At 71.0% G+C, this 57,153-nt stretch carries 50 protein-coding genes, 1 pseudogene and 1 riboswitch (1 of these 52 cut by a window edge); of the genes and pseudogenes, 38 read left to right on the top strand and 13 right to left on the bottom strand.

The genetic code is table 11. From position 1 onward, the window contains the following. Positions 1–220: 220 nt before the first annotated feature. From ACFZBP_RS30465 to ACFZBP_RS30440, 6 genes are all read left to right on the top strand, one after another. Positions 221–544 (top strand): integration host factor, encoded by a 324-nt coding sequence (locus ACFZBP_RS30465; protein WP_003977346.1) that lies wholly within the window; start codon positions 221–223, stop codon positions 542–544. Positions 545–602: 58 nt separating this feature from the next. Then, positions 603–1,160: a guanylate kinase gene (gene gmk, locus ACFZBP_RS30460; RefSeq protein WP_128427752.1), complete on the top strand. Its 558-nt coding sequence runs from the start codon at positions 603–605 to the stop codon at positions 1,158–1,160. Between the two features lie 67 nt (positions 1,161–1,227). Continuing rightward, on the top strand, positions 1,228–1,500 hold the full coding sequence (gene rpoZ, locus ACFZBP_RS30455; RefSeq protein WP_003988945.1) for a DNA-directed RNA polymerase subunit omega: 273 nt from the start codon (positions 1,228–1,230) through the stop codon (positions 1,498–1,500). Between the two features lie 106 nt (positions 1,501–1,606). Next, entirely contained in the window at positions 1,607–2,818 is a 1,212-nt protein-coding gene (gene coaBC / locus ACFZBP_RS30450; protein WP_391417741.1) for a bifunctional phosphopantothenoylcysteine decarboxylase/phosphopantothenate--cysteine ligase CoaBC, read from the top strand. A 231-nt stretch (positions 2,819–3,049) separates the two neighbouring features. Then, positions 3,050–4,258, top strand: a complete 1,209-nt coding sequence (gene metK, locus ACFZBP_RS30445) for a methionine adenosyltransferase (RefSeq protein ID WP_383458684.1) — start codon at positions 3,050–3,052, stop codon at positions 4,256–4,258. A gap of 118 nt (positions 4,259–4,376) precedes the next feature. Continuing rightward, positions 4,377–6,530 (top strand): primosomal protein N', encoded by a 2,154-nt coding sequence (locus ACFZBP_RS30440; protein WP_391417738.1) that lies wholly within the window; start codon positions 4,377–4,379, stop codon positions 6,528–6,530. Positions 6,531–6,677: 147 nt separating this feature from the next. Here ACFZBP_RS30440 and ACFZBP_RS30435 read toward each other — a convergent pair whose 3' ends face one another. Continuing rightward, positions 6,678–7,220 (bottom strand): hypothetical protein, encoded by a 543-nt coding sequence (locus tag ACFZBP_RS30435; protein WP_062722553.1) that lies wholly within the window; start codon positions 7,218–7,220, stop codon positions 6,678–6,680. Between the two features lie 299 nt (positions 7,221–7,519). Between ACFZBP_RS30435 and fmt the strand changes: the two genes are divergently transcribed. The 3 genes and pseudogenes from fmt to ACFZBP_RS30420 form a co-directional block, all read left to right on the top strand. Then, a complete protein-coding gene (gene fmt / locus ACFZBP_RS30430) occupies positions 7,520–8,452 on the top strand; it encodes a methionyl-tRNA formyltransferase (protein WP_383458678.1) in 933 nt (310 codons plus the stop codon). 106 nt (positions 8,453–8,558) lie between these two features. Beyond that, positions 8,559–9,977, top strand: coding sequence for a transcription antitermination factor NusB (locus tag ACFZBP_RS30425; RefSeq protein ID WP_391417736.1), 1,419 nt, complete (start codon positions 8,559–8,561; stop codon positions 9,975–9,977). Beyond that, positions 9,935–10,117 (top strand): annotated as a pseudogene (locus ACFZBP_RS30420) (cobyrinic acid a,c-diamide synthase); the annotation flags it as partial. The gene ACFZBP_RS30425 and the pseudogene ACFZBP_RS30420, both read left to right, overlap by 43 nt. A 28-nt stretch (positions 10,118–10,145) precedes the next feature. Here ACFZBP_RS30420 and ACFZBP_RS30415 read toward each other — a convergent pair. Next, entirely contained in the window at positions 10,146–12,254 is a 2,109-nt protein-coding gene (locus ACFZBP_RS30415; protein ID WP_391417734.1) for an MMPL family transporter, read from the bottom strand. Positions 12,255–12,365: 111 nt separating this feature from the next. On the opposite strand from ACFZBP_RS30415, the gene rpe reads away from it, so the two are divergent. The 9 genes from rpe to ACFZBP_RS30370 all read left to right on the top strand — a co-directional run bounded on the left by rpe (position 12,366) and on the right by ACFZBP_RS30370 (position 22,910). Further along, complete coding sequence (gene rpe, locus ACFZBP_RS30410; RefSeq protein ID WP_391417732.1) at positions 12,366–13,052, top strand: ribulose-phosphate 3-epimerase; 687 nt, start codon at positions 12,366–12,368, stop codon at positions 13,050–13,052. Between the two features lie 78 nt (positions 13,053–13,130). Next, complete coding sequence (locus ACFZBP_RS30405; RefSeq protein ID WP_370255825.1) at positions 13,131–14,174, top strand: sugar-binding transcriptional regulator; 1,044 nt, start codon at positions 13,131–13,133, stop codon at positions 14,172–14,174. Positions 14,175–14,249: 75 nt separating this feature from the next. Further along, positions 14,250–14,561 carry a barstar family protein gene (locus tag ACFZBP_RS30400; RefSeq protein ID WP_391417729.1) on the top strand — a complete coding sequence of 104 codons (312 nt, stop codon included), beginning with the start codon at positions 14,250–14,252 and terminating at the stop codon, positions 14,559–14,561. Between the two features lie 132 nt (positions 14,562–14,693). Next, positions 14,694–16,136: a GuaB1 family IMP dehydrogenase-related protein gene (locus tag ACFZBP_RS30395; protein WP_383458661.1), complete on the top strand. Its 1,443-nt coding sequence runs from the start codon at positions 14,694–14,696 to the stop codon at positions 16,134–16,136. Positions 16,137–16,526: 390 nt separating this feature from the next. Beyond that, on the top strand, positions 16,527–18,008 hold the full coding sequence (locus ACFZBP_RS30390; RefSeq protein ID WP_391417727.1) for an amino acid transporter: 1,482 nt from the start codon (positions 16,527–16,529) through the stop codon (positions 18,006–18,008). 10 nt (positions 18,009–18,018) lie between these two features. Continuing rightward, the gene (locus ACFZBP_RS30385) at positions 18,019–18,471 is read left to right on the top strand and encodes an Lrp/AsnC family transcriptional regulator (protein WP_062722548.1); all 453 of its coding nucleotides are present in this window, start codon (positions 18,019–18,021) and stop codon (positions 18,469–18,471) included. A 241-nt stretch (positions 18,472–18,712) separates the two neighbouring features. Continuing rightward, on the top strand, positions 18,713–19,909 hold the full coding sequence (locus ACFZBP_RS30380) for an MFS transporter (protein WP_391417724.1): 1,197 nt from the start codon (positions 18,713–18,715) through the stop codon (positions 19,907–19,909). Positions 19,910–20,366: 457 nt separating this feature from the next. Next, positions 20,367–21,155, top strand: coding sequence for a carbon-nitrogen hydrolase family protein (locus ACFZBP_RS30375; protein WP_383458653.1), 789 nt, complete (start codon positions 20,367–20,369; stop codon positions 21,153–21,155). Between the two features lie 57 nt (positions 21,156–21,212). Continuing rightward, positions 21,213–22,910 carry an FAD-dependent oxidoreductase gene (locus ACFZBP_RS30370; RefSeq protein ID WP_391417722.1) on the top strand — a complete coding sequence of 566 codons (1,698 nt, stop codon included), beginning with the start codon at positions 21,213–21,215 and terminating at the stop codon, positions 22,908–22,910. A gap of 41 nt (positions 22,911–22,951) precedes the next feature. Here ACFZBP_RS30370 and ACFZBP_RS30365 read toward each other — a convergent pair whose 3' ends face one another. Further along, a complete protein-coding gene (locus ACFZBP_RS30365; RefSeq protein WP_383458647.1) occupies positions 22,952–23,881 on the bottom strand; it encodes an LLM class F420-dependent oxidoreductase in 930 nt (309 codons plus the stop codon). 88 nt (positions 23,882–23,969) lie between these two features. Then, positions 23,970–24,656 (bottom strand): DUF5995 family protein, encoded by a 687-nt coding sequence (locus ACFZBP_RS30360; RefSeq protein WP_391417719.1) that lies wholly within the window; start codon positions 24,654–24,656, stop codon positions 23,970–23,972. 174 nt (positions 24,657–24,830) lie between these two features. Here ACFZBP_RS30360 and ACFZBP_RS30355 point away from each other — a divergent pair, with 174 nt between their 5' ends. Then, on the top strand, positions 24,831–25,973 hold the full coding sequence (locus tag ACFZBP_RS30355; protein WP_391418264.1) for a glycoside hydrolase family 6 protein: 1,143 nt from the start codon (positions 24,831–24,833) through the stop codon (positions 25,971–25,973). On the opposite strand, the gene ACFZBP_RS30350 is transcribed toward ACFZBP_RS30355, so the two are convergent. Continuing rightward, positions 25,955–27,367, bottom strand: a complete 1,413-nt coding sequence (locus tag ACFZBP_RS30350) for a solute carrier family 23 protein (protein WP_391417717.1) — start codon at positions 27,365–27,367, stop codon at positions 25,955–25,957. The genes ACFZBP_RS30355 and ACFZBP_RS30350 overlap by 19 nt on opposite strands. A 109-nt stretch (positions 27,368–27,476) precedes the next feature. Next, a complete protein-coding gene (locus ACFZBP_RS30345; RefSeq protein WP_391417715.1) occupies positions 27,477–28,688 on the bottom strand; it encodes an MFS transporter in 1,212 nt (403 codons plus the stop codon). 159 nt (positions 28,689–28,847) lie between these two features. On the opposite strand from ACFZBP_RS30345, the gene ACFZBP_RS30340 reads away from it, so the two are divergent. After that, positions 28,848–30,074 carry an ROK family protein gene (locus ACFZBP_RS30340; protein ID WP_391417713.1) on the top strand — a complete coding sequence of 409 codons (1,227 nt, stop codon included), beginning with the start codon at positions 28,848–28,850 and terminating at the stop codon, positions 30,072–30,074. A gap of 22 nt (positions 30,075–30,096) precedes the next feature. On the opposite strand, the gene ACFZBP_RS30335 is transcribed toward ACFZBP_RS30340, so the two are convergent. From ACFZBP_RS30335 to ACFZBP_RS30325, 3 genes are all read right to left on the bottom strand, one after another. Continuing rightward, the gene (locus ACFZBP_RS30335) at positions 30,097–30,852 is read right to left on the bottom strand and encodes an NAD(P)H-binding protein (protein ID WP_391417711.1); all 756 of its coding nucleotides are present in this window, start codon (positions 30,850–30,852) and stop codon (positions 30,097–30,099) included. Positions 30,853–30,966: 114 nt separating this feature from the next. Continuing rightward, entirely contained in the window at positions 30,967–31,857 is an 891-nt protein-coding gene (locus tag ACFZBP_RS30330; protein ID WP_383458631.1) for an RNA polymerase sigma-70 factor, read from the bottom strand. Positions 31,858–31,953: 96 nt separating this feature from the next. Beyond that, positions 31,954–34,275: a chitinase C-terminal domain-containing protein gene (locus ACFZBP_RS30325; RefSeq protein ID WP_391417708.1), complete on the bottom strand. Its 2,322-nt coding sequence runs from the start codon at positions 34,273–34,275 to the stop codon at positions 31,954–31,956. 172 nt (positions 34,276–34,447) lie between these two features. After that, positions 34,448–34,578: riboswitch (FMN riboswitch) on the top strand. A gap of 147 nt (positions 34,579–34,725) precedes the next feature. On the opposite strand from ACFZBP_RS30325, the gene ACFZBP_RS30320 reads away from it, so the two are divergent. The 9 genes from ACFZBP_RS30320 to ACFZBP_RS30280 all read left to right on the top strand — a co-directional run bounded on the left by ACFZBP_RS30320 (position 34,726) and on the right by ACFZBP_RS30280 (position 42,190). Next, complete coding sequence (locus tag ACFZBP_RS30320; protein ID WP_383458625.1) at positions 34,726–35,343, top strand: riboflavin synthase; 618 nt, start codon at positions 34,726–34,728, stop codon at positions 35,341–35,343. Beyond that, the gene (locus tag ACFZBP_RS30315) at positions 35,340–35,981 is read left to right on the top strand and encodes a nicotinamide mononucleotide transporter (protein WP_391417706.1); all 642 of its coding nucleotides are present in this window, start codon (positions 35,340–35,342) and stop codon (positions 35,979–35,981) included. The genes ACFZBP_RS30320 and ACFZBP_RS30315 overlap by 4 nt, the downstream gene beginning before the upstream one ends. Further along, the gene (gene ribA / locus ACFZBP_RS30310) at positions 35,978–37,360 is read left to right on the top strand and encodes a GTP cyclohydrolase II (RefSeq protein ID WP_383458617.1); all 1,383 of its coding nucleotides are present in this window, start codon (positions 35,978–35,980) and stop codon (positions 37,358–37,360) included. Before ACFZBP_RS30315 ends, ribA begins: the two co-directional genes overlap by 4 nt. A 24-nt stretch (positions 37,361–37,384) precedes the next feature. Further along, positions 37,385–37,870: a 6,7-dimethyl-8-ribityllumazine synthase gene (gene ribH / locus ACFZBP_RS30305; protein ID WP_057614122.1), complete on the top strand. Its 486-nt coding sequence runs from the start codon at positions 37,385–37,387 to the stop codon at positions 37,868–37,870. 33 nt (positions 37,871–37,903) lie between these two features. Beyond that, positions 37,904–38,176 carry a phosphoribosyl-ATP diphosphatase gene (locus ACFZBP_RS30300; protein ID WP_391417703.1) on the top strand — a complete coding sequence of 91 codons (273 nt, stop codon included), beginning with the start codon at positions 37,904–37,906 and terminating at the stop codon, positions 38,174–38,176. 50 nt (positions 38,177–38,226) lie between these two features. Further along, positions 38,227–39,078 (top strand): ATP phosphoribosyltransferase, encoded by an 852-nt coding sequence (gene hisG, locus ACFZBP_RS30295; protein ID WP_383458615.1) that lies wholly within the window; start codon positions 38,227–38,229, stop codon positions 39,076–39,078. A 19-nt stretch (positions 39,079–39,097) separates the two neighbouring features. Beyond that, a complete protein-coding gene (locus ACFZBP_RS30290) occupies positions 39,098–39,556 on the top strand; it encodes a PH domain-containing protein (RefSeq protein WP_391417700.1) in 459 nt (152 codons plus the stop codon). 223 nt (positions 39,557–39,779) lie between these two features. Then, positions 39,780–41,105 carry a hemolysin family protein gene (locus tag ACFZBP_RS30285; RefSeq protein WP_383458609.1) on the top strand — a complete coding sequence of 442 codons (1,326 nt, stop codon included), beginning with the start codon at positions 39,780–39,782 and terminating at the stop codon, positions 41,103–41,105. Then, on the top strand, positions 41,102–42,190 hold the full coding sequence (locus tag ACFZBP_RS30280; protein ID WP_383458607.1) for a hemolysin family protein: 1,089 nt from the start codon (positions 41,102–41,104) through the stop codon (positions 42,188–42,190). Before ACFZBP_RS30285 ends, ACFZBP_RS30280 begins: the two co-directional genes overlap by 4 nt. A 187-nt stretch (positions 42,191–42,377) precedes the next feature. Here the strand turns inward: ACFZBP_RS30280 and ACFZBP_RS30275 are convergent, their stop codons facing one another. Further along, positions 42,378–44,243, bottom strand: a complete 1,866-nt coding sequence (locus ACFZBP_RS30275; RefSeq protein WP_383458604.1) for an AAA family ATPase — start codon at positions 44,241–44,243, stop codon at positions 42,378–42,380. Positions 44,244–44,681: 438 nt separating this feature from the next. Then, positions 44,682–45,302 (bottom strand): uridine kinase, encoded by a 621-nt coding sequence (locus tag ACFZBP_RS30270; RefSeq protein WP_391418262.1) that lies wholly within the window; start codon positions 45,300–45,302, stop codon positions 44,682–44,684. Between the two features lie 227 nt (positions 45,303–45,529). Here ACFZBP_RS30270 and ACFZBP_RS30265 point away from each other — a divergent pair, with 227 nt between their 5' ends. The 5 genes from ACFZBP_RS30265 to ACFZBP_RS30245 all read left to right on the top strand — a co-directional run bounded on the left by ACFZBP_RS30265 (position 45,530) and on the right by ACFZBP_RS30245 (position 50,738). Next, positions 45,530–46,483: a hypothetical protein gene (locus ACFZBP_RS30265; RefSeq protein ID WP_383458601.1), complete on the top strand. Its 954-nt coding sequence runs from the start codon at positions 45,530–45,532 to the stop codon at positions 46,481–46,483. 37 nt (positions 46,484–46,520) lie between these two features. Next, positions 46,521–48,062: an amino acid permease gene (locus tag ACFZBP_RS30260; RefSeq protein WP_391417697.1), complete on the top strand. Its 1,542-nt coding sequence runs from the start codon at positions 46,521–46,523 to the stop codon at positions 48,060–48,062. Between the two features lie 299 nt (positions 48,063–48,361). After that, entirely contained in the window at positions 48,362–49,726 is a 1,365-nt protein-coding gene (locus ACFZBP_RS30255; protein ID WP_391417695.1) for a C39 family peptidase, read from the top strand. Between the two features lie 64 nt (positions 49,727–49,790). Continuing rightward, positions 49,791–49,931: an SCO1431 family membrane protein gene (locus ACFZBP_RS30250; protein ID WP_391417693.1), complete on the top strand. Its 141-nt coding sequence runs from the start codon at positions 49,791–49,793 to the stop codon at positions 49,929–49,931. Positions 49,932–50,078: 147 nt separating this feature from the next. Further along, positions 50,079–50,738, top strand: a complete 660-nt coding sequence (locus tag ACFZBP_RS30245; RefSeq protein WP_391417691.1) for a TetR family transcriptional regulator — start codon at positions 50,079–50,081, stop codon at positions 50,736–50,738. Between the two features lie 69 nt (positions 50,739–50,807). Here ACFZBP_RS30245 and ACFZBP_RS30240 read toward each other — a convergent pair whose 3' ends face one another. Continuing rightward, the gene (locus ACFZBP_RS30240) at positions 50,808–52,046 is read right to left on the bottom strand and encodes a glycoside hydrolase family 18 protein (RefSeq protein WP_383458590.1); all 1,239 of its coding nucleotides are present in this window, start codon (positions 52,044–52,046) and stop codon (positions 50,808–50,810) included. A 333-nt stretch (positions 52,047–52,379) separates the two neighbouring features. On the opposite strand from ACFZBP_RS30240, the gene ACFZBP_RS30235 reads away from it, so the two are divergent. The 3 genes from ACFZBP_RS30235 to ACFZBP_RS30225 all read left to right on the top strand — a co-directional run bounded on the left by ACFZBP_RS30235 (position 52,380) and on the right by ACFZBP_RS30225 (position 56,122). Further along, the gene (locus tag ACFZBP_RS30235) at positions 52,380–53,552 is read left to right on the top strand and encodes an acyl-CoA dehydrogenase family protein (RefSeq protein ID WP_383458587.1); all 1,173 of its coding nucleotides are present in this window, start codon (positions 52,380–52,382) and stop codon (positions 53,550–53,552) included. 413 nt (positions 53,553–53,965) lie between these two features. Next, entirely contained in the window at positions 53,966–55,012 is a 1,047-nt protein-coding gene (locus ACFZBP_RS30230) for a hypothetical protein (protein ID WP_391418259.1), read from the top strand. 12 nt (positions 55,013–55,024) lie between these two features. Beyond that, a complete protein-coding gene (locus tag ACFZBP_RS30225) occupies positions 55,025–56,122 on the top strand; it encodes a phosphotransferase (RefSeq protein ID WP_391417689.1) in 1,098 nt (365 codons plus the stop codon). A gap of 40 nt (positions 56,123–56,162) precedes the next feature. Here the strand turns inward: ACFZBP_RS30225 and ACFZBP_RS30220 are convergent, their stop codons facing one another. Further along, positions 56,163–56,597, bottom strand: a complete 435-nt coding sequence (locus ACFZBP_RS30220; RefSeq protein ID WP_383458580.1) for a hypothetical protein — start codon at positions 56,595–56,597, stop codon at positions 56,163–56,165. A 269-nt stretch (positions 56,598–56,866) separates the two neighbouring features. On the opposite strand from ACFZBP_RS30220, the gene ACFZBP_RS30215 reads away from it, so the two are divergent. Beyond that, positions 56,867–57,153, top strand: the 5' portion of a protein-coding gene (locus tag ACFZBP_RS30215) for an Lrp/AsnC family transcriptional regulator (protein ID WP_016434164.1). 154 nt of this gene lie beyond the right edge of the window; 287 of the gene's 441 nt are visible here — the first part of the coding sequence; its start codon is at positions 56,867–56,869; the stop codon falls past the right edge of the window.

Genomic DNA, 57,153 nt, shown 5'->3' with positions numbered 1-57,153 from the left:
TGAATACATCCTCAAATCCAGGGCATTATGTCCTAAATGTCTGGCCTGACGGAGGCTGACCAGGACTTTTCCGCTGTTCTCGCTGACTCTGGCGGACTTGGCCGCTAGTCTCCGACGAGAGTCAACGGGCAAGCGTGTTGCTCGTGGCTCCCCAGGTGTGGGGCGACTAGGTTCCTCACCGGTCCGTATCCGACAGTTCAACATCCGAGGTGACGTAGGCGTGGCTCTTCCGCCCCTTACCCCTGAACAGCGCGCAGCCGCGCTCGAAAAGGCCGCCGCGGCTCGCCGGGAGCGGGCCGAGGTCAAGAATCGACTCAAGCACTCCGGCGCCTCGCTTCACGAGGTCATCAAGCAGGGCCAGGAGAATGACGTCATCGGCAAGATGAAGGTCTCCGCCCTGCTCGAGTCCCTGCCGGGCGTGGGCAAGGTCCGCGCCAAGCAGATCATGGAGCGACTCGGCATCTCCGAGAGCCGCCGCGTGCGTGGCCTCGGTTCGAACCAGATCGCCTCCCTGGAGCGCGAGTTCGGCAGCACCGGCTCCTGATCCGGTCTCTCCGGACCGGGAGTCCCGGGCACTCCGGGATTGCTGGAATAATCGCTGCATGAGTGAACGTCCGCGGCTGACCGTGCTCTCCGGCCCCTCCGGGGTCGGCAAGAGCACGGTCGTCGCCCATATGCGCAAGGAACACCCCGAGGTCTGGCTCTCGGTGTCGGCGACGACCCGCAAGCCGCGTCCCGGCGAGCGGCACGGAGTCCACTACTTCTTCGTCACCGACGACGAGATGGACAAGCTGATCGCCAACGGTGAGCTGCTGGAGTGGGCCGAGTTCGCCGGCAACCGCTACGGCACGCCGCGTGCGGCCGTGCTGGAGCGGCTGGAGGCGGGGGAGCCCGTGCTCCTGGAGATCGACCTCCAGGGTGCCCGGCAGGTCCGCGAGTCCATGGCGGAGGCCCAGCTCGTGTTCCTGGCCCCTCCCTCCTGGGAGGAGCTCGTGCGCAGACTCACCGGACGTGGCACCGAGCCGCCCGAGGTGATCGAGCGTCGGCTGGACGCGGCGAAGATCGAGCTGGCGGCCGAGCCGGAGTTCGATGTGACCTTGGTCAACACCTCCGTCGAGGACGTGGCGCGCGAGCTGCTAGCCTTGATGGACGTTGTGTGATCGTGCCTGATCGTTTGCAGGCTTGATCATTCACACTAAATCTTTCCCATCCATCGGAAGGTAGAGCGTGTCCTCTTCCATCTCCGCGCCCGAGGGCATCATCAACCCGCCGATCGACGAGCTCCTCGAGGCCACCGACTCGAAGTACAGCCTCGTGATCTACGCGGCCAAGCGTGCCCGCCAGATCAACGCGTACTACTCGCAGCTCGGCGAGGGCCTCCTCGAGTACGTCGGTCCGCTCGTCGACACCCACGTGCACGAGAAGCCGCTCTCGATCGCCCTGCGCGAGATCAACGCGGGTCTGCTGACGTCCGAGGCCGTCGAGGGCCCGGCGCAGTAAGTAGTATTTTCAGCTTTGAGCTGGCTTATCCACAGGCCCGGCAGTCGACTGTCGGGCCTGTGGTGTGTCATGGAGTTGTCGGTCAACGAGTGGGAGGCGAGGCCCGGTGGACAAGCCCAAGGTCGTTCTGGGGGTGAGCGGCGGCATCGCCGCGTACAAGGCCTGTGAGCTGCTGCGCAGGCTCACGGAGTCCGGGCATGACGTCCGGGTCGTGCCCACCGCCTCCGCGCTGCACTTCGTCGGCGCCGCCACCTGGTCCGCCCTGTCCGGCAACCCCGTCTCGACCGAGGTCTGGGACGAGGTCCACGAGGTCCCGCACGTCCGCATCGGCCAGCACGCCGACCTGGTGGTCGTCGCCCCGGCCACCGCCGACACGCTCGCGAGGGCCGCGCACGGCCTCGCCGACGACCTGCTGACCAACACCCTGCTCACCGCCCGCTGTCCCGTGGTCTTCGCCCCCGCCATGCACACCGAGATGTGGGAGCACCCGGCCACCCAGGAGAACGTGGCGACGCTGCGCCGACGCGGCGCGATCGTCATCGAGCCCGCCGTCGGCCGCCTCACCGGCGTCGACACCGGCAAGGGCCGACTGCCCGACCCCACGGAGATCTTCGAGGTCTGCCGCCGCGTGCTGGCCCGCGGCGGCACCGAGCCCGACCTCGAGGGACGGCATGTCGTCGTCAGTGCCGGCGGCACCCGTGAGCCCCTCGACCCGGTCCGCTTCCTCGGTAACCGCTCCTCCGGCAAGCAGGGCTACGCCCTCGCCCGCACCGCCGCCGCCCGGGGCGCCCGGGTGACACTGATCGCCGCCAACACCGGCATGCCCGACCCGGCCGGCGTGGACGTCGTCCAGGTCGGCACGGCCGTCCAGCTGCGCGAGGCGGTCCTCAAGGCCGCGCCGGACGCCGACGCGGTGGTCATGGCGGCGGCGGTCGCGGACTTCCGCCCGGCCACGTACGCCGCGGGAAAGATCAAGAAGCAGGACGGCCAGGAGCCCGAGCCCATCGTCCTGGTGCGGAATCCGGACATCCTCGCGGAGATCTCGACCGACCGCGCCCGCCCCGGCCAGGTCGTCGTCGGCTTCGCCGCCGAGACGGACGACGTCCTGGCCAACGGCCGTAAGAAGCTGGAGCGCAAGGGGTGCGACCTCCTCGTGGTGAACGAGGTGGGCGAGCGCAAGACCTTCGGCTCCGAGGAGAACGAGGCGGTCGTCCTGGGCGCCGACGGCACCGAGACACCCGTGCCCTACGGGCCCAAGGAGGCCCTGGCCGAAACCGTGTGGGACCTGGTGGCACGCCGACTGGGATCCCATGTCTGATGCGTTGTCGGCGTCCCGGGAGCCTCACCCGATTCGGGTGTGGCGCCCCTGGCCAAGGGCGCGTGGGATTGGGCAGAATGCCCGTGCCGCAGGTCACAGCGCTCCCGAGAGGCGAGACAGGGGGTCGGTGGCCGAGCACGACAGATAAACTGTCCTCGGACGACGCCGGGCGCAGCCTCCGTCCCGTCCGCCAATGATCAGCCAGCAGCCGCTGCAACCCCAGGGAGCGTTGTGTCCCGTCGCCTGTTCACCTCGGAGTCCGTGACCGAGGGTCACCCCGACAAGATCGCTGACCAGATCAGCGACACCATTCTCGACGCGCTTCTGCGTGAGGACCCCTCGTCCCGCGTCGCCGTCGAGACCCTGATCACGACCGGTCTGGTGCACGTGGCCGGAGAGGTCACGACCAAGACGTACGCGGACATCGCGACGCTGGTCCGCAACAAGATCCTCGAGATCGGCTACGACTCCTCGAAGAAGGGCTTCGACGGCGCTTCCTGCGGTGTCTCGGTCTCGATCGGCTCGCAGTCGCCGGACATCGCGCAGGGCGTGGACACCGCGTACGAGACGCGGGTCGAGGGCGACGAGGACGAGCTGGACCGCCAGGGCGCCGGTGACCAGGGCCTGATGTTCGGCTACGCGACGGACGAGACGCCGACGCTGATGCCGCTGCCGATCTTCCTGGCGCACCGCCTGTCCAAGCGCCTCTCCGAGGTCCGCAAGAACGGCACCATCCCCTACCTGCGCCCCGACGGCAAGACGCAGGTCACCATCGAGTACGACGGCGACAAGGCGGTCCGCCTGGACACGGTCGTCGTCTCCTCGCAGCACGCGAGCGACATCGACCTCGACTCCCTCCTCGCGCCCGACATCCGTGAGTTCGTGGTCGAGCCGGAGCTGAAGGCCCTCCTCGACGACGGCATCAAGCTCGACACCGAGAACTACCGCCTCCTGGTCAACCCCACCGGCCGCTTCGAGATCGGTGGCCCGATGGGTGACGCGGGCCTGACCGGCCGGAAGATCATCATCGACACCTACGGCGGCATGGCCCGCCACGGCGGCGGCGCGTTCTCCGGCAAGGACCCGTCCAAGGTGGACCGTTCGGCGGCCTACGCGATGCGCTGGGTCGCCAAGAACGTCGTCGCGGCCGGCCTCGCCTCCCGCTGCGAGGTGCAGGTGGCGTACGCGATCGGCAAGGCCGAGCCGGTCGGCCTGTTCGTCGAGACCTTCGGCACCGCCAAGGTCGACGCCGAGAAGATCGAGAAGGCCATCGACCAGGTCTTCGACCTGCGTCCGGCCGCGATCATCCGCGACCTGGACCTGCTCCGCCCGATCTACGCCCAGACCGCCGCCTACGGCCACTTCGGCCGTGAGCTGCCGGAGTTCACCTGGGAGCGCACGGACCGGGTGGAGGCGCTGCAGAAGGCCGTGGGCCTGTAAGGCGTCCCCAGCTCCGCAAGAGGCCCGGTCTCCCGCACGGGAGGCCGGGCCTCGCCGCGTCGTCGTGCGGGAACTCGGGCGTCGTCGGTTGTCAGTGGCGTTTGGTAAGAATGCAGGCGTGAGCAGCGAGAACGACAAGGGTGAGGGCGGGGCCGAGGGGGCCTCGCCCGAGCAGCTCGCGCTCATTCGGGAGACCGTGCGGCAGGCGAAGGTGCCGCGGGCCAAGCCCAGGACCTGGCGGGGGGCCGAGCTCGCGAAGGAACTGCCGGTCGCCCGAGTCCTCGTCGACAAGGGCGTACTGCACCTCGACCGGTACTTCGACTACGCCGTGCCCGCGGAGCTCGACGCCGACGCGCAGCCCGGGGTGCGGGTGCGGGTGCGGTTCGGCGCCGGACGGCATCGGGTGCGGGAGGGGCGGCGTGAGGGCGGCGGGCTCATCGACGGGTTCCTGGTCGCACGCCTTGCCGAGTCCGACTACTCCGGGCCGCTCGCGGCGCTCGCGCAGGTCGTCTCCCCCGAGCGGGTGCTGAGCGAGGAGTTGCTCGGGCTCGCGCGAGCCGTGGCGGACCGGTACGCCGGCGGGCTCGCCGATGTGCTCCAGCTGGCCGTGCCGCCGCGCAGCGCACGGGCCGAGCAGCGGCCGTCACCGGAGCCGCTGACGCCGCCCGGCAGGCCCGAGGCGGGGTCCTGGGGGAGGTACGAGCGGGGAGCCGCCTTTCTGGAGTCGCTGGCGTCCGGGGGCGCCCCGCGTGCCGTGTGGAACGCGCTGCCCGGGCCCGGCTGGAGCGACGAACTGGCGCGGGCCGTCGTCGCGACACTGGCCTCCGGACGGGGCGCGCTGGTGGTGCTGCCGGACGGGCGGGCCGTCGCGCGGGTGGACGCCGCCCTGGCCGCGCTCATGGGCAAGGGACGGCATGCGGTGCTCACCGCCGACGCCGGGCCCGAGAAGCGGTATCGGGAGTGGCTCGCGGTACGCCGGGGGAGTGTGCGGGCGGTCGTGGGGACCCGGGCGGCCATGTTCGCGCCGGTGCGGGATCTCGGGCTGGTCGCCCTCTGGGACGACGGCGACGACAGCCACAGCGAGCTGCACGCCCCGCAGCCCCACGCGCGCGATGTGCTGCTGCTGCGGGCGGCGCAGGACAAGTGCGGCTTTCTGCTGGGCAGTTGGAGCTGCACCGTCGAGGCCGCCCAACTCGTGGAGAGCGGCTGGGCCCGGCCGTTGGTCGCCGGGCGGGAGCAGGTGCGGGGTGCGGCGCCGCTCGTACGGACCGTGGGGGACGCCGACCTCGCACGGGACGAGGCCGCGCGGGCCGCTCGGCTGCCGACGCTCGCCTGGCAGGCGGTGCGGGAGGGGCTGCGGCAGGGACCGGTGCTGGTCCAGGTGCCCCGGCGCGGCTATGTGCCGCGGATGGCCTGCGCCAACTGCCGGGCGCCCGCTCGGTGTCGGCACTGCTCCGGGCCGCTGGAGGCGCAGGGCTCCGGAGCCGATCTGCGGTGCGGGTGGTGCGGACGCGAGGACGGGGCGTGGCACTGCCCGGAGTGCGGTGGGTTCCGGTTGCGGGCCCAGGTGGTGGGGGCGAGGCGCACCGCCGAGGAGTTGGGGCGGGCCTTTCCCGCCGTACCCGTTCGGACCTCCGGGCGTGAGCAGGTGCTGGACACCGTGCCGGGGACGCCGTCGCTGGTCGTGAGCACGCCGGGGGCCGAACCCGTCGCCGAGGGCGGTTATGCGGCGGCTCTGCTGCTGGACGGCTGGGCCATGCTCGGGCGGCCCGATCTGCGGGCCGGGGAGGACGCGTTGCGCCGCTGGATGGCCGCCGCCTCACTGGTGCGGCCGCAGGGCGCCGGGGGGACCGTGGTCGTCGTGGCCGAGCCCACGCTGCGGCCGGTGCAGGCGCTCGTGCGGTGGGACCCCGTCGGGCACGCGGTACGGGAGCTCGGGGAGCGGGCCGAGCTCGGGTTTCCGCCGGTGTCCCGGATGGCTTCCGTGGCCGGGCCCGCGGAGGCGGTCGCCGAATTCCTCCGTACGGTTGAACTGCCGCCGGAGGCCGAGGTGTTGGGGCCCGTGCCGGTGCCCGTCACGGCGGTGGGGCGACCTCGGCGCGTGGGGGCGCCGCCGCCGGGCGAGCAGTGGGAGCGGGCGTTGGTGCGGGTGCCGCCCGGGAGCGGGGCCGCGTTGGCGGCGGCGTTGAAGGCTGCGCAGGCGGCGCGGATGGCGCGTGGGGGTGGCGAGGCCGCGGTGCGCGTTCGGATCGATCCGCCGGACATCGGGTGAGGGCGGTGGGCCCTGGGGCGAGGGCGCGAAGAGCGTGCGGTGCCTGAGGACACCTGAGGGCGGGGGGAGGCCTGCTGAGCCGGCTCGGACATGCCTCTGCCCTCCCGGGTGCGCTTCGGGAGGGCAGAGCGTTTGGGGGGGGGGGGGTCAGCCGTTGCGAGGGCCGGGGAACGCCGTGGGCCTGGCCTCGTCGCGGATGGCGGGACTGCCTGCCGTCGGCTGCGTCGGCATGGAGCGGGCCGCGGGGACGGTCGGCACCGGGGGCAGAGCCGTGGTGACGTTGACCGTCCGGGTGCCCGAGGGCTCGGTGGTCCGCTCGGCCTCGGCCGCCGCCTGGGTGGCGGCGCGGCGCGCGCCGTAGCGGCGATGGACGGCCTGCTTGGTGACGCCGAGGGCGGAACCGACCGCGTCCCAGGAGAAGCCGAGCGAGCGGTCGAAGTCCACGGCTGCCGTGACCAGGGTTTCGACGCTGTCCCGTAGCTCCTGGGCGAGACGGACCGTCGGGGCGGGGGCGCGTCCGTAGACGACGAAGCCCGTGGAGGGGCCGGAGCGGCGCGGGCGGTAGACGTTGCCCAGCTGGGCGGTGAGCGTACGCAGTGCGTCCACCTGCCGGCGGACCCGCTCGATGTCCCGCACCAGCAAGTGCAGGCTGGCCCGAGCCTGGGCGTCGTGGGTTGCGTGGTCGGCCATGAACAAGCCTCTCGAACCGGCGTTGAAAAGGAGAGGGCCGCGCCGCGGGTACGGCGGTGTGGCGGGTGCGGCCCGTTGTGGTCAACTCTTTCTTGACCAACGCGGGAGCGGTCCGGGGGTCACGCAGTGGGGGCGTATGGGCATATGCCCACGCCCCTGGGTGGGGGTACGCGCCTCGGTCTTCGGCCTCGGACACCTGCCCACCCACGGTCGTGGGGTTCGCATGTGAGCCCCGTCCCGGGCACCCATAGACTTGTGTGTCGCCCAACCGACCCCGCCCGAGAGGCCCGTGTCCACCCATGAAGCTTGTCTTCGCCGGTACCCCTGAGGTTGCTGTTCCCGCTCTGGACGCTCTGATCGCCTCCGGGCGGCACGAGGTGGCCGCTGTCGTGACGCGGCCGGACGCGCAGGCGGGGCGGGGGCGTCGGATGGTGGCGAGTCCGGTGGCCGAGCGGGCCGTGGAGGCCGGGATCGAGGTGCTGAAGCCGGCCAGGCCGCGGGACCCCGAGTTCCTGGAGCGGCTCAGGGAGATCGCCCCCGACTGCTGCCCCGTCGTCGCCTACGGCGCCCTGCTGCCCCGCGTCGCGCTCGACATCCCGGCCCACGGCTGGGTCAACCTGCACTTCTCGCTGCTGCCGGCCTGGCGTGGGGCCGCGCCGGTGCAGCACTCCATCATGGCGGGCGACGAGATCACCGGGGCCTCCACCTTCCTGATCGAGGAGGGGCTCGACTCCGGGCCCGTCTACGGCACCGTCACCGAGGAGATCCGGCACACCGACACCAGCGGCGACCTGCTGACCAGGCTCGCCTTCGCCGGCGCCGGGCTGCTCGCCGCGACCATGGACGGGATCGCCGACGGCACCCTGAAGGCCGTGCCGCAGCCGAACGACGGGATCACCCTCGCGCCCAAGGTCAACGTCGAGGACGCCCACATCGACTGGGCCGCGCCTTCTCTGCGCGTTGACCGTCTCGTGCGTGGGTGCACCCCGGCCCCGGGTGCCTGGACCACCTTCCGTGGCGAGCGGCTCAAGCTCATCCAGGTGCAGCCGGTGCCCGGGCGGGACGACCTCGCCCCGGGCGCGCTGTCCGTGGGGAAGAACAACGTGTACGTCGGGACCGGGTCGTACGCCGTCGAGCTGCTGTGGGTGCAGGCCCAGGGCAAGAAGCCGATGCGGGCCGCCGACTGGGCGCGCGGCGTGCGGATCGGGGACGGCGAGAAGCTCGGGGTCTGACCGGCCCACGGCGCCATGGCCTCGGCCGTACCGGCCGTACGCCCGGGTCCTGGTGCGACGTAGGCTGGTCGTACATCTCTTCCCGCACATCCGGAGCACCTTTTACGTGAGCGACACCTCCCGTCGGCCCCGCAGAACCGGCAAGCCCTATCGACGGCCCCAGAAGGACCCCGTCCGCATCCTCGCCTTCGAGGCGCTGCGCGCCGTGGACGAGCGGGACGCCTACGCCAACCTCGTGCTGCCGCCGCTGCTGCGCAAGGCGCGGGAGAAGGGCGACTTCGACGGGCGGGACGCCGCGCTCGCCACCGAGCTGGTCTACGGGACGCTGCGATGGCAGGGGACGTACGACGCCGTCATCGCCGCCTGTGTGGACCGGCCTCTGCGTGAGGTCGACCCGCCGGTGCTCGACGTGCTCAGCCTGGGTGTGCACCAGTTGCTCGGGACGCGGATCCCGCCGCACGCCGCCGTGTCCGCGTCCGTGGAGCTCGCGCGGGTGGTTCTGGGCGACGGGCGGGCCAAGTTCGTGAACGCCGTGCTGCGGAAGGTCGCGCAAAACGATCTCGACGGGTGGATCCAGCGGGTCGCTCCGCCGTACGACGACGACCCCGAGGACCATCTCGCCCTCGTGCACTCGCATCCGCGGTGGGTCGTCTCGGCGCTGTGGGACTCGCTCGGGGGTGGGCGGGCCGGGATCGAGCGGTTGCTGGCCGCCGACAACGAGCGGCCCGAGGTGACGCTCGTCGCGCGGCCGGGGCGGGCCACGACCGAGGAACTGCTCGGTGAGGAGGCCGCGGTGCCGGGGCGGTGGTCGCCGTATGCCGTGCGGCTCGCCGAAGGCGGGGAGCCGGGGGCCGTGGAGGCCGTGCGGGAAGGGCGTGCGGGGGTGCAGGACGAGGGGAGTCAGCTCGTCGCTCTCGCGCTGGCCAACGCGCCGTTGGAGGGGCGCGACGAGAAGTGGCTCGACGGGTGTGCCGGGCCCGGGGGGAAGGCGGCGCTGCTCGGGGCGTTGGCCGCGGAGCGAGGGGCGATGTTGCTCGCCTCCGAGAAGCAGGCGCATCGGGCGGGATTGGTCGCGAAGGCTCTGGAGGGTAATCCGGGGCCGTATCAGGTGATCACCGCGGATGGGACTCGGCCGGCGTGGCGGGCGGGGAGTTTTGACCGGGTGCTGGTGGATGTGCCGTGTACGGGGCTGGGGGCGTTGCGGCGGCGGCCGGAAGCTCGGTGGCGGCGGCGGGCGGAGGATCTCGAGGGGTTCGCGCCGTTGCAGCGAGGGCTGTTGGGGGCGGCTCTTGACTCTGTGCGGGTGGGTGGGGTCGTGGGGTATGCGACGTGTTCGCCTCATCTTGCGGAGACCCGGGCTGTGGTGGGGGACGTGTTGAAGCAGCGGGGTGGGGCTGAGCTGATCGATGCTCGGGGTTTGTTGGTGGGGGTGCCGGAGTTGGGGGAGGGGCCTGACGTGCAGTTGTGGCCTCATGTGCATGGGACGGATGCGATGTATCTGGCGCTGATTCGGCGGGTGGGCTGAGGCGGAGGGTTTCGCCCCCGCCGCCCCTACCCGTCCCGTCCCTGAAGGGGCAGCGTCCCTTCGACCCCGCTGGGGGCTGCGCCCCCAGACCCCGCTGTCGGCCCTTCGGGCCTCGTCCTCAAGCGCCGGACGGGCTGAGGGTGCCTGTGGGCGGGCTGGCGGTGCACCTCACGCGCCGGGCTGACCGGTGCCCCGGGACAGGCGATGTGGCCACCACACCTTCGGGCCCGCGTCCAGGAACAGGGACGTCACCAGGATCGAGCGGACGATGAAGGTGTCCAGGAGGACGCCCAGGGCTACCGTGAAGCCGATTTCGGCGAAGGCGACCATGGGGAGGGTGCCGAGGGCGGCGAAGGTGCCGGCCAGGACCAGGCCGGCGGAGGTGATGACCGTGCCGGTGGCGGCGAGGCCGGTGACGACGCCGGCGCGCGTGCCCTGGCGGGCTGCTTCCTCGCGGATGCGGGTGGTGAGGAAGATATTGTAGTCGATGCCCAGGGCCACCAGGAAGACGAAGACGAAGAGGGGGAAGTCGGTGGACTCGCCCGCGTAGTCGAAGAGGTGGCGGAAGGCGAGGGCGCTGATGCCGAGGGCGGCGGTGAAGGACAGGATCACCGTGCCGATCAGCAGGAGCGGGGCGATCAGGGCGCGGAGCAGCGCGGTGAGGATCAGCAGGACCACGAGGAGGACCAACGGGATGATCAGCACGTTGTCGTGGGTCGTCGCCTCGTCCATGTCGAGCAGGGCCGCCGTACCGCCGCCGACCTGGGCATCCGCGTCCGGTACGGCGTGGACGGCGTCCCGGACCCGTTCGACGGTCTGTTTCGCGGCCTCGCTGTCGGCGGGGGCGGTCATCGTCGCCTCGAAGAGCACCTTGCCCTCGTAGAGGGGCTTCGTGCCCGGGGGCAGGCCGAGTGAGGTGGGGACGACGCCGTCTGTCCCGGCTACCGCGCGGCCGACCTGTACGGCTTGGGCCTGGTTGCTGATGATGACCAGCGGGTCGCCGCTGCCGGCCGGGAAGTAGCGTTCGGAGATCTCCTGGCCGGTGATGGAGTCCGGTTTGTCGGTGAAGGCGTCGGCGTTGCTCAGGCCCTCGGCGCGCAGCTGGATCAGCCCGAGGGAGCAGACGGCCAGGGCCAGCGCCGTGACCGTCCAGACCATGCGGGGGCGGTGGGAGATACGGCGGCCCATGCGGGCCCAGATGCCTCGGGTCTCCGGGTTCTCCGTGCCGAGGTGCGGGATCACCGGCCAGAAGATCCAGCGGCCGAAGATGACCAGGAGGGCGGGGAACAGGGTCGTCATCGCGATCAGGGCGACCGCGACTCCGATCGCCGCCACCGGGCCGAGGCCCCTCGTCGAGTTCATCTCCGCCGTCAGCAGCACCAGCATGCTCAGGACGACGGTCGCGCCGGAGGCGATCACCGCGGGGCCCGCGCGGTGCAGGGCAAGCGCCATCGCCTCGTGGCGGTCCTCGTGACGGCGCAGTTCCTCCCGGTAGCGGGCCACCAGCAGGAGCGCGTAGTCCGTTCCGGCGCCGAAGACCAGGACCGTGAGGATGCCGGCGCTCTGGCCGTTCACCGTCAGGCCCGCGTGTTCGGCCAGGAGGTAGATGAAGGCCTGCGCGGTGAACAGGGCGACGATCACCGAGATCAGGGGGACCAGGAGCAGGGTCGGGCTGCGGTAGGTGATCAGGAGCATGACGATGACGACCGCCATCGCCGACAGCAGGAGCGTGGAGTCGATGCCCTCGAAGGCGTCGGAGAAGTCGGCGGAGGTGCCGCCGGGGCCCGTGATGTGCACGGCGAGCCCGGCGCCGCCGGTGCCGACGACGTCCCTGATGGAGTCGACGGCCGGCGCGATGCGCTCCCAGCCCTTCTCGTCCATCGTGATCGGGACCTGGACCTGGGCGGCCTGCGGGTCCACCGCACGGTTGAAGACCGGCCCTCGGGTCTCGGCGCCCCGGATGCCGTGGTCGGTGAGCTGCTCGAGCCGGGCGACGTCCGCGCTGATCGCCGCCCGGTCCTGGGCCGTCAGGCCGCCGTCGCGGGCGTAGACGACGATCGCGGGGATCTGCTCCGGCCTGAAGTTCTCCGAGATCTCCAGGACTTGGGTGGATTCCGCGGACCCCGGCAGCCAGGACGCCGCGTCGTTGTCCTGTGCGTCGGTCAGCTTCTGGGCGAAGGGCGCCGTCAGGAACAGCGCCAGCAGCCACAGCACCAGCACGACCCACTTGGCACGCCGTCCGCAGACCAGATGCGCGATACCGCGGTTCTCCTTCATACCCACTCCCGCAACCGCGCGACCAGCCACGGACGGCGCTCAGCGAACATACGACCGTTTCCATCCGGGACCGATGCTGCTCACCCCCGGAGGGCATGGCAGGCTTGGGGCATGGCCGCGCAGATCAACCCCAGCATCCTGTCCGCCGACTTCGCTCGCCTCGCGGACGAGGCGAAGGCGGTCGAGGGAGCCGATTACCTCCACGTCGACGTCATGGACAACCATTTCGTCCCGAACCTCACGCTCGGCGTGCCGGTCGTAGAGTCCCTGGCCCGTGCGACGGACACTCCGCTGGACTGCCATCTGATGATCGAGGCTCCCGATCGCTGGGCGCCCCAGTACGTGGAAGCGGGGGCCTCCTCCGTCACCTTCCATGTCGAGGCCGCCGCCGCACCCGTGCGACTCGCCCGGGAGATCCGCGCCAAGGGCGCCCGCGCCTCCATGGCGCTCAAGCCCGCGACGCCCATCGAGCCCTACGAGGATCTGCTCCCCGAACTCGACATGCTGCTGATCATGACGGTCGAGCCGGGCTTCGGTGGCCAGGCGTTTCTCGACATCATGCTTCCGAAGATTCGCCGCACCCGCGAGTTGATCAGCAAGCACGGCCTGCAGCTGTGGCTCCAGGTGGACGGCGGAGTCTCCGCCTCGACCATCGAGCGATGCGCCGAGGCGGGTGCCGATGTGTTCGTCGCCGGTTCGGCGGTGTACGGGGCCGAGGACCCGGCCGAAGCGGTCCGCGGGCTGCGTGCTCAGGCGGAGGCGGTCACGAAGACCGCCGCCTGGGCATGCGACCACTGAGCCAAGGGAACGTGAACGGCGCCCATCAGGGCGGATCAAGAGCGCCGGATCTGCAAGGATGAACGGCGAATCCAGAGTGTGAACAGCAGTGAGGAGATCGCCGTGTCGGGTATGTCGGCGGGCCGGTCAGCCATGCGGATGGGACCCGCTGAGCTGGTGCAGGCGGCGGCCATGGCCCGCCGCTTCTACCTCGAGGGCAAGTCCAAGATCCAGATCGCGGAGGAGTTCGGCGTCAGCCGCTTCAAGGTGGCCCGGGTCCTGGAGACCGCTCTCGAACGGGATCTGGTGCGCATCGAGATCCGAGTCCCGGCCGAACTGGACGCGGAGCGCTCGGACGCGCTGCGCGCCCGCTACGGCCTCAGGCACGCCGTCGTGGTCGAGTCCCCGGCCGAGGCCGAGGAGACGCCCGACCCCGAGAACCTGGGAGAAGTGGCCGCCGACCTGCTCGGCGAGCTGGTCAACGAGGGGGATGTGCTGGGCCTTGCCTGGGGCCGCTCCACCATCCACATGGCGGCCGCCCTCGACCGGCTGCCGCCCTGCACGGTGGTGCAGTTGACGGGCGTGTACGACGCCGGGACCGCCGAGCGCGGTTCGGTGGAGGCCGTACGGCGGGCCGCTCAGGTCTCCGGCGGCGACGCCCACCCCATCTACGCGCCGATGTTGCTGCCGGACGCGGCCACCGCGGCCGCGCTGCGCCACCAGACCGGGATCGCCCGGGCCTTCGAGTACTTCGACAAGGTCACGGTCGCCTGTGTCTCCATCGGCTCCTGGGAGCCGGGTATCTCGACGGTGCACGACATGCTCAGCGACGAGGAGCGGGCCCACTACGCCTCGCTCGGCGTCGCAGCCGAGATGTCCGCGCACCTCTTCGACGCCGAAGGGCGCCGGGTCGGCCGGGACCTCGGGGAGCGGTGCATCACGGTCAAGGCGGACCAGCTCCGCCGTATCCCGGAGGTCGTCGCCATCGCGGGCGGGGCGCGCAAGGCCGCCGCGATCGACGCGGTGCTGCGATCCGGGCTGGTCACCAGCCTGGTGACGGACACCTCGGCGGCCGACGTGCTGATGACGGCGGGGCCGACCCCGAGGTCGACGCTCAACAGGGCCGACCCGGACGGACAGTGACGGTATGTCAGGGGGGCGGTCCGGTGGCCGCCCCCTTCGTTCATCGACGAGCACTACGGACTTGGCGGTACTGAGATGACGGACCTCGCGGTCACGCTGGACCTCGACGGCGTCACGGACAAGGCGGGCCTGATGGACCGCTGCGCCCTCACCCTGGAGTTCCCCGACTGGTTCGGCCGTAACTGGGACGCCCTCGCCGACAGCCTCGCCGATCCCTCCGTGTGGCCCGCCGACGCCGCGGACGGGCTGCTGGTCGTCGTACGGAACTGGCAGCCGTACGCGAAGGCGCGGCCGGAGGAGTGGGAGATCGCCCAGGAGGTGTTCTCCGCGGCCGTGGACCGGGCGCCGTCGCTCAGTGTGATGCTCGCTCTCGGAGGATCCTCCTAAGGCCCCTCTGACCTGCTCGTATGAAGCGACCGTGCAGCGCGATCCGGTCAGCATGGGACAATGAAGTACGTGCTCTTCTCCCCTGGCTGACCTGTCCGGGGGCCACCTCTGATCGACTGGGATGTGCAGCACGTGCGTTTCCTCAATGACATCCAGCCCGCGTACGACCTGACGTACGACGACGTCTTCATGGTCCCGAGCCGCAGCGCTGTCGGGTCGCGGCAGGGCGTGGACCTCAGCTCCCCGGACGGCACGGGCACCACGATCCCGCTGGTCGTCGCCAACATGACCGCCATCGCCGGCCGCCGGATGGCCGAGACGGTGGCCCGGCGCGGCGGCCTGGTCGTCATCCCGCAGGACATCCCGATCGACGTCGTCACGGATGTCGTCTCCTGGGTGAAGAGCCGTCACCACGTCCTCGACACCCCGATCGTGCTGGCTCCGCACCAGACCGTCGCCGACGCGCTGGCCCTGCTGCCCAAGCGCGCGCACAACGCCGGTGTGGTCGTCGACGACGACTTCAAGCCGATCGGCGTGGTGACCGACACCGACCTGTCCGGCGTGGACCGCTTCACCCAGCTCGAAGTGGTCATGTCCCGTGACCTGCTGCTCCTCGACGCCGGCCTCGACCCCCGCGAGGCCTTCAACACCCTCGACCACCACAACCGGCGCTACGCCCCCGCCGTCGACGCGGACGGCCGCCTCGCCGGCATCCTCACCCGCAAGGGCGCCCTGCGCGCCACGCTGTACACCCCGGCCGTCGACGCCGACGGCAAGCTGCGTATCGCCGCCGCCGTCGGCATCAACGGCGACGTCGCGGGCAAGGCCAAGCAGCTGCTCGACGCGGGCGTCGACACGCTCGTCATCGACACGGCGCACGGTCACCAGGAGTCGATGATCGCCGCGATCCGGACCGTGCGGGCGCTCGACCCGCGGGTGCCGATCGTCGCGGGCAACATCGTGGCCGCCGAGGGCGTGCGGGATCTGATCGAGGCGGGCGCCGACATCATCAAGGTCGGTGTGGGCCCGGGTGCCATGTGCACGACCCGCATGATGACCGGCGTCGGCCGCCCGCAGTTCTCCGCGGTCCTGGAGTGCGCGGCCGAGGCGAAGAAGTACGGCAAGCACGTGTGGGCCGACGGCGGCGTCCGGCACCCGCGCGACGTCGCCATGGCGCTCGCCGCCGGTGCGTCCAACGTGATGGTCGGGTCCTGGTTCGCCGGCACGTTCGAGTCGCCGGGCGACCTCCAGCAGGACGCCAACGGGCGGCTCTACAAGGAGTCGTTCGGCATGGCGTCCGCGCGGGCCGTGGCCAACCGTACGTCGGACGAGTCGGCGTACGACCGTGCGCGCAAGGCGCTGTTCGAGGAGGGCATCTCCACCTCCCGTATGTTCCTCGACCCGGCCCGGCCGGGGGTGGAGGACCTGATCGACTCGATCATCGCGGGTGTGCGGTCGTCCTGCACGTATGCCGGTGCCGGGTCCCTGGAGGAGTTCGCCGAGAAGGCGGTCGTCGGGATCCAGAGCGCGGCCGGGTACGCCGAGGGCAAGCCGCTGCACGCCAGCTGGAGCTGACGCTCGGTCAGCGCCGGTTCGCCCAAGGGGGCGGGTACGGCTGTATGCGGGCGGCTGCGGGTGGTTCGTGGCTGGTCGCGCAGTTCCCCGCACCCCTGAGGTGCGTCCACTGCAGGTGCCTCAGGGGCGCGGGGAACTGCGCGACCAGCCCCCACGCACCCGCACGTGCAACGGTCGAAAGTCACCGCGCAACGAACACCCACCGAGCCCCCAGGAACGCAATGATCTTGCGGGTGCGCGCAAGGTTGCTGCATTTCATCAGCAACGTCCTGCCTCGTAGGCTGTCGCCTCGTACGTGGCGTGGCAGGGACCCCGCTCGGTGGGTTCCTGCTGTCGCAGGGTGCCGCCCGTCCCCGCCGTGCCGAGAGGCAGCGACGAAGGAGTCAGCGCGTGCTCGACCAAGGCGCACCCCCGCAGAACCGTCCCCAGACCGGCCCACCGTCCCCGGGTGTCGGTGCGCGCCTCATGCGTCGCAAGCCCGTGGAACACCTGGTCGCGGAGGGTGGCCAGGGCGAGGGAGGGTCCCTGCGGCGCTCCCTCGGCATGTGGCAGCTGACCATGATCAGCATCGGTGCCACCCTCGGTACCGGCATCTTCGTCGTCCTCGGCGACGCCGTCCCGGAGGCCGGCCCGGCCGTCACCCTGGCCTTCGTGATCGCCGGTCTCACGGCGCTCTTCTCGGCCCTGTCCTACGCAGAGCTGGCCGGCAGCATCCCGGTCGCCGGGTCCTCGTACTCGTATGCGTACGCAACGATGGGTGAGCTCGTCGCCTGGGTCTGCGGCTGGTGTCTGGTGCTGGAGTACGGCGTCTCGGTGGCCGCCGTCGCCGTCGGCTGGGGCGAGTACCTCAACGAACTGCTCGACGGGACCATAGGCGTCACCATCCCGTCCGTGCTGTCCTCGGCGCCCGGCGAGGGCGGGATCATCAACCTGCCCGCGCTGATCGTCGTGCTGCTGGCGATGGTGTTCCTGCTCGGCGGCGTCCGCGAGTCCGCGCGCGCCAACACGATCATGGTGGCCGTCAAGATCGCCGCGCTGGTGCTGTTCTGCGCGGTCGGCTTCATGGGGTTCAAGTCCGGCAACTACTCCGACTTCATGCCGCTCGGCATGGCGGGCGTGAGCGCCGCGGGTGCGACGCTGTTCTTCTCGTACATCGGCTTCGACGCCGCCTCCACCGCCGGTGAGGAGGCCAAGGACCCCAAGAAGGACCTGCCGCGGGCGATCATGCTGTCGCTGATCATCGTGACCGCGCTGTACGTCCTGGTCGCGGGCGTCGCCGTCGGCGCCTGGAACTGGACCAAGTTCGAGGGCTCCGAGGCCTCCCTCGCCGCGATCATGACGGATGTCAGCGGCCAGAGCTTCTGGGGCACGCTGCTCGCCCTCGGCGCCGTGATCTCCATCGCGAGCGTCGTGCTGACCGTGCTCTACGGCCAGACCCGCGTGCTGTTCGCGATGTCCCGGGACGGCCTGGTGCCGAAGGCCCTCGGCAGGGTCCACCGTAAGACGGGTGCGCCGCGGCTCAACACGATCATCGTGTCCGTGTTCTGCGGTGCGCTCGCCGCCCTGATCCCGCTGGGCAAGCTGGTCGACGCCACCAGCATCGGCACGCTGTTCGCCTTCGCGCTGGTCAACATCGCCGTGATCGTCCTGCGTCACCGGCGGCCCGAGCTCGAGCGCACGTTCAGGGTGCCGTTCGGGCCGGTGCTGCCGGTGCTGGGCTTCCTGTTCTGCGCGTACAACATGTTCAGCCTCGACACCGTGACCTGGGTGGTCTTCGGGTGCTGGATGGCCGCCGGACTCGTGTTCTACTTCCTGTACGGCTATCGCCGTTCCCGTCTTGCCACGCAAGCAGCCACGCCTGAAGTGAAGTGAACCGCCCGCAGTGCTGAACGATCTCGACGAACGCATCGTGCACGCCCTCGCCGAGGACGCCCGCCGCTCCTACGCGGACATCGGGCAGCTCGTCGGCCTGTCCGCGCCCGCCGTGAAGCGGCGCGTGGACCGGCTGCGCGCCACCGGGGCCATCACCGGGTTCACCGTGCGGGTGGACCCGTCGGCCCTCGGCTGGGAGACCGAGGGGTTCGTCGAGATCTACTGCCGCCACAACACCTCGCCGGACACGATCCGGCGGGGTCTTGAGCGGTATCAGGAGGTCGTGGCCGCGTCCACCGTGACCGGGGACGCGGACGCGGTCGTGCAGGTCTTCGCGTCGGACATGCGGCACTTCGAGCGGGTCCTGGAGCGGATCGCGGGGGAGCCGTTCGTGGAGCGGACCAAGTCGGTGCTGGTGCTGTCGCCCTTGTTGCGGCGGTTCTCTTCCGGGTCCCCTGCGTAGCGCTCCGCGGGTTGGGCGGGGTGGGGGGTGCCTCGTCATGTCGTGGGCCGTCTGCTGATTCGTTGTGGCTGGTCGCGCAGTTCCCCGCGCCCCTGGGGGCGGCAGGTGCCGGGACTATTCCGCCAGGGGCGCCTACCATCGATGCCATGACCTGGCGACATTGATCCACCAGCCATGCCTCCCGAGGGCCGCCTCGGGCGCCGTACCTCCGGCGTCCGAACTGTCCCTGCGGGAAGGCCTCATGACACTCTCACCTGCACGTGTGCCCGTCAGTGGTGTCCGCCGTCTTACGGCCACGCTGTACGGCTACTCGTTTCTCGACGACTTCGTCCTGCTCTACCCGGTGTACGCGCTGCTGTTCGCCGACGCCGGTCTGTCGCTGTGGGAGATCTCCTCCCTGTTCGCGCTGTGGTCGGTCACCGGCGTCCTGCTGGAGGTCCCCTCGGGGGCCTGGGCGGACACTGTGTCGCGGCGTCGGCTGCTGTGGATCGGGCCGCTGCTCACCGCTGTCGGGTTCGCGCTGTGGGTCATGGCCCCGGCGTACTGGACCTTCGCGGTGGGCTTCGTGCTGTGGGGCGCCGGTGGGGCGCTCGGGTCGGGGGCGCTGGAGGCGCTGGTCTACGACGAGCTGGACCGGCTGGGTGCCGCCGACCGGTACGCGCGGGTGATGGGCCGGGGCCGGGCCGCGCGACTGGTGGGCACGATGGTCTCCGTCGGTCTCGCCGGGCCTGCCTTCGCGCTCGGCGGCTACCCCGTCGTCGGCGCGGCCAGCGTCCTCGCCTGTCTGCTGACCGCCGCCACGGCGACCCGGTTCCCGGAGCACCGGGAGCGGCCGGAGCAGGGGGAGGACAGCTGGGCGGCGACCGTGCGGAGCGGGCTCGCCGAGGTGCGCGAGGACCGTTCCGTCCGGGGTGCGCTGCTGCTGGTCCCCGCGGTCGCCGCCGTATGGGGCGCGCTCGACGAGTACACGCCGCTGCTGGTCCGGGACATCGGCGTGGCCGAGGCCACCGTCCCCTATCTGATCCTGCTGATCTGGGCCGGCGTCACCGCCGGAAGCCTCCTGACCGGACCGGCCGAACGCCTCGGCACGACCGGGCTCGCGGCACTGCTCGCGGCCGCCGCGCTCGCCCTGGCCGTGGGAGCGGTGGCCGGCTCGGTGGCCGGCATCGCCCTCGTGGGCCTCGCCTTCGGCGGGTTCCAGGTGGCGGAGGTGCTCGCCGACGTTCGCCTCCAGCACCGCATCGACGAGTCCCGCCGGGCCACCCTCACCTCCGTCGCGAGCCTGGGCACCGAACTGGCCACGGTCGCCACCTTCGGCCTGTACGCGCTGCTCGGCACGGGCGCCGCGCACGGCACGGTGTTCGCCGTACTCGCGATTCCCTACCTGGCGACGGCGCTGGCCCTGGCCAGAGCTCGGGCTGCCACGGCACGACCGTGAGGTCTCCGGTGCCCTTCCTGACCGTCTCGAAGGGCGGGTCGGCGGTGCCCTTCGCCGCAAGACGCGCGTCGAAGGAGAAGATGTCGAAGGAGAAGGTGATGTCGTCCCCGGCCGAGCGGTGCGGCTCGGCGGTGCCGGTGCGGGCGGCGGCTTCCCGCGGGCGCGGTGCGGCCGGCGCGTTCGCCGCCGCGGTCCCGGCGATGAGCGGCAGCGTGGAGCCCGGCACGAGGATCTTCGTACGGCGGTTCATCGCGGTACGGCCGAGGCCGCGCCACGGGATGGACCCGGCCTGCGACCAGGGGTGCGCAACGAATCGCCGCCGACGGCCGAACGCACGCAACAAACCGCTCACGGGCGCGCAACGGCTCCTCCTTGTCCGCCCTGCTCAGCCGCCCGTACCGTCTACGTGGCCCCTACACGGCCCCCCGTCCCCCCTTCCGCCCGGTGAGGAACACGCATGCGTACCGCCCTGCTCCAGAGCTCCGGCCGCCCCGGCTCGACCGTCGAGAACCTCAAGGTCCTCGACGAGGCCGCGGGCCGCGCCGCCGCCGCGGGCGCGGGGCTGCTGGTCGCGCCGGAGATGTTCCTGAGCGGGTACGCGATCGGCGACGACATCGCCCGGCTCGCCGAGCCGGCCGACGGCGACTGCGCGGACGCCGTCGCCGAGAGCGCGACACGGCACGGCCTGGCCATCGCCTACGGCTACCCGGAACGGGCGGGCGAGACGGTGTACAACTCGGCGCAGCTGATCTCCGCCGACGGCACCCGCCTGGCCAACTACCGCAAGACCCACCTCTTCGGCTGCTTCGAGCGCGACCACTTCACGCCGGGCGACCAGCAGATCGTCCAGGCCGAGCTCGACGGCGTCCGCGTCGGCATCCTGATCTGCTACGACGTCGAGTTCCCGGAGAACGTCCGCGCCCACGCCCTCGCCGGCACCGACCTGCTGATCGTGCCGACCGCGCAGATGCACCCGTTCCAGTTCGTCGCCGAGTCGATGATCCCCGTGCGCGCCTTCGAGAACCAGATGTACGTCGCCTACGTCAACCGGGTCGGCCAGGAAGGGGAGTTCGAGTTCGTCGGCCTCTCCACCCTCGCCGGCCCCGACGGAGTCGCCCGCACCCGCGCCGGCCGCGCCGAGGAACTCGTCCTCGCCGACGTCGACCCCGTCCTCCTCGCCGCATGCCGTGAGGAGAACCCGTATCTGAAGGACCGCCGCCCCGGTCTCTACGGGTCCCTGATCTGAGCCCCGCCCCCTCCTCCCCCCCCCGCAGTCCCTGTTTGTGCAAGGAGTCCGCACCCCATGACGTCCACGGTGCCCAACGCCGTCCAGCACGCCGACGAGCAGCAGCCGCCGATCACCATGTTCGGCCCGGACTTCCCGTACGCCTACGACGACTTCCTCGCCCACCCGGCGGGGCTCGGCCAGATACCGGCGACCGAGCACGGCACCGAGGTCGCGGTCATCGGCGGTGGCCTGTCCGGGATCGTGGCCGCGTACGAGCTGATGAAGATGGGCCTCAAGCCCGTCGTGTACGAGGCCGACCAGATCGGCGGCAGGCTGCGGACCGTCGGCTTCGAGGGCTGTGACCCGGCCCTGATCGCCGAGATGGGCGCCATGCGCTTCCCGCCGTCCTCCACGGCGCTCCAGCACTACATCGACCTCGTCGGCCTGGAGACCCAGCCCTTCCCCAACCCCCTTGCCGAGGCGACCCCTTCGACCGTCGTCGATCTCAAGGGCGAGTCGCACTACGCCGAGACCATCGACGACCTCCCGCAGGTCTACCGGGACGTCGCCGAGGCCTGGAACAAGTGCCTCGAGGACGGCGCCGACTTCTCCGACATGAACCGGGCCATGCGCGAGCGGGACGTGCCGCGCATCCGTGAGATCTGGGCGAAGCTCGTCGAGAAGCTCGACAACCAGACCTTCTACGGCTTCCTCTGCGACTCCGAGTCCTTCAAGTCCTTCCGGCACCGCGAGATCTTCGGCCAGGTCGGCTTCGGCACCGGCGGCTGGGACACCGACTTCCCGAACTCCATCCTGGAGATCCTGCGCGTCGTCTACACCGAGGCCGACGACCACCACCGCGGCATCGTCGGCGGCTCCCAGCAGCTGCCGCTGCGCCTGTGGGAGCGCGAGCCGGAGAAGATCGTCCACTGGTCCTACGGCACCTCGCTCGCCAAGCTCCACGAGAACGGCGAGCCCCGCCCGGCCGTGACCCGGCTGCACCGCACCGCCGGCAACCGGATCACCGTGACCGACGCGAACGGCGACATCCGTACGTACCAGGCGGCCGTGTTCACCGCCCAGTCCTGGATGCTGCTGTCGAAGATCGCCTGCGACGACTCGCTCTTCCCGATCGACCACTGGACGGCGATCGAGCGCACTCACTACATGGAGTCCAGCAAGCTCTTCGTGCCCGTCGACCGGCCCTTCTGGCTGGACAAGGACGAGGAGACCGGCCGGGACGTCATGTCGATGACGCTCACCGACCGCATGACGCGCGGCACCTACCTGCTCGACGACGGCCCGGACAAGCCCGCCGTCATCTGCCTCTCCTACACCTGGTGCGACGACAGCCTGAAGTGGCTGCCGCTGTCCGCGAGCGAGCGGATGGAGGTCATGCTGAAGTCGCTCGGCGAGATCTACCCGAAGGTCGCCATCAGGAAGCACGTCATCGGCAACCCGGTGACCGTGTCGTGGGAGAACGAGCCGTACTTCATGGGCGCGTTCAAGGCCAACCTCCCCGGCCACTACCGCTACCAGCGGCGCCTGTTCACGCACTTCATGCAGGACCGGCTGGACGAGGACAAGCGGGGCATCTTCCTCGCCGGCGACGACATCTCCTGGACGGCCGGCTGGGCCGAGGGCGCCGTCCAGACCGCGCTGAACGCGGTCTGGGGCGTCATGCACCACTTCGGCGGGGCCACCGACGCGACCAACCCGGGGCCGGGCGACGTCTACGACGAGATCGCGCCGGTCGAGCTGCCCGAGGACTGAGGCCGAGAGAAAGGGCCGCGAGAAGAGGCTGGAGAAGAGGCTCAGATCCCGGCCGCACGCGCCTTCTCGTACACCTCCGCCGCGACGTCCTTGAGCTCCTGGGCGTCGCGTACGGAGCTCTGGAGGTCGACGAAGATCTCGTCCAGGCCCACCTCGGCGTACGCCACCAGGTCCGTCACGATCTGGTCGACGCTGCCGTGGAAGGGCGTGCGGTCGGAACCCTCGTACCCCTTGGCGGTGTAGCGCGCGTTGGTCCGCACCACCGTCTGCAACGGCGCCGTGCGCCCCCGCTCGTCGGCCAGGTCCCGCAGCTCCTGCCACTGCTTGGCCAGCGACTCGGCGCTCATGGCGACGGGCATCCAGCCGTCGGCGTGGTCCACCAGCCGGCGTCGGGCCTTGGGGGTGCCGGCGGCGAGCAGGATCGGGATGGGCCGGGCGGGCTTGGGGCCGACCACGGCGGGGGCGATCCTCGTGGTCCGGCCGTCGTAGGACACCGGATCCGGACCCCACACCGCGCGGCAGACCTCGATCACCTCGTCGAGGACCTGGCCGCGCTCCTCGAAGGGGCGTACGCCGGCCGCCGCGTACTCGTCGTGCGACCAGCCGGTGCCGAGGCCCGCGACGACGCGGCCGCCGCTCGCCGCGTCCAGGGTGGCGAGCGTCCTGGCGAGCTGGAAGGGCACGTGCAGCGGGGCCACCAGCACGCTGGTGCCGAGCCGGGCCCGCTCGGTGGCGGCCGCCGCCAGCGTGAGCGTGACCAGCGGGTCGGCGACCCCGCGGTAGGCGTCCGGCCAGGGCAGGCCCTCGATGCCGTACAGGCCCTGTGTGGCCGGCTCGGGGAACAGCGCCCGCTCGTACACCCACAGGCTCTCGTAGCCGACCGCCTCCGCGGCGCGTGCCACGTCCGGGACATCCCTGCCGAGGTCGTACTGCTTGTTCTGGGGCAGTGCCAGTCCGAGCCGAGTCGCCATGCCTGTGCTCCTTCGCAAGAGGTCCACTTCTGCCGAACGTACAACGTTCATCTACCAGTTGAGGGGACCCGTCACAGGAGTGGCCGAATCATTCCGGCAGCGGCGTGAGCATCATGCGTCCCGCGAACCCCACGGCCGCGTCCAGCCGCTCGGTGAACTCCTCGGCGACATCCGGGAGTCGGCGCAGTGCCCACAGTGCCCGCGCCGTCGACCAGGTGGCGTCCCGGGCCCGCTCCAGGCTCCAGGAACCGAGCAGATGGGTGAGCGGGTCGGCGATCTGGAGCAGGTCGGGACCCGGCATCAGCTCTTCGCGGACGCGCTCCTCCAGCGAGACGAGGAGATCACCCACCCGGTCGAACTCGTCCTCCAGATCGGCCGGTTCGCAGTCGAGGCTACGACAGGCGTCCACCACGGCGAGCGCCAGATCGTGGCCGATGTGCGCGTTGATGCCCGCGAGCGCGAACTGCAACGGACGTACGCCGGGATGCCGGCGCATCTGGAACAGCGGCCGCCAGCAGGCGGGCGGGCGCCGCTCGTCCTCGGCCCGCTCCACCGCCGTGAGATACCGCTCCGCGAACCGCACGTCCAGCGTGATCGCCGCCCGCGCGTCCGTGAACCGGCCCGCGTCGATGTCCCGGTCGACGGCCTCCGTGACGGTGAGGTAGACGCGGTTGAAGACGGCCACTCCGTCGCGTTCGGGCAGGGTCGCGTGGAGGGCGCGCATACGGGAGACGACGGCGTCCACGGGTGTGGTGAATTGTTCGCATTGCGCCATGGGGGCAGAGTCCCAGCTTTAGGCTGGCGCAAGTGTCGGCGGGCCCGGCGCTTCCCCAGAACGGGGGAACGCGCCTGCCGTTGGGGGAGGGGGAGCGGGACGGTGCCAGGCTTACGTGCCCAGCGACTGGCCGCACGCAGGTCCGAGCGCAGGAGAGCGGCCCGGCGCCATGCCATGGTCGTGGCGGCCTCCGTCGTGGTCGCCGTCGGCACCGCGACCGGCATGCTCTCCGCGCTCGACGACAGAGGGCGCGCCGACGAGGCCAGGCCGCCCGAGGTGACGCGCTCGCCGAGCCCGGACTCCCTGCCGCTCGTGCCCTCACCGTCCCCGTCGGTCACGAAGTCCCCGTCACCGACGCCGACTTCACCGCCCCCGAAGGAGAAGAAGGCCGCCCCCGCGCGCCCCACGCCCGCCCCGACCAGGACCGACAGGAGTCGGCAGCCGACCGTGGTCTCCGCCCGCCTCTACCGCCACCCCGACTCCCAGGTCCTGGAGTGGGTCCGCGGCAACACCGGCGACCCGCGCCAAGCGGTCATCGCCTCCAGGATCGCCGCCCAGCCGGCCGCAGTGTGGTTCGCCGACTTCACACCGGACACCATCACCGCCCGGGTCCGCGCGGTCACTTCGGCAGGTTCGGCGCTGGGACGGGTGCCCGTGGTGGTGCCGTACGCGATACCGGACCGTGACTGCGGCGGGCACTCCCAGGGCGGGGCGCCCGGCCTCGACGCCTACGACGCCTGGATCGACAGGTTCGCCGCCGGACTCGGCTCCTCCGACGTCATCGTGATCCTGGAGCCCGACTCGGTCGCCCAGTCCGAGTGCCTCACGGCCGCCGAACGCGCCGACCGCTTCGCCTCGTTGGCCCGCGCCGGCCGCGCCTTCAAGACGGCGAACCCCCAGGCACGCGTCTACTACGACGCCGGGCACTCCGGCTGGCACGCGCCCGGCAAGCAGGCGGAGTGGCTGCGACAGGCCGGCGCGGCCTCGACCGCCTCCTCCGACGGCGTCTTCAGCAACGTCTCCAACTTCCACGCCACGACCGACGAGATCGCCTACGACCGACAGGTCCTCGACGCCCTCGGCGGCCCCGCGAGCCTCGGCGCCGTCATCGACACCAGCCGCAACGGCGCCGGCGCCCCGGCCGACGGTGAGTGGTGCGACCCCGCCGGCCGCAAGCTGGGCCGGGCGCCGACGCTCAGCACGGGGGAGGCGCGGATCGATGGCTACCTGTGGGTGAAGCTGCCCGGGGAGTCGGACGGGTGCAAGGGGCGGCCGGGGACCTTCACGGCGTCGTACGCCTACGACTTGGCGCGCTGAGCCCCGTCATCGCCGGTGCCGCTCGCCTCGTCGTAGGAGGACGTGCCCTCGTCGAGCAGCGGGTGCTGCGTTTTGAGGTGGGCCGGGGCGAAGGCCCGCAGCGCGTGGTAGCCGGTGATGACGACGAGGGTGCCGAGCGCGATGCCGCTGAGCTCGAAGGTGTCGGTGAACTCCATCGTGACGTTGCCGACGCCGATGATGATGCCCGCGGCGGCCGGGACGAGGTTGAGCGGATTGCGCAGGTCGACCTCGGCGTTGATCCAGATCTGCGCGCCGAGCAGTCCGATCATGCCGTACAGGATGACCGTGATGCCGCCGAGGACGCCGCCCGGGATCGCGGCCACGACCGCGCCGAACTTGGGGCAGACACCGAAGAGCAGGGCGAAGCCGGCGGCCGCCCAGTAGGCGGCGGTCGAGTAGACGCGGGTCGCGGCCATTACGCCGATGTTCTCGGAGTACGTGGTGTTGGGCGGGCCGCCCACCGCCGTGGAGAGCATCGAGGCGACGCCGTCCGCGGAGATCGCGGTGCCCAGCTTGTCGTCCAGGTTGTCGCCGGTCATCTCGCCGACCGCCTTGACGTGCCCGGCGTTCTCGGCGACCAGGGCGATGACCACGGGCAGGGCCACGAGGATCGCCGACCACTGGAAGGACGGGCCGTGCAGGTCGGGCAGCCCGATCCAGTCGGCCTTCGAGACCCCGGAGAGGTCCAGCCGCCAGTGGTCGGTGAGCTTGCCGCTCGCGTCCACCGAGTGGATCTTCCCGAAGATCCGGTCGAACGCCCAGGAGATGCCGTAGCCGAAGACCAGGCCCAGGAAGATCGCGATACGGGACCAGAACCCGCGCAGACAGACCACCGCGAGCCCGGTGAACAGCATCACCAGCAGCGCGGTCCACTGGTCCTGCGGCCAGTACGTCGAGGCCGTCACCGGGGCGAGGTTGAAGCCGATCAGCATCACCACGGCGCCGGTGACGATCGGCGGCATCGTGGCGTGGATGATCCGCGCGCCGAACTTCCGCACGGCGAGGCCGACCAGGAACAGCACGGCGCCGACGACGAGGACCGCGCCGGTGACGGTCGCGCTGGTACCGCCGTCGGCCCGGATGACCGCGGCGACCCCGACGAAGGAGAGGGAGCAGCCGAGATAGCTGGGCACCCGGCCACGTGTGGCGAGCAGGAAGACGAGCGTCGCGACGCCGGACATCATGATCGCCAGGTTGGGGTCGAGCCCCATCAGGACCGGCGCCACGAAGGACGCGCCGAACATGGCCACCACATGCTGGGCGCCGAGCCCGACCGTGCGGGGCCACGACAGCCGCTCGTCGGGGCGGACCACCGCTCCGGGCGCCGGCGTGCGTCCGTCGCCGTGCAGTTTCCAGCGGACGCCGAGATCCATGGTGCGGTTTCGCTTTCGTCGTGCGGTGGGTGACCGGACCATTGTCAGGTACGTGGGGAACGGCACCGACCAGGGCTGATCGCACGCACGGAGCGACCGCTCGACGGACTCAGGGGCGCGGGTCGGGAACCGCCGCGTCCGGTCGGCTGACCTTCGGGCGGTCACGATCACCGGCGCGCAGGACGCGCGCGAACGCCACCAGGCCGAAGGACAGCACGGTCACCAGGCAGAAGGACACCATCAGACTGGTGGCCTGGGCGATTCCGCCGATCGCGCTCGGGGCGATCAGACCCGAGGTGTACGTGATGGTCGCGACACCCGCGATGGCCAGCGAAGGATTGCTGCCGCTGCGGCCCGCTGCCGCGAAGCAGAGCGGCACGACCACCGCGATGCCCAGTCCCAGCAGCGCGAACCCGGCGATCGCCAGGGCCGGCTGGTCCGACAGCACGATCAGCAGGCCGCCGAGGGTGGCGAGGACACCGCTGAACCGGACCGTGCGCACGGCGCCGTAGCGGTCCACGATCCTGTCCCCGGCGATCCGGGCGAGCGCCATGGTGAGGGTGAAGCCGGTCGTGCACGCCGCCGCGAGTCCGGCGGAGGTCTCCAGCTGGTCCCGCAGATAGACCGCCGACCAGTCCAGGCTCGCGCCCTCCGCGAAGACCGCGCAGAACCCGACCGCGCCGATGAGCAGCGCCGACCTGGGCGGCAGCGCGAACCGGGGCGGCGGCTCCTCGTCCTCGGCGGGCTGGAGGTCCAGCACCCACCGGCAGGCCACGACGCCGAGGACGGTGAGGGTCACCGCGGCCAGCGCGTGGTGCAGCCGGGCGTCCGAGCCCAGGTGGGCCGCGAGCGTGCCGGCCGCCGAGCCGATCAGGGCGCCCGCGCTCCACATGCCGTGCAGCCCGGACATGATCGACCGATCGAGCCGGTTCTCGACCTCGACGCCCAGCGCGTTCATCGCCACGTCCGCCATGCCCGCGGTGGCGCCATAGGTGAACAGCGCCAGGCACAGCGCCGGCAGGTTGGGGGCGAGGGAGGGCAGGACCAGCGAGAGCGTCCACAGCGCGATCAGTCCGCGCAGGGCGTTCCGGGCGCCGAAGCGGTGACTGATGCTGCCCGCCAGCGGCATCGCCAGGGAGGCGCCGAGTGCGGGGAAGGCGAGCGCCAGCCCCAGCTGGCCCGCGCTGACCCCGGCGTGGTCCTGGATCCAGGGCACCCGTGTCGCGAACGAGCCGGTGACGGCGCCGTGCACGGCGAAGACGGCCGCCACGGCGTACCGGGCGCGCTTCACCTCGCGCAGGTCGTAGACCACCTCACTCATTGTCCGGCCCCTCCTGGTCCTCGCTCCGTGCGGACTGCGTGCTGCGCGCGTCGCACTCTGTGTTGACGCCGCGCGTAAACTATCAGGGTCCCTGCCTGATATATAGGGGATATCCCGGCCGCCCACCGCACGGCCCCGCCGATCTGGAAGGATCCCGGCATGCCCGCATCCCCGAGCACCGCCCGGGCCATCAACGACCGGCTCGCCCTGCGACTGCTCCAGCAGGAGGGCCCGCTGACGGCAGGGCAGTTGAAGCAGCTCACCGGCCTGTCCCGGCCGACCGTCGCCGACCTCGTCGAACGCCTCACGGCTGCCGACCTGATCGCGGTCGTCGGCGAGGCCGGAGAGCAGCGACGCGGCCCGAACGCCAAGCTGTACGGCATCGTCGCCGACCGCGCCCACCTGGCCGCGCTCGACGTCCGTACCGAAGGCGTCTCCGTGGTGGTGTCCGACCTGGTCGGGGCCGTGCTCGCCGAGGCGTCGGTACCCATCGGCGGCGACACCGGGACCGGGCCCGCCGTGGAGCAGGCGGTCACGCTCGTGGAGCGGGTCGCGAAGGAGGCGGGGGCGGACCGGCTGCATACGGTCGGGATAGGCGCCCCCGGTCTGATCGACCCGGCGAACGGAGAGCTGCGCGACTCCACCGGCCTGCCCGAATGGCACCGCCGCCTGGTCGCCACCCTCCAGGAACGGCTCCCCGAGGCCCGCGTCAGCGTCGAGAACGAGACCAACCTCGCGGCCCTCGCCGAACAGCGCGACGGCGTGGCCCGCGACCGCGACACCTTCGTCCTGCTCTGGCTCGGCCACGGCACGGGCGCGGCCGTGGTCCTCGACGGTGCCCTGCGCCGAGGAGCCTCCGGCGGCACCGGCGAGATCGGCTTCCTTCCGGTACCGGGCACGTCCGGACTGCCGTCGGCGGTGGACTGCGAGGGCGGGTTCCACTCCCTGGCGGGGTCGGCGGCGATCGTGGAGCTGGCGCGGGCGTACGGACTGCCGGTCGGGAGCACGGCCGCGCACGAGCCGCTCGCCGCCGGGGTCGTCAGGGAGGCCGCGGGACTGGTGGCGGGGGGCGGGGGCGAGGCCGGGCTGCTCGGCGACGCCGCCTCCGCCGACCGTTTCCTCGACGCCTTCGCCGATCGCCTCGCCCTGGGCGTCGCCTCCGTGGTCGCCATCCTCGACCCCGGCTGCGTGGTGCTCGGCGGGGAGGTCGGGCAGGCCGGCGGGGACGTGCTCGCCGGGCGGGTGGAGGAGCGGATCCGCCGGATGTCGCCGCTGGCGACCGTGGTCCGGCCCACCGGCCTCGGCGGCGGCGCCGTCCTGCGCGGCGCGCTGCTCACGGCGCGGGACGCCGCGCAGGACGAGCTGTTCGGGCCGCCGGACCGGTGACCCGGGACCTGGGAAGCCCAGGTCAAACGCCCTGCCCACCCCCGAAACGCCGCCCCAGGTGTTCCTCGAACGTCCCCTTGCCCACCGCGTGCTCCGGCGCCAGATGACCGCCCGAGCGGAAGCCGTCGTACGCCCTGCCCCGCAGCGGCACGCGCAGCACGACGCGCCTGCGGCCCGTGGCCTGGAGGTAGGCGCGGGCCAGCGAGTCGAAGGTCCGCACCTCGGGGCCGCCCATGTCGTCGACGCGTCCGGCAGGGTCGTCCAGGGCCAGTTCCGCGAGGCGGGCCGCGACCTCCGCCACCTCGATCGGCTGGTCCTTCACCCGGGCCGGGAGCAGCAGGACCGGCGACTTGGCCAGCATGCCGAGCACCCGCACCAGCAGATCGTGGAACTGGGTCGCGCGCAGCACGGTCCAGCCGAGCCCCGACTCCTCGACCAGCCGCTCCACGGCGAGCTTGCTCCGGTAGTAGCCGAACGGCACCCGGTCGACGCCGACGATCGAGATGTACACGAGGTGCCGTACGCCGGCCCGGCGCGCCGCCGCGATCAGCCGCGCCGCCGCCTCCTCGTCGCCGCCGCCCGTCGAGGTCGCGCAGTGCACGACCGTGTCCACGGACTCCATGGCCGCGTCCAGGGCGGGACCACCCTTGCGCAGGTCGACGGCGTACGGCTGGGCGTGCCGGCTGAGCACCCGCACCTCGTGGCCGTCCGCCCGCAACCGCTCGGTGACGAGCCTGCCGAGGGTGCCGGTGCCGCCGGTCACCAGGATCGTGGTCATGCTGTTCAGCCCCTTCCGACGCCGGGCGCTCCCGCATGGAGCGCCCCTCGTCAGCTGGGACCGAGTACGCCGGGTGAAATGTGACAGCCGCGGACGATCACGCCGCCGGCTCCGCTACGCCCGCGCCAGCTGACGGCGCACGAAGTCCAGCTTGTCCGGGTTCACCACGGCCCACGCCCGGGCGAGCAGCCCGTCCCGCACGTCGAACGTCGTCACCGAGAGCAGCGTGTCGCCCTCCCACGCGGCCAGCGCGGTCGCGCCGTTGATCTCGACCGCGGTGAAGTCCACGCCCGCCAGGAACGTCCGCGTCGCACCCGCCAGGAAGCGGAACACCTTGTCCCGGCCCTCGATCGGCCGCCGGGCCGCCGAGACCTTGCCGCCGCCGTCGCTCGACCAGACGACGTCGGCCGCCAGCAGCTTCTCCAGCCCGTCCAGGTCCCCGTCGCGGGCCGCCGTGAGGAACGACCTGACCAGCTCCTCCTGCCGCTCCGCCGACGGCTCGAACCGCGCCCGCTCCTCGCCCACCCGCTGGACCGCCCGCCGGTACAGCTGCCGGCAGTTGGCCTCGGACAGCTCCAGCGCCTCGGCGATCTCCCGGTGGCCGTACGCGAACGCCTCCCGCAGCACGTAGACGGCCCGCTCGGTCGGCGTGAGCCGCTCCAGCAGCACCAGCATCGCCATGGACACGGCGTCCCGCTGCTCGGCGGACTCCAGCGGCCCGAGCGCGCCGTCCGAGGTGACCACGGGCTCCGGCAGCCAGGGCCCGACGTACTGCTCGCGCCGGGCCCTGGCCGAGGTCAGCCGGGTGAGACAGAGGTTGGTGACGACCTTGGCGAGCCAGGCCGCCGGGTACTCGATCGTGTCGCGGTCGGCGCCGCTGAAGCGCAGATAAGCGTCCTGGACGGTGTCCTCGGCCTCGTCGGCGGATCCCAGCATGCGATAGGCCAGGCCGAACAGCCGGGGGCGATGGGCCTCGAACTCGTCGGCGATCGCGGTGGTGGTCATGCCCTCACCCTGCCAGAACGGCGGAGGGCGGGCGTTGGGAGACCCGGCGGCGGGCAAGGGCCGTCGTCACCGCCGCCGGGCCGATCTGCGCGGGGCTCAGCAGGCTCCGAGGTCCTGCCACACGCCCCACTCGCCTGTGGTGCCGGGCTCCTCGCCCTTCGTCCACCACCTGGCCTTCCACGAGTGCCCCGCACGGGACACGGTGCTGCCTCCGCCGTACTCCGTCGTGGCGTTCCAGGCGGGGTTCGCGCACTCCCCACTGGAAGAGGTGGGGGAGGGGGACGGGGTTCCCGATCCCGGCTCCACCACGGTCGTCCCGCGTGCGAGGTCCCCGGCCAGCGCGTACGTCCGCCCTCCGAACGTCACCGTCCAGTTGGACGGCGTCGACACCGGCAGGTAGTACACGAGGTCCAGCTCCACCGACGCCCCCGGCGCCAGCGTCTGCCAGCCCGGCAGCTTCAGCGACACCCGGTGGTGGTCGCCCTCGAGCCCGCCGACGTTGCTCCCCGTGTGATCGCTGCGGATCACCGAAGTCCCCCAGCCCGACTGGTCCTTGGCGTTTGCGGGCGCCGAGGTGCCGTAGTCGAACTGGAACTCCGTGCCGCCCGGCAGCGTCGCCGTCGAGTTGTTGGTGATCCTCAGCTTGGGGCTGATGGGGTAGTTGGAATCGCCGAGCGGGAACTGCCCGAAGTCGACACCGATGTCCAGCGCCTCGGCCGGCAGGTCGATCGTCGATCGCTGCGCGCCGTACGGGGAAGCCGACTTGAACTTCTCGTACATCGCGGAGGTCAGCGTCGAGCCGGGCTCGTACTGTCCCTTGCCCGCGTTCCAGCCGTAGTCACCGGCCAGTTCCCACACCATCGTGCCGCCGATGCCGTGGTCGACGACGTAGTCGGCCTTGGCGTTCACCGACTGCTCGTCCTCGGTGGACAGGAACACCTTCTTCTCCGCGTTCCACAACCAGGGCGCGACCAGGGTCGAGTCGTACCTGCGGGCGTACGTACCGGTCAGCCGGGTGCCGGCCGGGAAGCCGTACTTCGTGACGTAGTCCCCGACGACCCCCTTCTCCAGGTTCTTGGCGTGCCACATCGGGTTCGAACCCGCCGGTGACTCCTTGCCGGCGGTGTCGAGGTCGTGCCAGAGGTTGTCGATCCCGACGGCCCCGTCACCGCACCTGGTCAGCCCGGAGCCCGCCGGACAGGCCGTCGAGGGCGCCTTGCCCCACAGTCCGTCCGTGCCGCCCGTGACGTTCTTGAATCCCCGGGTGTAGTAGGGGAGCCCGATGTTGATACGGCCCGCCGGCATCGAACCGCGGAAGTAGTGGTACGCCCAGTCGGTGTTGAGATAGCCGATTCCGCCGTATTGGGACGTGGAATACACGCCCGCCGCGGCGAGTTCGGCGTCCTTCCCGTCGTCGTAGAGGGAGGCGTTCGGACCCACGTACTCGTTCCAGGCGCCGTGCAGGTCGTACGACATGATGTTGACGTAGTCCAGGTACTTCTGGACCTGGAAGGTCTCCATGCCGCGCAGCAGATATCCGGAGGAGGGGGCGGCGACCGAGAGCAGATAGTGCCTGCCGTCCGCGGCGCCCGCGCGGTCGAGCTTCTCGCGCAGCGTCTTCATCAGAGCCGCGTAGCCCTTGACCAGGCCGGACCGGCGGGCGTTGGACAGGGGCCAGTCCAGCGGATGGCCCGCGTCCTTCATGGAGGTCGGGTACTCGTAGTCGATGTCGACGCCGTTGAAGCCGTACTTCCTGATGAACGCGACCGACGAATCCGCGAACGTGTCGATGCCGGACTGGTTGACCGAACCGTCGGCGTTCGTCGCCATCGAGTAGAAGCCGCCCGAGTTCACGCGGGTGCCGTTGTCGTCGAAATAGCCCCCGGTCTCGGCCCAACCGCCCACCGATATCAGCGTCTTGACGTCCGGGTGCTGCTTCTTGAATTTGTTCAGCAGATTGAAATGGCCCTTGTAGGGGAATTCCGGGTCCGTCTCCGTGCCGCTCACACCCGGCCACGTCATTCCCGTCGCCGGGTTCGTCGCACCGTCGGTGCCGACGGAGATCCTGTTGCCGCCGTCAATGTGCGCGAAGGCGTAGTTGAGGTGGGTGACCTTGTCCCACGGGATGTCCGGGGCGAGGTAGGCGGGCGTGCCGTCCTTGCCGGTGCGCCAGCCGGTGAAGTAGCCGATCACCCGGCGCTGGTGGTCGGCGCCCATCTTCTCCCGGCCGGCCGTGTCGTAGACCGAGCAGTACGGGACATCGACGCCCGGCGTCCGGTACAGGCCGTCGGGGCGACAGGACTCCTGGTCGGCGGCGTGCGAGACGGTCGCCGGGAGCCCGGCGAGCACCAGACCGGCGATGGTGCCGAGGGCGGCGAGCACGGCGGGTCTCGCCCGGTTGCGTGAAAGGGACAGCAAGTCGGTTCCTCCCCACGGAAGTTGCGCAGACACTAAGGAGGACTAGACCAGTGCGTCAATAGGTATGGACCAATCCCGGAAGGGACTCGCTCGGGGAGCCTTGTGAGCCACCCCACAACATTCAGCCGCATGGACCTGGACCGGGCGTGGCACACTGGCTCTGTACCAGAAGCAGCGCACTCCGGGGTCGGTGAAAGTCCGAACCGGCGGTTACAGTCCGCGACCCGGTCGCCTCCAGCGACCGGTTGACCAGGTGAAATTCCTGGACCGACGGTTAAAGTCCGGATGGGAGGCAGTGCGCGGCGGGCGGGCATTCGTGCGCGCCGCCGTATCGGTTCGCCCTCGTGGCGAGCCCTGTATCGGCGTCGCCCTCGGTGTCCCTGCTCGTACATTCTGTCGTCATCGACAGCCCCGGAGTCCGTGCCCGAATGAGGCAGGAGGACCCGGGAAGTGTTCACCGGAATCGTCGAAGAGCTGGGCCACGTCACGGCTGTCGAGACCCTCGACGACGCCTGTCGCTTCCGACTGCGCGGCCCCGTCGTCACCGAAGGCGCCCAGCACGGGGACTCCATCGCGGTCAACGGCGTCTGCCTCACGGTCGTGGAGCACGAGGGCGACGAGTTCACCGCCGACGTCATGGCCGAGACCCTGAACCGCTCCAGCCTGGGCGTCCTCACCGTCGGCTCCCGCGTCAACCTGGAGCGCCCCACCGCCGTGGGCGCGCGTCTCGGCGGGCACATCGTGCAGGGACACGTCGACGGCACCGGCGAGGTGCTGGAGCGCAAGCCCTCCGAGAACTGGGAGATCGTCAAGATCTCGCTCCCCGCCGACCTCTCCCGGTACGTCGTCGAGAAGGGCTCCATCACCGTCGACGGCATCAGCCTCACCGTCGTCGACGCCGGCCCCGACTACTTCACCGTCAGCCTCATCCCGACCACCCTCGACCTGACCACGCTCGGCCTGAAGCAGCCCGGCGACCCGGTCAACCTCGAGGTCGACGTCATCGCCAAGTACGTCGAGCGGATGCTGGGCGACCGGCTCTCCTCCGAAGGGGCGGGCGACCGGTGAACTCACTGAACTCCGAGGCCTTCACCGTCTTCGGCCAGCACATCCTCTGGTCGGACATGGTCGGCAACCTCTTCGGCCTCGCCGCCCTCGCCCTCGGCTGGCGGCGCTCCATATGGACCTGGCTCGTGCAGTTCCTGGCCGGCCTGATCCTCTTCGGCGCCTTCTTCGGCCACCTCACCGGCAGCGCGGGCAAGCAGGCCGTCGTCATGGTCGTCGCCCTCTACGGCTGGTGGCAGTGGCAGCGCGGCCAGGGCCAGGGCGAGGACGGCCACATCAGCGTGCGGTTCGCCACCTGGCGCGAGCGCGGCGCGATGGTCGCCGCGGCCGCCGCCGGCACCGTCGCGGTCGCGCTGCTCTTCAAGGCGTACCCGACCCTGTCCTGGGACCCCTGGCCCGACGCGTACATCTTCGTCGGCACCGTCGTCGCCATGTACGCCCAGGCACGCGGCATGGTCGAGTTCTGGTTCGCCTGGCTCCTCGTCGACCTGGTCGGCGTCCCCCTCAACTTCGCCAACGGCTACGCCTTCTCCGGCTTCGTCTACGTCATCTACGGCGCACTCGTCCTGTGGGGCATGCGCGACTGGTGGCTGCGCTCCCGCAGGACAGCGCGGCCCGTCCTGGAAGGAGCGCCGGCATGACCACGGCACCGACCCTGTACCGCACCGAAGCCGTCGAGGACCTCCGGCTCGACCCGATCGAACAGGCCATCGCCGACATCGCCGCCGGCCGCCCCATCGTGGTCGTCGACGACGAGGACCGGGAGAACGAGGGCGACCTCGTGATCGCCGCCGAGCACGCGACCCCCGAGATCGTCGCCTTCATGATGAGCGAGTGCCGCGGCCTGATCTGCGCGCCCATGGAGCCCGACGAGCTGGAGCGGCTCGAGCTCCCGCAGATGGTCCAGGACAACACCGAGTCGATGAAGACCGCGTTCACCGTCTCCGTGGACGCCTCCGCCGCGCACGGCGTGACCACCGGCATCTCGGCCTCCGACCGCGCGACCACGCTCCAGCTCCTCGCGAGCGGCAAGGCGGAGCCCTCGGACCTCGTCCGCCCCGGCCACGTCTTCCCGCTGCGTGCCCGGCCCGGCGGCGTCCTCGTGCGCAACGGCCACACCGAGGCCGCCGTCGACCTCGCCCGCCTCGCGGGCCTGCGCCCGGCGGGCGCCATCGTCGAGATCGCCGGCGAGGACGGCGAGATGCTGCGGCTGCCCGAGCTGATCCCGTTCGCCCGCAAGCACGGCCTGACGATCATCTCCATCGAGGACCTGATCGCCTACCGCCGCGCCGCCGAACACCCGGAGCCGGCCCAGCAGGAGCCCACCGCGGCCGAGCAGCGCCCCGCCCTCGTCGAGCAGCGGCTGCCGGGCCGCCCGGCCGTCCGCCGCGAGGCCGAGGTCCACCTGCCCACCGCCCACGGCGCCTTCACGGCGTACGGATACCGCTCCACCGTCGACGGCGTCGAGCACGTCGCCCTCGTCCACGGCGAGATCGGCGACGGCGAGGACGTCGTCGTGCGCGTCCACTCCGAATGCCTCACCGGCGACGTCTTCCACTCCCTGCGCTGCGACTGCGGCCCCCAGCTGGAGGCCGCCCTGGAGCGCATCCAGGACGAGGGCCGCGGAGTCGTCGTCTACCTGCGCGGACACGAGGGCCGTGGCATCGGCCTGATGTCCAAGCTGCGCGCCTACGAACTCCAGGAGCGCGGCCGCGACACCCTCGACGCCAACCTCGAACTCGGCCTGCCCGCCGACGCCCGCGACTACGGCGCCGGCGCGCGGATCCTGGTCGACCTCGGCGTGCACAGCGTCCGCCTGCTGACCAACAACCCCGACAAGACCGACGCCCTCACCGGCCACGGCCTCAAGGTCACCGAGCGGGAGCCGATGCCCGTACAGGCGGGCGAGCACAACCTGACGTACCTGCGCACCAAGCGCGACCGGATGGGGCACGACCTGCCCTGGCTGGACCCGGCACCCGGGGCCCCGGCCGCCCTGTCCACCTGCACCAACCAGTAACAGCACACGAGGAGACTCAGGAACGTGAGCGGCAAGGGCGCACCGGAGCTGTCCGTACGCAATGTGGGCGACCTGCGGGTCGCGGTCATCGCGGCGCAGTGGCACGAGAAGGTGATGGACGGTCTGGTGGACGGCGCGCTGCGCGCCCTGCACGACCTCGGGATCGACGAGCCGACCCTGCTCAGGGTCCCCGGCAGCTGGGAACTCCCGGTGGTCGCGAAGGTCCTCGCGGGCCGCGGCTACGACGCCATCGTGGCGCTCGGAGTGGTCATCCGCGGCGGCACCCCGCACTTCGAGTACGTGTGCCAGGGCGTCACCCAGGGCCTCACCCAGGTCTCGGTCGACACCGGCGTCCCCGTCGGCATGGGCGTCCTCACCTGCGACACCGAGGAGCAGGCCCTGGACCGGGCCGGCATCGAGGGCTCCAACGAGGACAAGGGCCACGAGGCGGTGACGGCGGCGGTGGCCACGGCGGCGACCCTCCGCTCAGTATCCGAACCGTGGCGCTAGGTCTCGCGGCCAACGCGTAAAGTGGGCGCCACCATGTCCAAGAAGACTTTCGAGGAGCTCTTCACCGAGCTCCAGCACAAGGCCGCGAACGGCGACCCCGCCACCTCCCGCACCGCAGAGCTGGTCGGCAAGGGCGTCCATGCCATCGGCAAGAAGGTCGTCGAGGAGGCCGCCGAGGTCTGGATGGCCGCCGAGTACGAGGGCAAGGAAGCCGCCGCCGAGGAGATCTCGCAGCTGCTCTACCACGTCCAGGTGATGATGGTCGCGCGCGGGATCTCCCTCGAGGACGTCTACGCCCACCTCTGAGCACCACCGAACCAGCACACCCGTAAGAGCGAACGAAGGAAGCCGACCTCATGCTGCGCATCGCCGTCCCCAACAAGGGTTCCCTGTCCGGCCCTGCGGCGGAGATGCTGCATGAGGCCGGCTACCTCCAGCGCCGCGAGTCCAAGGAACTGCGGATCGTCGACCCCGGCAACGACGTCGAGTTCTTCTACCTCCGCCCCCGCGACATCGCCATCTACGTCGCCTCCGGGCAGCTCGACATCGGCCTGACCGGCCGTGACCTGCTGATCGACTCCGGCGCCAACGCCGAGGAGATCCTCGCCCTCGGCTTCGCCCGCTCCACCTTCCGCTTCGCCACCAAGCCGGGCACCGTCGGCGACGACCTGGCGGACCTCAACGGCAAGACGGTCGCCACCTCCTACGAGGGCATCGTCGCCAAGTACCTCGCCGACAACGGCGTCGACGCCTCCGTCGTCCACCTCGACGGCGCCGTCGAGACCGCCATCCAGCTCGGCGTCGCCCAGGTCATCGCGGACGTCGTCGAGACCGGCACCTCGCTGCGCAACGCCGGCCTGGAGGTCGTCGGCGACCCGATCATGAAGTCCGAGGCCGTCGTCATCCGCCGCACCGGCGCGGACGGCGAGGAGCCCAAGGTCCAGCAGTTCCTGCGCCGCCTCCAGGGCGTCCTGGTCGCCCGGACCTACGTGATGATGGACTACGACTGCCGCGTCGAGCAGCTGGAGAAGGCCGTGGCCCTCACGCCCGGCCTGGAGTCGCCCACCGTCTCGCCGCTGCACAACGAGGGCTGGGTGGCCGTCCGGGCCATGGTCCCGGCCAAGGAAGCCCAGCGGATCATGGACGACCTGTACGACATCGGCGCGCGGGCCATCCTGACCACGGCCATCCACGCCTGCCGCCTCTGACCCGAGAGGCCGTAGACCGATGTCCTCCGAACTGCCCGCCCTGCCCGTCACGTTCCGGCCGGGCCGCACCCGGGCCGTCCTGCTCACCGCCGGCGTCGCGATCTTCGTCGTCATCACGGCGGTCGCGCTGCTGCTGGAGAAGCTCGGCCCCGGCGAGCGCCTCAGCTTCGTCTTCACCGGCGCCCTGATGTTCGGCGTGCTGGCCATGCTGGCGCGCGTGAAGGTCGTCGCCGACGAGACCGGCGTCACCGTGGTGAACATCGCCACGAAGCGCCGACTGGAGTGGGCCGAGATCGTCCAGGTGAACCTCCGTCCGGGCGACCCCTGGGTGTTCCTCAACCTCAGCGACGGCACCAGCCTGCCCGCGCTCGGCATCCAGCCCGGCATCGCCAAGCAGCGGGCCATCGCCGACGCGCGTGCCCTGCGGGCGCTCGCCGAGGCCCGTGCCATCAGGGATCCGGAGGAGCATCAGGGCTGACTCAGGGGGCCATCGGGGCTCACTGGGGGACGTTCACCCTGACGTAAATCGCCATGTCTTGATTAATCTGTTGGCGGAGGCGTTTTCCGACGCCTCCGCCTTTGATGTCCCAGCCCGCCCTCAGAGGCCCCCTGCTACCCGAGGAGTGATTCCCTCCAGCGATGGACGGATCGTCCTGTAGTACCTGCGCCGCCCCCTCCCGAGATACCGGGGCGGCGGCATCATGAGCATCCCCTTGCTGCTTCTGGCAGCCGCGTTCCTCCTGATTCTCGCCAACGGCTTCTTCGTGGCCGCCGAGTTCGGCCTGGTCACGGTCGAGGCGACGGACGCCGAGAAGGCCGCCGCCGAGGGCGACCGACGGGCCCGCCGGGTCGTCGAGTCACTGAAGGAACTGTCCTTCCAGCTCTCCGGCACCCAGCTCGGCATCACCATCACCTCCCTCGTCGTCGGCATGCTCGCCGAACCGGCGCTCGCCGAGCTGCTCGGCGGCCCCTTCACCGCGATAGGCATCCCCGAGGGCGCGGTGTCCGGGGTGGCCGTGGTCGTCGGCATGCTGCTGGCCTCGGCCGTGCAGATGGTGATCGGCGAGCTCGTGCCCAAGAACTGGGCGGTGTCCCGGCCGATGCAGGTCGCGCGCTTCGTCGCCGGCCCGCAGCATGTGTTCGCGCGGCTGTTCCGCCCGGTGATCGCCGCGCTGAACTCCGTCGCCAACCGTCTCGTGCGCGCCCTGGGCATCGAGCCCACCGAGGAGCTGGCCTCCGCCCGCACCCCCGGCGAACTCGTCTCCCTGGCCCGCCACTCCGCCCAGGCCGGCGCCCTGGAACAGGACACCGCGGATCTCTTCGTACGGACCCTGTCGCTCGCCGAGCTCACCGCGCAGCATGTGATGACCCCGCGGGTGAAGGTCAGCGCCCTGCAGTCCTCGGCGACGGCCGAGGACGTCGTGAACCTGACCCGCGCCACCGGTCTGTCCCGGTTCCCGGTCTACCGGGAGAAGATCGACGAGATCGTCGGGATGGTCCATCTGAAGGACGCCCTGGCGATCCGTTCGAGTGAACGGCTGCGCACCCCCGTCGGCCGAATCTCCCGCCCGGCCCTGCTGGTCCCCGAGACCCTGCCGGTCCAGCCGCTCCTCGCCCAGCTGCGCAGCGAGCAGCCCATCGCCGTCGTCGTCGACGAGTACGGCGGTACGGCCGGGGTCGTCACCCTGGAGGACATCGTCGAGGAGATCGTCGGCGAGGTCCGCGACGAACACGACGGACAGGACCTGCCCGAACTCGCCGCCGCCCCGCCGGAGGACGGCCGGCCCGCCTGGGACGCCGACGGCAGCTGCCGGGTCGACATCCTCCAGCGCATAGGACTCGACGTGCCCGAGGGCCCGTACGAGACGGTCGCCGGCCTGGTCGCCGATCTGCTCGGCCGGATCCCGGCCGTCGGCGACAAGGCGGAACTGCCGGGCTGGCGGCTTTCGGTGCGCCGGGTCGGTCACTACCGGGCCGAGCGCGTCCGGCTGGTCCGGACCGGGGCCGTCGTGGAGGTCGCCCGATGAGCGTGTTCCAACTTCTCTTCGCGGCGCTGCTGGTCCTGGCCAACGGCTTCTTCGTGGGCGCCGAGTTCGCCCTGGTCTCGGTCCGCCGCAGCCAGATCGAACCGCTCGGCACGGCCCGCGCCCGCCAGGTGCTGTACGGCCTGGAGCGGCTGCCGGAGATGATGGCGGCGGCGCAGTTCGGCATCACGGTGTGCTCGCTGACGCTGGGCGCGGTGGCGGAGCCCACGGTGGCGCACCTGCTGGAGCCGCTGTTCGAATGGGTTCACCTGCCGCAGGGCATGATCCACCCCCTCACCTATGTCATCGCGCTCGCCGCGGTGGTCTTCTTCCACCTGGTCATCGGCGAGATGCTGCCGAAGAACATGGCGATGGCGGCGCCGGAGAAGGTCGCGCTGTGGCTCAGCCCCGGCCTGGTCTACTTCGCCCGCTTCTGCCGCCCCATCACGGTGGCCCTCGGTGCCGTCGCGCAGGCCATCCTGCGGCTCTTCCGGGTCGAACCGAAGGACGAGGTCGAGGCGGTCTTCACCAGCGAGCAGCTCAACCGCCTCGTCGAGGACTCCGGCCAGGCCGGGCTGCTCGACCCCGAGGAGCAGGAACGTTTGGGGGACGCCCTTGAGCTGGGCTCGCGCCCGGTGACGGACGTCCTGCTGAAGCGCGAGTCCCTGGTCACGGTCAGCCCCTCGGTCACCCCCGGCCAGATCGTCGCCCTCACCGCCCGCACCGGCTACTCCCGCTTCCCGGTGGCCGCGGAGACCGGCGCCTTCATGGGCTACCTCCATGTGAAGGACGTCCTGGACCTGGAGGAGTCCGAACGCGCGGTACCCCAGCACGTCTGGCGCCCGATGACGACCCTCCGCTCCGAACTCCCCCTCGACGACGCCCTCACCGTCATGCGCCGCGCCGCCACCCACCTCGCCCAGGTGGCCGACGCCTCCGGCCGAGTCCTCGGCCTCGTAGCCCTCGAGGACGTCCTCGAACTCCTGGTGGGCGAGGTCCGCGACCCGGCCCACCGGAACCTGCCGGAGGTACGGGTGACAGGACCACGCCTGAGCACGGGAGAGCCGGAGGGAGCACTGACGGGTTGACCCCGGCCTGAATCCGCCCCTCCGCCCCTCCGGCGCCGGTCACCTTCGCAGTCCCTCGGACGTCCGCGTATCTCAGCCCCTCCGGCGTTTGAGAAGCGGGGGTCCAGGGGGCAGATCCCCCTGGGGGGGCGAAGGGCGGAGCCCCTTCAGGGATGGGACGGGTAGGGGGCGGCGGGGGCGAGAACCGTCACATGGCCGACGGATCCTGCGGCCCCCGCCCCGACAGAACCTCCCCGTACGCCTGCATCAGATCCGGCAACCGAAGCGTCGACAGGTCGTCCCTGGTCAACGCCCCCGGATACGTCGACAACCGCAGATCCCGGTACGCACAGCTCTTCTCGTACAGCGTCCGCAGAAACCGCCCGTTACCCAACTCGTCGATCCACCCCTGGTCCACCACATGCCCGGCGATCGACCGCAGCTCGTCCAGAGCCTCCTCGTCCCAGACATCACCGTTCTCCGTCGCGAGCACCTCACCGATGGAGGTCAGCTCCAGGGGCCGGTACGAGGGAAAGTCGACGCGGCTCGTGAAACGGGAGGAGAGGCCCGGATTGGCGGCCAGCAGCCGGTCCATGCCCTCGGGATAGCCGGCGAGGATCACCACCAGGTGGTCCCGGTTGTCCTCGGCGCGCTTCAGCAGCACCTGCAGGGCCTCGTCGCCGTAGGCGTCGCCCTTGCCGTAGCCGGTGTTGGAGAGCGAGTAGGCCTCGTCGACGAAGAGCACTCCACCGAGCGCGGAGTCGATGAGCTCGTTGGCCTTCACGGCCGTCTGGCCCAGGTACTCCCCGACCAGATCGGCCCGCTGGGCCTCCACGAGATGGTCACCGCCGAGCAGCCCCAGGGCGTAGAAGACACGGCCCAGGATCCGCGCGACCGTGGTCTTGCCGGTGCCCGACGGGCCGGAGAAGACGAAGTGCCGTTTGGGCGGCTGTACCGGCAGCCCCTGCCCGGCCCGCAGCCGGGCCATGTTCAACTGGGCGGACAGCGCCTTGACCTGCCGCTTGACGGGCTCGAGACCCACCATGCGCTCGAGCTCGGCGAGCGCCTCCTCGAGTAACTGGGGATCGGTCGGCCCGGCGGGCAATGGCTGCGACGACACCGCGGTCTTCTCGCGCACCGTCGGATCCACCACCGACGGCAGCGGCCCGGTCGGCGGCAGGTCCGGGTCGGACAGCTTCAGGTCCCGCCCCTCGGTGCCGAAGAGCGGGTCGAGCCCGTCGACCCCGTCGCCCAGGTCACCCCCGAACCCGGTCAGCGTGATCGCCGCGAGGTCGGTGGTGTCGTCGTAGCCGTCGCCCTCGGCGATGGCCGCGAGCCGGGCCGAGGTGTCCATGAAGGCGGGGTCGACGCGGTGCACCGCGCGGTACAGGGGGAGCGCGGCGGCGGACCGGCCCGTGCCCTCGTGCGCCCGCGCCAGCCAGTACCGCAGCTCCTTGCGCTGCGGCTGCTCGCTGCGGCATCGCATCAGCGCGGCCGAGAGCAGAGGTTCGGCCTGCCCGTACATCTCGAGCCGGACCCGCGCCATGCCGCCGAACAGGCCCGCCTCGATGCCGAGCATCGCGTCGTCGAGCAGCGGGTCGGTGTGCCGTACCAGCTGCTCCCAGTCCTTGACCAGATAGGCGCGGCACGCGTGCAGAAAGCGGACCTGGTGGTCGGTGTCGACGGGCGGGAGCCCGGCCAGCGCCCGGTCCAGCTCCGGCACATGCCGTCCGTCCAGCCAGTGCGAGGCGTGGGCGAGGAGCAGATCGCGCGGGCTCTCCAGCACCGGTTGCACCCACCAGCCCAGCCAGTACCAGGAGTTGATGGCCCGCCGGTGCCGGGCGCGCTGTTCCCCGAAGCGCTCCCGGTGCCGGAACATCCGCAGCAGCGCGGTCGTCGTGTCGACGCGCAGCGCGTGCAGACCGAGCCAGCCGTCGGCCATCCCCGGATCGATCCGTACCGCGGTGCGGAACTCCTCCTCCGCCTGCGGATAGGCCCCCATCGTGTAGGCATCCACACCTCGCAACCAGGCGAGGTCGGCCGGGGCCTCGGGGCCCTGCGTGCCGAAGTCCATCACGTCCCCCACAAACCGTGCCCCCGTCGGTTGGCCGACCGCTCGTCCGTCGGCCGCCTTGATCGGATCGATCGAACCGCCGTGCCGCGGACCGGAGTTGCAACGGTGCGCAGAGCAGCCGTCCGTACGTCGCACCGAGGGCATCGTACCTGCGAGGGTGTCGCCCGCCCCAGGGTGCCGCACCGGCCGTTTGGCGAGGTGGGAGCGGATCGGGGGGAGCGCGCTCGGTGACCCTGGGTGAGCGAATCGCGGCTCTCGGCGCCCGAAATGAGGAGTCAGGGCAGAACGAAGCCCCCGATCACGGGGGAACAACCGGGGGCTTCGCGTCAGTGGGCGGCTTCAATTGACCGCACATTGAGAACGTAAGTCCTGTACGGCCCCCGGGTCAAGCAGAGTTGAGGCACTCCACGAACTTGCCCGTGAGGGCTCTTCACAAGTTCAGCACATTGCCGATGGGTCGTCACCGTGTGTGATCGTCTGGTCCGGTCCAACAGTCCCGGCAGGCCCAGGAATCACCTCGTACCCCTTCCCGCTCTGCCGAACCAGAAGGTCGGCGAAGGGCCGGGACGGGTCCTTCGCGAAGTGCCTCAGCTCCGCCCTGACCCACCCGTCCCAGAACTCCCGCTGCTCCGCCCCGTCCCGTGAGCGTCCCCGGGTCCAGGACTCCTCGTGCGTCAGCTCCATCCACAGCAACCGGGCGAGATACGGGCGCAGTGCCCGACGGCCGGCGCCCACGCCCTCGACGACGACGACCGGGGCGGGCGGCACGTCGAGGAGCGGCCCGAAGTGGCGGGTCCGCCAGTCGTAGGGGGCGTAGCGAGCGGTCTCGCCCCGCGTGAGCGGTTCGATCACCTGGGCCAGCAGCCGCTCGGTCCACTCGAACAGCTCGTCATGGCTCGCGATGTCGTCGAGATGCAGCACCGGGGCATCGCCCAGCGCCCGGGCCAACTGCCCGGCGAACGTGGACTTTCCGGAGCCGGCGTGTCCGTCGACGGCGATCAGACGGACCGGGCCGCAGGACGGGGGGAGGCGGCGCAGCCGGGAGGCGAGGTTGTGAATCGTTTTTCCTGAAGTGAGACGGGGTGGTGGGCATATTTCTTTGGAACATTCTAGAGCGCGAGAAGGAGATGAGAAAAGGTGTCACTTTGAACTAGCCGACGGCTGCCCACAATCCGCCGAAAAACTCCGGCCACCACGGTGAAATCCACGTTCCGGTTGAGCCGCACGCTGAGTAAGGTGCCTGGAGTGCAACTGTGAGGTGCCGTAACGGGGATGGGCTGGGACAGATGGCCGCGGGGTTATTCGAGGGGCAGTATGTGTGGCATCCGGCGGCCGACGACCGCGTGCTCGGGAGCGTATGCGTCGATGTCCGGGCCGGCCGATATCTGAGCTCCCTCGACGCCCTGGCCGAAACCCGCGGTGACTTCGCCCTGCGGGCCCACCGCTCTCTCGTGCTCGCCTCGGAGGCCGCCGACTCCGACCTCGTCGAGCGCTGGCTGCACGAGGAGCCCGGCCCCGAAGCGGCGCTGATGTGGGCGCGGGTCGCCGTGCTGCGTGCGTTGCGCGCCGCCGACGCGGGCGACCCGCGGACCGAGGCGCTGGAGCGGATAGCGCTGGCCGCCTGCGACCGGGCCGCCGCGGTGGCCCCCGTCGATCCCACGCCCTTGGTGGCCAAACTGGCCATGGCCCGGCTGCACCGGCTGCGCGACCGGGCGCCGCGCGGACTGCTCACGGCACCGCCCGGCCCCTGGCAGCTGTTCGCCCACATCCTCTCCCTCGACCCCTGGCACCGCGAGGCCCACCACCGCTTTCTGGCCTGCTTCTTCACCCGCCACGGTGGCTCCGTGACCGCCGCCTGGGACGTCGCCGCCTTCCTCGGGCAGCGGGCGCCCGCCGACTCGCCGTTGCGCCTGCTGCCGCTGGTCGCCCTGGTGGAGTGCTACGACCCGACCCAACTGCTCGCCGACCGGGTCTGGGAGCAGCCGCAGTGGCGCGCGACCTCGCTGTCGATCCACCGGAACTGGCTGCCCGCGGTGGCCGACTACCCCTTCACTCCGGTCCTCGACCTGGCCTATCTCGCGCACGCCCTGGTCATGGCCCGGTGCGAGGAGGAGGCCCGCGCCGTCTTCACGGCGATGGGGCCGTACGCCTCGCGCATGCCCTGGTCCGTCTTCGGTGACCCGGCCGCGCAGCTGTCCCGGGCGCGCCGCGCCTGCGGCCTGCCCGTGCCGAGCGCCTGACGGACCGCAACCCCCCACCGAGAGAAAGGCCCGACCCGTGTCAGAACGGATATCGGTTCCGCGTGCCGCGGCACGCGGGGGAGCCGATCCGATCGCGCTCGACGACGACGCGACCCTGCATGCGATGGGTTATCCGAGAAAACTCACGCGCCGTTTTCAGGCATTCGACAATTTCGCCATCTCCTTCACCATCATCAACATCATCTCGGGTATCTTCTCGGGTTTCGGATTCGGTCTGAACGCGGGTGGCCCGAGCGTTCTCGTCTTCGGCTGGATCGGCGTCTCCGTCATGGTGCTCTTCGTGGGGGCATCGATGGCAGAGGTCGCCTCCGCCTATCCGACGAGCGGCGCGCTGTATTTCTCCGCGGGAAAGCTCGCCAAACGGCACAAGGGCGCCTGGTCCTGGTTCACCGGCTGGCTGAACTTCGTGGGCCAGGTGGGTGGCACGGCCGCCACCGGATACGCCGCCGCCACCTTCGTCCAGGCCCTCATCGCCCTCCAGTGGCCCTCGTACGAGCCGTCCGGGCATCGAACCGTGCTGATCACGGCCCTGATCATCGTGCTCCAGGGGCTCGCCAACACCTACACCGTGCAGTTGGTCGCCGTACTCAACCGGATCTCCGTATGGTGGCTGCTGATCGGACTTGTGATCATTGTGACCGCCCTGATGGTCATGCCCGATCATCATCAGTCGGCTTCGTTCGTCACGCATTTCGCGAACAACACGGGTTTCACCAGCGGACTTTATGGCGGCATGCTCGGTCTGCTGGTCACCAGCTGGACCTTCACCGGCTTCGACGGCAGCTTCCACATGTCGGAGGAAACGGTCCGGGCCACGGTCAATGCGCCCCGCGGGATCACCCGGGCCATCGCCTACTCGGCGATAGCGGGACTGCTGCTGATGCTCGCATTGGTCTACAGCATTCGTGACTACGACCGGGTGGCGGGCGCCGACGCGCCGCCCGTGCGGATCCTGATCGACGGGCTCGGCGCGGGCACCGCGAAGGCGCTGCTGCTGATCGTCATCGGCGCCATGCTCTTCTGCGGCCTCGCCAATCTCACCAGCAACACCCGGCAGATCTTCGCCTTCGCCCGGGACGGCGCCATGCCCGGCTCCCGCTGGTGGCACTCGGTCTCGCCGCGCACCCGCACCCCCGTGAAGGCGGTGTGGCTGGCGGTCGCCTGCTCGCTGGCACTTGTGGTGCCCGGCTGGTGGTCGCACACGGCCTTCACCGCCATCGTCAGCGTCAACGTGGTCGGGCTGTTCCTCGCGTACGCCGTCCCGATCCTGCTCCGGCTGCGCCTGGGCGACGAGTTCCAGCCGGGGCCCTGGCACCTGGGGCGCTGGGGGCGGCCGGTCGGGGTCGTCGCGGTGGGCTGGATCCTGCTCAGCAGTGTCCTGTTCATGCTGCCGCACGCCTCGCCGGTCACCGCCGACACCTTCAACTACGCGCCCATCGCCCTGGCCGTCGTCCTGGCCGTGGCCACCGTGTGGTGGTTCACCAGCGCCCGCCGCCGCTTCCACGGCCCGGTCAGCTACGGCCGCCCCGACGAGGTCGCGGCGATGGACCTCGTCTGACGCTCGTCCGTCAGCGGCTCTCGCCTGACGGCACGTCACCCTCCCGGCGTCCGAAGCCACGCGGCACGGGCGCCGGGAGCCCGAGTCCCCTCGCCCGTCCGCTCAGCGCGCCCCGCCCGTACGGCGATTGGGCCGTTCGGTCTCACCCCAGGTCATGTCAGTGGTCGACACCAATATTCGTAGGCGCGCCCGGGCCGAAGTGCTGGCAGACACCGGCCCCTGCGGCCATAGTGGGCGGACAGCCGTGCACCGGACGCGCTGGACCCGCCCGACCCGGACACCCTGGGGGTCTTCCGCCCATGAGCAGAGCCGAGCAGCCGTCCCGCAGAATCGTTCTGGCAGCAGCGGTCGCCGCAACCGTCACCGGCACCGCGGGCGCGGCGGTCGCCCTGGACGCCACCGCAGAGGCGGAAGCCCCGGCACAGGCCCCCGCCCGCACCGTCGACAACCGCGCCTGGACCACGTACACCGACTGGCGCGGCGGTACCGCCCAGGGCGCCCGTGCCGTCGCAGGTGCCCGCCCCGGCCTCGTCATCGCCACGGCCGCGGGCACCCGCGACTACACGGACCCGCACACCGGCCGGAGCGCCCGCTGGGAGTACGCGACCTGGACGTCCCCCGTGCACCGGCTCACCGTCCCCGCGACCGAGCTGATCGCCTCCTGGAACGCGCACACCCCCGCCGGCACCTGGATCCAGATCGAACTCGGGGGAACGTACTCGGACGGCACCGCCACCCCCTGGTACGTGCTGGGCCGCTGGGCCGCCGGTGACCAGGACATCAAGCGGACCTCGGTCGACGACCAGAAGGACGGCCGGAGCACCGTCTGGACGGACACCCTCGCCGTCGACGACCCGGCCGGCGGCCTGCGCGTCGCCTCCTACCGGCTACGGCTGACCCTGTACCGCAGGCCCGGAACGAAGCTCACCCCCACCGTGTGGCGGGCCGGCGCGATGGGCTCCGACGTCCCCGACCGCTTCACCGTCCCGGCCTCCACCCCCGGCCTCGCCCGGGAGCTGGCCGTCCCGCGCTACTCGCAGGAGATCCACATCGGCCAGTACCCGGAGTACGACAACGGGGGCGAGGCCTGGTGCAGCCCGACCTCCTCGCAGATGATCGTCGAGTACTGGGGCGGCCGGCTCACCCCGGAGCAGCTGGCCTGGGTCGACCCGGCGTTCGCCGATCCGCAGGTCTGCCACGCGGCCCGGTACACCTTCGACCACCAGTACAACGGCTGCGGCAACTGGCCGTTCAACGCCGCCTACGCGGCCACCTTCAAGGACCTCCAGGGCGTCGTCACCCGGCTCCGCTCGCTCACCGACCTCGAGACGCTGATCGCGGCCGGCATCCCGGCCATAACGTCCCAGTCCTTCCTGAAGGGGGAGCTGACCGGGGCGGGATACGGCACCGCCGGGCATCTCATGACCGTCATCGGCTTCACCGCCGGCGGCGACGTGATCGCCAACGACCCGAACTCGCCGAGCAACGAGGCGGTACGACGCGTCTACAAGCGGCGCGAGTGGGAGAACATCTGGCTGCGGACCAAGCGGTACAACGCCGAGGGCAAGGTCGCCTCCGGCACCGGCGGCGTCTGCTACCTGTACTTCCCGGCGCGTCCGACCCCGCGCCAGCGCGCGGCGCTCACGGCGGTGGGCGTCATGTGAACGCCGGGCGGGCTGTGAGCAACGTCTCCGCCGCACAGGCCGTTCACGGTGGCAGGGTGGGCGTATGACCACGCACTCCGCCACCGCCGCGCGCGTCCGTACCGGCGGCCCCCAGGAAGACGGCCCGAAGATCCTCGAGCACGTCATGGGCTGGACCCTCGTCGTGGTCGTCGCGATGCTGATCACCCAGCTCGGTCTGCTGTGACCTGACACACACAGAACCCTTTGGTCGGACATGTCCCGACCTGTTCGTCGGGTGGACCCATCAAACTCGATCAGACTCGAACGAGCAGCTGGTGCAGGTCTGCCATACTGCGGATGTCCCGCCGCCCGTTGAACAACAGGGTCTAAATTGAATATTAGTCAACAGCGTGACGCGGCCCGGCCCCGGGCGCGCGGCACCGAGCGCTCGATGGCGCGCCGTGCCGAACTCATCAGCATCGGGCGGAAGCTGTTCGCCGACACGTCGTACGACGCGCTCTCCATGGACGACATCGCCCGCCAGGCCCATGTCGCCAAGGGGCTGATCTACTACTACTTCCAGTCCAAGCGCGGCTACTACCTGGCGATCATCCAGGACTCCGTCGCCGACCTGGTCACCTTCGCCGCGAGCGGCCTCGAACTCCAGCCGGTCGACCGGGTGCACCGCACCATCGACAGCTACCTCCGCTACGCCGAGCACAACCAGGCCGCCTACCGCACCATCGTCAGCGGCGGCGTCGGCTTCGACACCGAGGTGCACGCCATACGGGACGGTGTGCGCGAGGCCATCGTGGCGACCATCGCCGAGGGCGCGTACGGCCGTACCGACATTGCCCCGCTCGCCCGCATGGGCCTGCTCTCCTGGGTGTGCAGCGTGGAGGGCGCCACCCTCGACTGGACCGAGCGCCCCGAACTGCCCCGCGACACCATGAGCGAACTGCTGGTGAGGACGCTGGGCGGCGCCCTGCGCGCCATCGAAGAGATGGACCCCGCCTACCCGGCCCCCGAGCCCGCGCGACGGGAGGGCTGACCGGCAGGTGACAGGACGCAGGGGCGGAGGCTCGTGGCCCTCCGCCCCTGCGTCCCCCCGTGGGGCCGGCTACCTGATGGACTTGATCAGTTCACCGCCGGACGTGTCCCCGCTCAGCTCCCAGAAGAAGGTCCCGCCCAGCCCCTGCTGGTCCTTGTACGTCATCTTCGCCGCGATGGTCGCGGGGGTGTCGTAACTCCACCACTCGCTCCCGCACTTGGCGTACGCCGTGCCGCCCACGGTCCCGGTCGCCGGGCACTTGGACTTGAGCACCTTGTAGTCCTCGATGCCCGCCTCGTAGGTGCCAGGGGCCGCCCCGGTCGCCGTGCCGCCGGGCGCCGACCGGGTGACGCCGGTCCAGCCGCGGCCGTAGAAGCCGATGCCGAGCAGCAGCTTGGACGACGGGACGCCGAGGCCCTTGAGCTTGGCGATGGTCGCCGAGGTGTGGAAACCGGCCTTCGGGATGCCGGAGTAGGAGTTCAGCGCCGAGTGCGGAGCCGTGGGGCCGGTCGCGTCCCAGGCGCCGAAGAAGTCGTACGTCATCGGGTTGTACCAGTCGACGTACTGCGCCGCGCCCGCGTAGTTCGCCGCGTCGATCTTGCCGCCGCTCGTGGCGTCGGCCGTGATCGCCGCGGTGACGAGGTTCCCGGAGCCGAACTTGGCGCGCACCGCCGCCATCAGGTTCTTGAAGGCCTCCCGCCCGCTGGTGTCACAGGTGGCACCGCAGGCGTTCGGGTACTCCCAGTCGATGTCGATGCCGTCGAAGACGTCGGCCCACTTGGAGTTCTCGACCAGGTCGTAGCAGGACTGGGCGAAGGCGGCCGGGTTGCGCGCCGCCTCGCCGAAGCCGTTCGACCAGGTCCAGCCGCCGAAGGACCACAGGACCTTCAGGCCCGGGTGCTTCTTCTTCAGCTCGCGCAGCTGGTTGAAGTTGCCGCGCAGCGGCTGGTCCCAGGTGTCGGCGACGCCGTCCACGGACTCGGCGGCGGTGTAGGTGCGTTCGGTCGCCGCGTAGGAGTCGCCCATCGCGCACTTGCCGCCGGTGACGTTGCCGAAGGCGTAGTTGATGTGGGTGAGCCTGGCCGCCGATCCGGACGTCTCGATGTTCTTGACGTAGTACTTGCGGTCGTAGGTGCCCCATTCCGTGAAGTAGCCGACGACCTTGGAGCCGGCGGCGAGCTTCGGCCTGGCGGCGGGTTCGGCGGTGGCGGTGCCCGCGCCGGCGAGCAGTCCGGCGCCGAGGACGGCCGCGCACGCGGCGGAGACGAGCGCCATGAGCCGGGCGCGGGGGCGGTGCGAGAGGTGCATCGGGTGTCTCCTCGTGGGGGAGAGGGGAGCGTGCTGCGATTGGCATGGACGCGCTGATGCGTTGATCCGTCACCGTAGGAGGACTAGACCAGTACGTCAATGGTTCGGACCAATTTCGATGCCATGGGTAACGTGCTGGATACTTCTTTTAGTGAGCGGTCGTTAACCGGTGACGCGATGCCTCCGATCGGGCATACTCACAGCGCACAGCTGCTGGTCAGCAGCTTCCGAGACCCGGAAATGCGAGCATCGGCCCGGCACCAGAGAGACCGGCGGAGCCGCCCCACCCAAGGCGGACGCCCGCCGATGTGCCCGACAGGGAGGATCGTCGCCATGCCCGACCGCGCCCCGCAGCCGGTGGACCGTCAACTGCCCACGGACGAGGCCCGGGATCTGATCTCGCTCGTCCGCGACATCGCGCAGCGCGAGATCGCCCCGAAGGCGGCCGAGGAGGAGGACGCCGGGCGCTTCCCGCGCGAGGTCTTCACCCTGCTCTCCGAATCCGGACTGCTCGGCCTGCCGTACGACTCCGAACACGGCGGCGGCGACCAGCCGTACGAGGTCTACCTCCAGGTCCTCGAAGAGCTCGCCGCGGTCCGCCTCACCGTCGGCCTCGGCGTCAGCGTGCACACCCTGGCCTCCTACTCCCTGGCCGCCTACGGCACCAAGCAGCAGCAGGTCGAGCACCTGCCCGCGATGCTCGGCGGCGGGCTGCTCGGCGCGTACTGCCTCTCCGAGCCGTCGTCGGGGTCGGACGCGGCCTCCCTGCGCACCAAGGCGGTGCGTGACGGCGGCGACTGGGTGCTCAATGGCACCAAGGCCTGGATCACCCACGGCGGCATCGCCGACTTCTACACGGTGATGGCGCGCACCGGCGAGGAGGGCCCGCGCGGGATCACCGCGTTCCTGGTGCCCGGAGACGCGGAGGGGGTCGGCGCGGCGGCGCCCGAGAAGAAGATGGGCATGAAGGGATCGCCCACCGCCCAGGTCCACTTCGACGGCGTCCGGGTCGGCGACGAGCGGCGCATCGGCGACGAGGGCCAGGGTTTCGCCATCGCCCTGTCCGCCCTCGACTCCGGCCGGCTGGGCATCGCGGCCTGCGCGATCGGCGTGGCCCAGGCCGCGCTGGACGAGGCGGTGGCGTACGCGACCGAGCGCCGGCAGTTCGGCAAGCCGATCGCCGACTTCCAGGGCCTGCGCTTCATGCTCGCCGACATGGCGACCCAGATCGAGGCGGGCCGCGCGCTGTACCTCGCGGCGGCACGGCTACGTGACGCGGGACGGCCGTTCGCCAAGCAGGCGGCCATGGCCAAGCTGCACTGCACCGACACCGCCATGAAGGTCACCACCGACGCCGTCCAGATCCTCGGCGGATACGGCTACACTGCGGACTTCCCGGCCGAGCGCTATATGCGCGAGGCCAAGGTCCTCCAGATCGTCGAGGGCACCAACCAGATTCAGCGGATGGTCATCGCCCGTCACCTAGCAGGTCCCGAGGGCCGCTGAACTGGCCGTGCTTGACCGTCGGTGCTGCGAGCCGGATCCACTCCGGGTCGTGGCGCCCGGGCAGGGTTCGGCCACGGTCGGCCCAAGTGCGCATCAGTTCGCGGTAGATGGGCGGATCCGGTTGCTGTGGAGGCGCCGGCGCCAGTGCTCCCGCGGGGCGCGGCACGAAGATTCGGCGCTGAGGCCCGGTCGCAGAATAGGTGGGGGGCATACCAGGGCAACGCGGAGGTGGCGGGACAAGTCACCGGCCGCGGGAATCGGGCGTGAGTTCACGGCCGTCCGGCGCCCGCTCTGGCCACCTGCCGATGTCTGACGTACCGTCAGCCCAGCCGCCTCCAGGGAGGTATGCCGTGGCCGACGACGACCGCCCCGTCGCGCTCGACGAGTACCCGGTGCACCAGGTGCCGCTGTCCATGAAGTACGTCGCGACCAGCGACCGCAACGCCTACGACCGCTGCATCTTCCACGTCCTCGACCACCAGGGACGCGCCCTGCTGATCCTCGGCCTCGGGGTGTACCCGAACGCCGGGGTGACGGACGCGTACGCGACCCTGCGCGTGGGGGACCGGCTGCACGCCGTGCGGGCGTCGGACGCCCTCGGCGAGGACCGGATGCGGCTCGCCGTCGGACCGCTGCGCATCGAGGTCGAGGAACCCCTGCGACGGCTGCGGCTGACCTGCGACGACGAGGAGTTGTCGTACGACCTCACCTGGACCGCGGATTTCCCCGCGCTCTGGGAACCCCACCACCTCCAGCGCCGGGGCGACCGGCTCACCCTCGAAGGGCGCCGCTTCGTACAGGCCGGCGGGGTCGCGGGCGTGGTGCGCGCGGGCGGGGAGGAGTTCCGCGTCACCCCCACCGAGTGGACCGGGACTCGTGACCGCAGCTGGGGAGTGCGCCCCATCCCGGGGGAGGAGGGCGGGCGGTACGCCGAGGAGCAGCCGACCGAGGGCTTCCACTGGATCTGGTGCCCGGTGCGCTTCGAGGACCGGTTCCTGATGGTGATCGTCCAGGAGGACGCCGACGGACACCGCACGCTCAGCGAGGCGACGATGGTCCGCCCCGGTCACCGTGACCGCCAACTGGGCTGGCCCCAGGCGGAGATCACCTACCGCACGGGCACCCGCCACCCCCAACGTGCCCTCATCCACCTCGGCGACGTCCGCAAACCCGAGGAGCTCCAGGTGGAGATCCTGGCCTCCTCCCCGCTCGCCGTGGGCGCCGGCTACCCGCCCGCCGACGACTGGCAGCACGGCACCTGGCGCGGCCGGGGGTGGACGGATCGCCGTACCTACGACCTCGCCGACGCGGGCGCCCACCCGCTCGCCGCGTACGGCGTCACCGACCACGCCGCGCGCTTCCGCATGGACGGCCGGGTCGGGCACGGCATCTTCGAGCACGGCTCGTTCGGACGGCACGACCCGAGCGGGTTCACGGACTTCACATCGGTCGCACCGTAGGGGGTTCGCTCCATGGCAGCCACGGCACCCCGTCCGCGCACCAGCACCCGCGACCGCGAGGAACTCACCCGCCGCCTCACCGCCTGGCTCGGCACCCGGCTGCCGGGCGCCGAGGCGGTCGGCGTCACCGTTCCCGAGTCGAACGGCATGTCCAGCGAGACCCTGCTCTTCGACATCGAGAATCCCGAACCCCCGCTGCGCACCTGCGCGTTGCGGCTCGCGGCGGACCCGGCGGCGTACACCGTCTTCCCGGTGTACGACATGCCGCGCCAGTACCGCACGATGCGCGTCGTCGCCGAGCACACGGACGTGCCGGTGCCGAAGGTGCTGTGGCTGGAGGAGGACCCCGGCCCGCTGGGCGCGCCCTTCTTCGTCATGGAGCGCGTCGACGGGCGCGTGCCGCCGGACGTCATGCCGTACACCTACGAGGGCAACTGGCTGCACGCGGCGAGCGACGGGGAGCGCGCGCACCTGGAAGCGGCCACGATCGGAGTGCTGGCCCGGCTGCACGACCAAGTGCCGCTCGATCAGGCCGAGTTCCTCACCCTTCCGGGCGAGGGCGACGCACTGCGACGACACGTCACGGCCCAACGCGCGTACTACGAATGGGTGGTTGACGGACGCGCCCGCTCACCGCTCATCGAGGACGCGTTCGCCCGCCTGGAGGAGCTCTGGCCGCGCGACCCGGGCACACCCGTGCTCAACTGGGGCGACGCACGCATCGGGAACATCGTCTACGACGGGTTCGAACCCGCCGCCGTCCTCGACTGGGAGATGGCGGCCCTGGCGCCGCGCGAGGTCGACCTCGGCTGGACGGTGTACCTGCACCGCTTCTTCCAGGACCTGACGGCCGCCTTCGGGCAGCGCGGACTGCCGGACTTCCTGCGCCGCGACCGGCTCGAGGCCCGCTACGCCGACCTCACCGGCCACACACCGCACGACATGGACTTCCACACGCTGTACGCCGCCCTGCGGCACGCCATCGTCATGCTGCGGATCGCCTACCGCCAGGCCCACTTCGGCGAAGTCGCCGTCCCGCCGGACCCGGACACACTGATCCTGCACCACGGCAGCCTGCGAGCCATGGTGCAGGGCAGCTACTGGAAATGAGCGGTGCGACGCCTGCGCCGCAGCGCGGAGCGGTGTGCGCTCAGGCGGCCTGGCGGCGCATGACCGGGACCCTCATGGGGCGCGAGCCCGGGCCGCCGACGTGCGAGAAGGGCTGGGTTCGCCAGTCGAGCCCCTGAGGCAGCGTCAACAGAAGGGCGGTGTCCTGCTCCTGGGGCTCCGGCGACTCGTCCGCGGAGCGGGCCTCGGCGGCCCTGCGGCCCGTACCCGCACAGACGGTGAGGCCGAACGGGTTCCACGGCGAGGCGCACAGCGCGTGCTCCGGCAGGACCTCCTCGTCGGCCAGCAGGGCGATGGGCTGCGCACAGTCCGGGCAGATCACCCGGAACATCTCGAAGGTGTCGTACGCGTCGAGTTCCTCGTCGAAGGCGTCGGGTTCGACGCCCTCCGGCTCGGGCTCGACGACTGCCTGGAGACGCTTGGGTGCGGTTCGACCAGGGCGCTTAAGACTCTGCATTGGGTTCTCCCCCTCGGGCTGGGCCGTGACGGCACTGCGGCCTCGACCACAGCAAGCACTTCCCGCCTGCTCTCGGCGTTAATCACGGGACCATCACGGAGGCTGTTCGAGGCCTGTGGCCTTCGTCACATGCCGCCCGCAGGTGCCCGTGGCGGCCGGTTTGTCCCCCCGGCCGGCTCGCAACCCCTTGCCACGGACATCACGAACCGGGCATGACCTGGACTCCTCAGGTATCCGATGAGATCAACCGCACTGTAGGTTCTTGCGCCATGGAGGAGCTGGACCGACAAATCGTGCAGCTGCTCGTCAAGGACGGGCGGATGAGCTACACCGATCTGGGCAAGGCCACGGGCCTGTCCACGTCTGCCGTGCACCAGCGGGTGCGCCGGCTGGAGCAGCGTGGCGTCATCCGGGGCTACGCCGCGGTCGTGGACCCCGAGGCAGTAGGGCTGCCCATGACCGCGTTCATCTCGGTGAAACCGTTCGATCCCAGCGCGCCGGACGACATCGCCGACCGGCTGGCCGGTGTGCCCGAGATCGAGGCCTGTCACAGCGT

This window comes from Streptomyces sp. NPDC008086 (assembly GCF_042957325.1).
In the GTDB taxonomy this organism is placed as follows: domain Bacteria; phylum Actinomycetota; class Actinomycetes; order Streptomycetales; family Streptomycetaceae; genus Streptomyces.
This window is presented reverse-complemented; position numbering and strand designations above follow the sequence as displayed.

What these genes read in the sequence shown, in the direction of transcription:
- gmk (WP_128427752.1), top strand. Translation starts at nt 603, where the DNA reads ATGAGTGAACGTCCGCGGCTGACCGTGCTCTCCGGCCCCTCCGGGGTC.
- ACFZBP_RS30435 (WP_062722553.1), bottom strand. Translation starts at nt 7,220, where the DNA reads ATGGCCGACCACGCAACCCACGACGCCCAGGCTCGGGCCAGCCTGCAC.
- fmt (WP_383458678.1), top strand. Translation starts at nt 7,520, where the DNA reads ATGAAGCTTGTCTTCGCCGGTACCCCTGAGGTTGCTGTTCCCGCTCTG.
- ACFZBP_RS30415 (WP_391417734.1), bottom strand. Translation starts at nt 12,254, where the DNA reads ATGAAGGAGAACCGCGGTATCGCGCATCTGGTCTGCGGACGGCGTGCC.
- rpe (WP_391417732.1), top strand. Translation starts at nt 12,366, where the DNA reads ATGGCCGCGCAGATCAACCCCAGCATCCTGTCCGCCGACTTCGCTCGC.
- ACFZBP_RS30400 (WP_391417729.1), top strand. Translation starts at nt 14,250, where the DNA reads ATGACGGACCTCGCGGTCACGCTGGACCTCGACGGCGTCACGGACAAG.
- ACFZBP_RS30380 (WP_391417724.1), top strand. Translation starts at nt 18,713, where the DNA reads ATGACACTCTCACCTGCACGTGTGCCCGTCAGTGGTGTCCGCCGTCTT.
- ACFZBP_RS30375 (WP_383458653.1), top strand. Translation starts at nt 20,367, where the DNA reads ATGCGTACCGCCCTGCTCCAGAGCTCCGGCCGCCCCGGCTCGACCGTC.
- ACFZBP_RS30370 (WP_391417722.1), top strand. Translation starts at nt 21,213, where the DNA reads ATGACGTCCACGGTGCCCAACGCCGTCCAGCACGCCGACGAGCAGCAG.
- ACFZBP_RS30365 (WP_383458647.1), bottom strand. Translation starts at nt 23,881, where the DNA reads ATGGCGACTCGGCTCGGACTGGCACTGCCCCAGAACAAGCAGTACGAC.
- ACFZBP_RS30360 (WP_391417719.1), bottom strand. Translation starts at nt 24,656, where the DNA reads ATGGCGCAATGCGAACAATTCACCACACCCGTGGACGCCGTCGTCTCC.
- ACFZBP_RS30355 (WP_391418264.1), top strand. Translation starts at nt 24,831, where the DNA reads ATGGTCGTGGCGGCCTCCGTCGTGGTCGCCGTCGGCACCGCGACCGGC.
- ACFZBP_RS30350 (WP_391417717.1), bottom strand. Translation starts at nt 27,367, where the DNA reads ATGGATCTCGGCGTCCGCTGGAAACTGCACGGCGACGGACGCACGCCG.
- ACFZBP_RS30345 (WP_391417715.1), bottom strand. Translation starts at nt 28,688, where the DNA reads ATGAGTGAGGTGGTCTACGACCTGCGCGAGGTGAAGCGCGCCCGGTAC.
- ACFZBP_RS30340 (WP_391417713.1), top strand. Translation starts at nt 28,848, where the DNA reads ATGCCCGCATCCCCGAGCACCGCCCGGGCCATCAACGACCGGCTCGCC.
- ACFZBP_RS30335 (WP_391417711.1), bottom strand. Translation starts at nt 30,852, where the DNA reads ATGACCACGATCCTGGTGACCGGCGGCACCGGCACCCTCGGCAGGCTC.
- ACFZBP_RS30330 (WP_383458631.1), bottom strand. Translation starts at nt 31,857, where the DNA reads ATGACCACCACCGCGATCGCCGACGAGTTCGAGGCCCATCGCCCCCGG.
- ribA (WP_383458617.1), top strand. Translation starts at nt 35,978, where the DNA reads ATGACCACGGCACCGACCCTGTACCGCACCGAAGCCGTCGAGGACCTC.
- ACFZBP_RS30300 (WP_391417703.1), top strand. Translation starts at nt 37,904, where the DNA reads ATGTCCAAGAAGACTTTCGAGGAGCTCTTCACCGAGCTCCAGCACAAG.
- hisG (WP_383458615.1), top strand. Translation starts at nt 38,227, where the DNA reads ATGCTGCGCATCGCCGTCCCCAACAAGGGTTCCCTGTCCGGCCCTGCG.
- ACFZBP_RS30290 (WP_391417700.1), top strand. Translation starts at nt 39,098, where the DNA reads ATGTCCTCCGAACTGCCCGCCCTGCCCGTCACGTTCCGGCCGGGCCGC.
- ACFZBP_RS30285 (WP_383458609.1), top strand. Translation starts at nt 39,780, where the DNA reads ATGAGCATCCCCTTGCTGCTTCTGGCAGCCGCGTTCCTCCTGATTCTC.
- ACFZBP_RS30280 (WP_383458607.1), top strand. Translation starts at nt 41,102, where the DNA reads ATGAGCGTGTTCCAACTTCTCTTCGCGGCGCTGCTGGTCCTGGCCAAC.
- ACFZBP_RS30275 (WP_383458604.1), bottom strand. Translation starts at nt 44,243, where the DNA reads ATGGACTTCGGCACGCAGGGCCCCGAGGCCCCGGCCGACCTCGCCTGG.
- ACFZBP_RS30265 (WP_383458601.1), top strand. Translation starts at nt 45,530, where the DNA reads ATGGCCGCGGGGTTATTCGAGGGGCAGTATGTGTGGCATCCGGCGGCC.
- ACFZBP_RS30255 (WP_391417695.1), top strand. Translation starts at nt 48,362, where the DNA reads ATGAGCAGAGCCGAGCAGCCGTCCCGCAGAATCGTTCTGGCAGCAGCG.
- ACFZBP_RS30250 (WP_391417693.1), top strand. Translation starts at nt 49,791, where the DNA reads ATGACCACGCACTCCGCCACCGCCGCGCGCGTCCGTACCGGCGGCCCC.
- ACFZBP_RS30240 (WP_383458590.1), bottom strand. Translation starts at nt 52,046, where the DNA reads ATGCACCTCTCGCACCGCCCCCGCGCCCGGCTCATGGCGCTCGTCTCC.
- ACFZBP_RS30235 (WP_383458587.1), top strand. Translation starts at nt 52,380, where the DNA reads ATGCCCGACCGCGCCCCGCAGCCGGTGGACCGTCAACTGCCCACGGAC.
- ACFZBP_RS30230 (WP_391418259.1), top strand. Translation starts at nt 53,966, where the DNA reads ATGAAGTACGTCGCGACCAGCGACCGCAACGCCTACGACCGCTGCATC.
- ACFZBP_RS30225 (WP_391417689.1), top strand. Translation starts at nt 55,025, where the DNA reads ATGGCAGCCACGGCACCCCGTCCGCGCACCAGCACCCGCGACCGCGAG.
- ACFZBP_RS30220 (WP_383458580.1), bottom strand. Translation starts at nt 56,597, where the DNA reads ATGCAGAGTCTTAAGCGCCCTGGTCGAACCGCACCCAAGCGTCTCCAG.